The 57671-nt window shown below is 32.2% G+C and carries 54 protein-coding genes (2 of these 54 cut by a window edge); 23 read left to right on the top strand and 31 right to left on the bottom strand.

Translation table 11 applies throughout. The features are described 5' to 3' along the window. Positions 1–221 carry the 5' portion of a hypothetical protein gene (locus OIU80_RS12430; protein ID WP_264287327.1) on the bottom strand. The gene continues 283 nt to the left of window position 1, outside the view, so 221 of the gene's 504 nt are visible here — the first part of the coding sequence; the start codon lies at positions 219–221; its stop codon lies beyond the left edge, outside the window. Between the two features lie 328 nt (positions 222–549). On the opposite strand from OIU80_RS12430, the gene OIU80_RS12435 reads away from it, so the two are divergent. Then, positions 550–1308, top strand: a complete 759-nt coding sequence (locus OIU80_RS12435; RefSeq protein ID WP_264287328.1) for a phosphatase PAP2 family protein — start codon at positions 550–552, stop codon at positions 1306–1308. Positions 1309–1709: 401 nt separating this feature from the next. On the opposite strand, the gene OIU80_RS12440 is transcribed toward OIU80_RS12435, so the two are convergent. The 8 genes from OIU80_RS12440 to OIU80_RS12475 all read right to left on the bottom strand — a co-directional run bounded on the left by OIU80_RS12440 (position 1710) and on the right by OIU80_RS12475 (position 10103). After that, entirely contained in the window at positions 1710–2507 is a 798-nt protein-coding gene (locus OIU80_RS12440; RefSeq protein WP_264287329.1) for a helix-turn-helix domain-containing protein, read from the bottom strand. 187 nt (positions 2508–2694) lie between these two features. Beyond that, positions 2695–3576: a diacylglycerol/lipid kinase family protein gene (locus OIU80_RS12445; protein ID WP_264287330.1), complete on the bottom strand. Its 882-nt coding sequence runs from the start codon at positions 3574–3576 to the stop codon at positions 2695–2697. Positions 3577–3642: 66 nt separating this feature from the next. Beyond that, positions 3643–4413, bottom strand: coding sequence for a COG4705 family protein (locus tag OIU80_RS12450; RefSeq protein ID WP_264287331.1), 771 nt, complete (start codon positions 4411–4413; stop codon positions 3643–3645). Positions 4414–4423: 10 nt separating this feature from the next. Beyond that, the gene (locus tag OIU80_RS12455; RefSeq protein ID WP_264287332.1) at positions 4424–6838 is read right to left on the bottom strand and encodes a TonB-dependent receptor family protein; all 2415 of its coding nucleotides are present in this window, start codon (positions 6836–6838) and stop codon (positions 4424–4426) included. 170 nt (positions 6839–7008) lie between these two features. Continuing rightward, positions 7009–7437 (bottom strand): PepSY-like domain-containing protein, encoded by a 429-nt coding sequence (locus tag OIU80_RS12460; RefSeq protein WP_264287333.1) that lies wholly within the window; start codon positions 7435–7437, stop codon positions 7009–7011. A gap of 70 nt (positions 7438–7507) precedes the next feature. Then, entirely contained in the window at positions 7508–8770 is a 1263-nt protein-coding gene (gene porY, locus OIU80_RS12465) for a sensor histidine kinase (protein WP_264287334.1), read from the bottom strand. Next, positions 8763–9440, bottom strand: a complete 678-nt coding sequence (locus OIU80_RS12470; RefSeq protein WP_264287335.1) for a response regulator transcription factor — start codon at positions 9438–9440, stop codon at positions 8763–8765. The genes porY and OIU80_RS12470 overlap by 8 nt, the downstream gene beginning before the upstream one ends. A gap of 123 nt (positions 9441–9563) precedes the next feature. Further along, positions 9564–10103: a hypothetical protein gene (locus tag OIU80_RS12475; protein WP_264287336.1), complete on the bottom strand. Its 540-nt coding sequence runs from the start codon at positions 10101–10103 to the stop codon at positions 9564–9566. Positions 10104–10411: 308 nt separating this feature from the next. Here OIU80_RS12475 and OIU80_RS12480 point away from each other — a divergent pair, with 308 nt between their 5' ends. The 3 genes from OIU80_RS12480 (at position 10412) to OIU80_RS12490 (ending at position 16291) form a co-directional block, all read left to right on the top strand. Further along, entirely contained in the window at positions 10412–12058 is a 1647-nt protein-coding gene (locus tag OIU80_RS12480) for a DUF6377 domain-containing protein (protein WP_264287337.1), read from the top strand. Between the two features lie 219 nt (positions 12059–12277). Then, complete coding sequence (locus OIU80_RS12485; protein WP_264287338.1) at positions 12278–14494, top strand: glycoside hydrolase family 3 C-terminal domain-containing protein; 2217 nt, start codon at positions 12278–12280, stop codon at positions 14492–14494. A 330-nt stretch (positions 14495–14824) separates the two neighbouring features. After that, on the top strand, positions 14825–16291 hold the full coding sequence (locus tag OIU80_RS12490) for a DUF1254 domain-containing protein (protein ID WP_264287339.1): 1467 nt from the start codon (positions 14825–14827) through the stop codon (positions 16289–16291). 135 nt (positions 16292–16426) lie between these two features. Here OIU80_RS12490 and OIU80_RS12495 read toward each other — a convergent pair whose 3' ends face one another. Beyond that, positions 16427–16876, bottom strand: a complete 450-nt coding sequence (locus OIU80_RS12495; RefSeq protein ID WP_264287340.1) for a GNAT family N-acetyltransferase — start codon at positions 16874–16876, stop codon at positions 16427–16429. Between the two features lie 106 nt (positions 16877–16982). Next, positions 16983–17213, bottom strand: a complete 231-nt coding sequence (locus OIU80_RS12500) for a DUF4287 domain-containing protein (RefSeq protein ID WP_264287341.1) — start codon at positions 17211–17213, stop codon at positions 16983–16985. Positions 17214–17408: 195 nt separating this feature from the next. On the opposite strand from OIU80_RS12500, the gene OIU80_RS12505 reads away from it, so the two are divergent. The 3 genes from OIU80_RS12505 to OIU80_RS12515 all read left to right on the top strand — a co-directional run bounded on the left by OIU80_RS12505 (position 17409) and on the right by OIU80_RS12515 (position 21217). After that, positions 17409–17981, top strand: coding sequence for a Crp/Fnr family transcriptional regulator (locus OIU80_RS12505; protein ID WP_264287342.1), 573 nt, complete (start codon positions 17409–17411; stop codon positions 17979–17981). A gap of 60 nt (positions 17982–18041) precedes the next feature. Beyond that, entirely contained in the window at positions 18042–18830 is a 789-nt protein-coding gene (locus OIU80_RS12510; protein WP_264287343.1) for an SDR family NAD(P)-dependent oxidoreductase, read from the top strand. A gap of 128 nt (positions 18831–18958) precedes the next feature. Beyond that, on the top strand, positions 18959–21217 hold the full coding sequence (locus OIU80_RS12515; RefSeq protein WP_264287344.1) for an acyl-CoA dehydrogenase family protein: 2259 nt from the start codon (positions 18959–18961) through the stop codon (positions 21215–21217). A 166-nt stretch (positions 21218–21383) separates the two neighbouring features. Here the strand turns inward: OIU80_RS12515 and OIU80_RS12520 are convergent, their stop codons facing one another. From OIU80_RS12520 to OIU80_RS12530, 3 genes are all read right to left on the bottom strand, one after another. Next, a complete protein-coding gene (locus OIU80_RS12520; protein WP_264287345.1) occupies positions 21384–21869 on the bottom strand; it encodes an acyl-CoA thioesterase in 486 nt (161 codons plus the stop codon). A 52-nt stretch (positions 21870–21921) separates the two neighbouring features. Beyond that, positions 21922–22503 carry a TetR/AcrR family transcriptional regulator gene (locus OIU80_RS12525; protein ID WP_264287346.1) on the bottom strand — a complete coding sequence of 194 codons (582 nt, stop codon included), beginning with the start codon at positions 22501–22503 and terminating at the stop codon, positions 21922–21924. A gap of 123 nt (positions 22504–22626) precedes the next feature. Beyond that, positions 22627–24048 carry an aminotransferase-like domain-containing protein gene (locus OIU80_RS12530; protein WP_264287347.1) on the bottom strand — a complete coding sequence of 474 codons (1422 nt, stop codon included), beginning with the start codon at positions 24046–24048 and terminating at the stop codon, positions 22627–22629. A 106-nt stretch (positions 24049–24154) separates the two neighbouring features. On the opposite strand from OIU80_RS12530, the gene OIU80_RS12535 reads away from it, so the two are divergent. Beyond that, positions 24155–25069 (top strand): EamA family transporter, encoded by a 915-nt coding sequence (locus OIU80_RS12535; RefSeq protein ID WP_264287348.1) that lies wholly within the window; start codon positions 24155–24157, stop codon positions 25067–25069. Position 25070: 1 nt separating this feature from the next. Here OIU80_RS12535 and OIU80_RS12540 read toward each other — a convergent pair whose 3' ends face one another. From OIU80_RS12540 to OIU80_RS12570, 7 genes are all read right to left on the bottom strand, one after another. Further along, a complete protein-coding gene (locus tag OIU80_RS12540; protein WP_264287349.1) occupies positions 25071–25526 on the bottom strand; it encodes a DoxX family membrane protein in 456 nt (151 codons plus the stop codon). A gap of 5 nt (positions 25527–25531) precedes the next feature. Then, positions 25532–26812, bottom strand: a complete 1281-nt coding sequence (locus OIU80_RS12545; protein WP_264287350.1) for an acetyl-CoA C-acetyltransferase — start codon at positions 26810–26812, stop codon at positions 25532–25534. 639 nt (positions 26813–27451) lie between these two features. Beyond that, positions 27452–28189, bottom strand: coding sequence for a DsbA family oxidoreductase (locus tag OIU80_RS12550; protein ID WP_264287351.1), 738 nt, complete (start codon positions 28187–28189; stop codon positions 27452–27454). A gap of 203 nt (positions 28190–28392) precedes the next feature. Further along, positions 28393–29499 (bottom strand): NADH:flavin oxidoreductase, encoded by a 1107-nt coding sequence (locus tag OIU80_RS12555; protein WP_264287352.1) that lies wholly within the window; start codon positions 29497–29499, stop codon positions 28393–28395. A 12-nt stretch (positions 29500–29511) separates the two neighbouring features. After that, a complete protein-coding gene (locus OIU80_RS12560) occupies positions 29512–29811 on the bottom strand; it encodes an ArsR/SmtB family transcription factor (protein ID WP_264287353.1) in 300 nt (99 codons plus the stop codon). Between the two features lie 490 nt (positions 29812–30301). Further along, positions 30302–31015: an AAA family ATPase gene (locus tag OIU80_RS12565; protein WP_264287354.1), complete on the bottom strand. Its 714-nt coding sequence runs from the start codon at positions 31013–31015 to the stop codon at positions 30302–30304. 29 nt (positions 31016–31044) lie between these two features. Next, on the bottom strand, positions 31045–31776 hold the full coding sequence (locus OIU80_RS12570; protein ID WP_264287355.1) for a YggS family pyridoxal phosphate-dependent enzyme: 732 nt from the start codon (positions 31774–31776) through the stop codon (positions 31045–31047). A 247-nt stretch (positions 31777–32023) separates the two neighbouring features. Here OIU80_RS12570 and OIU80_RS12575 point away from each other — a divergent pair, with 247 nt between their 5' ends. From OIU80_RS12575 to OIU80_RS12595, 5 genes are all read left to right on the top strand, one after another. Then, positions 32024–32620: a TetR/AcrR family transcriptional regulator gene (locus OIU80_RS12575; protein WP_264287356.1), complete on the top strand. Its 597-nt coding sequence runs from the start codon at positions 32024–32026 to the stop codon at positions 32618–32620. 9 nt (positions 32621–32629) lie between these two features. Then, entirely contained in the window at positions 32630–32857 is a 228-nt protein-coding gene (locus OIU80_RS12580; protein WP_264287357.1) for a hypothetical protein, read from the top strand. Between the two features lie 20 nt (positions 32858–32877). After that, positions 32878–34137 carry an MFS transporter gene (locus OIU80_RS12585; protein ID WP_264287358.1) on the top strand — a complete coding sequence of 420 codons (1260 nt, stop codon included), beginning with the start codon at positions 32878–32880 and terminating at the stop codon, positions 34135–34137. A gap of 154 nt (positions 34138–34291) precedes the next feature. Next, complete coding sequence (locus OIU80_RS12590; protein ID WP_264287359.1) at positions 34292–35059, top strand: helix-turn-helix domain-containing protein; 768 nt, start codon at positions 34292–34294, stop codon at positions 35057–35059. A gap of 30 nt (positions 35060–35089) precedes the next feature. Continuing rightward, the gene (locus tag OIU80_RS12595; RefSeq protein WP_264287360.1) at positions 35090–36238 is read left to right on the top strand and encodes an FAD-dependent oxidoreductase; all 1149 of its coding nucleotides are present in this window, start codon (positions 35090–35092) and stop codon (positions 36236–36238) included. Positions 36239–36315: 77 nt separating this feature from the next. On the opposite strand, the gene nadB is transcribed toward OIU80_RS12595, so the two are convergent. From nadB to OIU80_RS12620, 5 genes are all read right to left on the bottom strand, one after another. Beyond that, positions 36316–37839 (bottom strand): L-aspartate oxidase, encoded by a 1524-nt coding sequence (nadB, locus tag OIU80_RS12600; protein ID WP_264287361.1) that lies wholly within the window; start codon positions 37837–37839, stop codon positions 36316–36318. An 18-nt stretch (positions 37840–37857) separates the two neighbouring features. Next, on the bottom strand, positions 37858–38790 hold the full coding sequence (nadA, locus tag OIU80_RS12605; RefSeq protein ID WP_264287362.1) for a quinolinate synthase NadA: 933 nt from the start codon (positions 38788–38790) through the stop codon (positions 37858–37860). A gap of 454 nt (positions 38791–39244) precedes the next feature. Beyond that, positions 39245–39871 carry an MCP four helix bundle domain-containing protein gene (locus tag OIU80_RS12610; protein WP_264287363.1) on the bottom strand — a complete coding sequence of 209 codons (627 nt, stop codon included), beginning with the start codon at positions 39869–39871 and terminating at the stop codon, positions 39245–39247. Positions 39872–39958: 87 nt separating this feature from the next. Beyond that, positions 39959–40714: a metallophosphoesterase family protein gene (locus OIU80_RS12615; RefSeq protein ID WP_264287364.1), complete on the bottom strand. Its 756-nt coding sequence runs from the start codon at positions 40712–40714 to the stop codon at positions 39959–39961. Then, complete coding sequence (locus OIU80_RS12620) at positions 40711–41877, bottom strand: MFS transporter (protein ID WP_264287365.1); 1167 nt, start codon at positions 41875–41877, stop codon at positions 40711–40713. Before OIU80_RS12620 ends, OIU80_RS12615 begins: the two co-directional genes overlap by 4 nt. A gap of 82 nt (positions 41878–41959) precedes the next feature. Here OIU80_RS12620 and OIU80_RS12625 point away from each other — a divergent pair, with 82 nt between their 5' ends. Next, positions 41960–42805 (top strand): AraC family transcriptional regulator, encoded by an 846-nt coding sequence (locus tag OIU80_RS12625; protein ID WP_264287366.1) that lies wholly within the window; start codon positions 41960–41962, stop codon positions 42803–42805. Between the two features lie 315 nt (positions 42806–43120). Here the strand turns inward: OIU80_RS12625 and OIU80_RS12630 are convergent, their stop codons facing one another. The 4 genes from OIU80_RS12630 to OIU80_RS12645 all read right to left on the bottom strand — a co-directional run bounded on the left by OIU80_RS12630 (position 43121) and on the right by OIU80_RS12645 (position 45691). Further along, positions 43121–43681 (bottom strand): DUF2911 domain-containing protein, encoded by a 561-nt coding sequence (locus OIU80_RS12630; RefSeq protein ID WP_264287367.1) that lies wholly within the window; start codon positions 43679–43681, stop codon positions 43121–43123. A gap of 69 nt (positions 43682–43750) precedes the next feature. Next, positions 43751–44563 (bottom strand): SDR family oxidoreductase, encoded by an 813-nt coding sequence (locus OIU80_RS12635; protein WP_264287368.1) that lies wholly within the window; start codon positions 44561–44563, stop codon positions 43751–43753. 5 nt (positions 44564–44568) lie between these two features. Beyond that, positions 44569–45237, bottom strand: coding sequence for a beta/alpha barrel domain-containing protein (locus OIU80_RS12640; protein WP_264287369.1), 669 nt, complete (start codon positions 45235–45237; stop codon positions 44569–44571). Between the two features lie 4 nt (positions 45238–45241). Then, positions 45242–45691, bottom strand: a complete 450-nt coding sequence (locus OIU80_RS12645; RefSeq protein WP_264287370.1) for a YhcH/YjgK/YiaL family protein — start codon at positions 45689–45691, stop codon at positions 45242–45244. A 236-nt stretch (positions 45692–45927) separates the two neighbouring features. On the opposite strand from OIU80_RS12645, the gene OIU80_RS12650 reads away from it, so the two are divergent. Next, positions 45928–46998, top strand: coding sequence for a LacI family DNA-binding transcriptional regulator (locus OIU80_RS12650; RefSeq protein ID WP_264287371.1), 1071 nt, complete (start codon positions 45928–45930; stop codon positions 46996–46998). A 410-nt stretch (positions 46999–47408) separates the two neighbouring features. Here the strand turns inward: OIU80_RS12650 and OIU80_RS12655 are convergent, their stop codons facing one another. Beyond that, entirely contained in the window at positions 47409–48344 is a 936-nt protein-coding gene (locus tag OIU80_RS12655) for an alpha/beta hydrolase (protein WP_264287372.1), read from the bottom strand. Between the two features lie 499 nt (positions 48345–48843). On the opposite strand from OIU80_RS12655, the gene OIU80_RS12660 reads away from it, so the two are divergent. From OIU80_RS12660 to OIU80_RS12695, 8 genes are all read left to right on the top strand, one after another. Beyond that, entirely contained in the window at positions 48844–50289 is a 1446-nt protein-coding gene (locus tag OIU80_RS12660) for an MFS transporter (protein WP_264287373.1), read from the top strand. A gap of 256 nt (positions 50290–50545) precedes the next feature. Further along, positions 50546–51382 (top strand): 5-dehydro-4-deoxy-D-glucuronate isomerase, encoded by an 837-nt coding sequence (gene kduI / locus OIU80_RS12665; RefSeq protein WP_264287374.1) that lies wholly within the window; start codon positions 50546–50548, stop codon positions 51380–51382. 6 nt (positions 51383–51388) lie between these two features. Then, positions 51389–52171, top strand: a complete 783-nt coding sequence (locus tag OIU80_RS12670) for a gluconate 5-dehydrogenase (protein WP_129538714.1) — start codon at positions 51389–51391, stop codon at positions 52169–52171. A 20-nt stretch (positions 52172–52191) separates the two neighbouring features. Next, the gene (gene uxaC, locus OIU80_RS12675; RefSeq protein WP_264287375.1) at positions 52192–53598 is read left to right on the top strand and encodes a glucuronate isomerase; all 1407 of its coding nucleotides are present in this window, start codon (positions 52192–52194) and stop codon (positions 53596–53598) included. A 235-nt stretch (positions 53599–53833) separates the two neighbouring features. Next, entirely contained in the window at positions 53834–54856 is a 1023-nt protein-coding gene (locus OIU80_RS12680; RefSeq protein WP_264287376.1) for a sugar kinase, read from the top strand. A 211-nt stretch (positions 54857–55067) separates the two neighbouring features. Continuing rightward, complete coding sequence (locus OIU80_RS12685) at positions 55068–55736, top strand: bifunctional 4-hydroxy-2-oxoglutarate aldolase/2-dehydro-3-deoxy-phosphogluconate aldolase (protein WP_264287377.1); 669 nt, start codon at positions 55068–55070, stop codon at positions 55734–55736. A gap of 275 nt (positions 55737–56011) precedes the next feature. Beyond that, the gene (locus tag OIU80_RS12690; protein WP_264287378.1) at positions 56012–57460 is read left to right on the top strand and encodes a tagaturonate reductase; all 1449 of its coding nucleotides are present in this window, start codon (positions 56012–56014) and stop codon (positions 57458–57460) included. 20 nt (positions 57461–57480) lie between these two features. Continuing rightward, positions 57481–57671: the start of a UxaA family hydrolase gene (locus OIU80_RS12695; RefSeq protein WP_264287379.1), read on the top strand. Its footprint extends 1426 nt past the window's final position; the window shows 191 of its 1617 coding nt (coding positions 1–191); it begins with the start codon at positions 57481–57483; its stop codon lies off the right edge, out of view.

Consider the following 57671-nt stretch of genomic DNA (forward strand, 5'->3'; position numbering starts at 1 on the left):
CCTTTTATATAGTAGGAATAAGAGTCTTCGATTACTTTAAAACTAATCTCAGGAATATTATCACCTGTAGATTCAGAATAAGTTGGTTTTTCTAGAAATTGGGCTTTTATCTCTACGAGGTCTTTTGCATTGATTTTATTAGAATTGAAGCATATGTAAATAGCATAAATGATATTAATTAAAATTATAAACGTTATCCACTCTTTTTTTTGTTTCCTCATTTAGTTTTTGTTCTTAAAGGAATTACAGTATTTATACTTCTGATTAACCAAATGCTATCTTCTTTCATTTAAATAAATTTCATGCAATAGTTGTTATATGATTTAGGACTTAGCGAAGATATTAATTAAAAAGATAGGAGGGTTTGTTCAAAATGCAGAATTTATTCAAAATTGGATATGAAATTTGTAGTACAATACAACATTGGTATTGATCAATATTTAGCATTAAATTTATAAAACCCAAAACATTTTAAATAGTTGTTATGAAGAAAAATTACGCTTGTTTATTTACTCACTGGTGTATTGTTTATTTATAATCTTAAAAAAAATGCTAAAAATCATTCTATTTTCATTGTTGAGCGTTATGACTCTTAAAGCTCAGAATACTGTAAAAGATACTGTAACTGTGAAAAATGATACGGTACAGAATTTGAAATTCAATTACAAACAGCTCATTATTCCGGGTGTTTTAATTGGCTATGGACTTATAGGTCTTGAAAGTGATCAGTTAAAAGGTTTTAATTCACAAATTCATAACGAAGTAAAAGAAGATATAGATAAAAGGATTACCATTGACGATTTTTCGCAATATGCTCCAGCAGTTTCTGTTTATGCTTTGAATGGGTTGGGGGTTCAGGGTAAGAATACTTTAAAAGACAGAACAATAATATTAGGTACGTCTTATGTAATTATGACAGCTACAATATTAGCCCTTAAATCTATTACCAAAGTCGAAAGACCAGATGGGAGCTCTAATAATTCATTTCCTTCAGGACATACAGCAACAGCTTTTGCAGGAGCAGAATTTTTGTACCAGGAGTATAAGGATAAATCGATATGGTATGGTATTGCAGGTTATGCTATTGCCACGGGAACAGGAGTGTTTAGGATGGTTAATGACAGACACTGGCTTACCGATGTTGCAGCAGGAGCAGGAATAGGAATAATGAGTACAAAAATCGCTTATTGGGTTAGTCCTTATGTAACTAAGAAGATTTTTGGAGAGAAAGAAAAAAATGTTTCTTCGGTAATAACTCCTTTTTATAATGGCAAACAAATCGGATTTGGTTTTGCAATGACATTTTAGAATATCTGTTTTAAACCATATAATTGATTTAAGAAAATATAAGTTTTATATGCAAGCTTTAAATGAACTTAGATGACTTATATGGTTGACTATTTTGCTTTACTAAGTTTAATTGGATTCCTCTATAAAATAATAATGCAAAAATAGCGCGGTTCTATTTTTGCATTTTTTCAATCTACTGGTTTTCTGGTCTATTATGAGGTTAAATTTGTATGTGTGTTTTTGGAAATAACCTGATTTAAATGAATTTTTTTCTTTTTAAAACAGATTTAAGATAATTCTGAACAAGAACGTAATTAATGTTACAAGCATACTGGTTGTTATTATAAAAGATGAGAATTATCTAACAAAAATATCTAGTTGGATTTATCTAAAATTGTAAAAATGTAACCTTAGAGTAATTATATATACAACCAATTAATAATTCCATCTTCATGAGAGGTTATTTTATTGAAGAAAGTTTTTGGAGTAAAACCTGTTATCGATTTAAAATCTTTGATAAGATGTGATTGGTCAAAGAAATCAAGCTGATAGGTAATATCAGAAAAATTATTCTTCGTGCGGTCATTTATTTGTTGGTGCATTGCTTGGCGAAATCTAATGATTTTTCGGAGTTCAGATGGTGTTTTTCCAATATGTATTTCAAAATGCTTACACAATGTTTTACGGCTTATTTTATATTTATCGGCAAGGTTCTTAATTGTATAATTACCTTCTGTTTGTTGCATATCTGTAAGTATTGAACCCAGAAAAGGGTGACTGAATCCTTTGAATTTACTGATGAGGTACTGTTCTAATTTTTTTATTTTATCTTCTCCCAAAGTAGTATTCATGATTTCCGACATGGATGCAGTAAAATCATTAAAGGGATTAAAATAAGAGAAAGATTTTCCGTTATAAAAGTTTAGGTTGTTTTCTAAAAAAGCATTTATTCCTAATGGTTTAAAGCTAATGGTTATTTCATGAATATACCCCGGAATATTAATTTCGATAGGTTTTGTATAACCACATATTAAGGTAGCTAGTAAGGGATTATTGGTGTTTTTTTCGACTGTTAGCTTGTTGTTTTCAAATATGAACTCAGGATATTGATTAATAGAAACAATAGAATTTACATAAGGGAAAGTATAGTAACGTACGTTTTGAGAATCAGGAGATTTTTTGAGAATATAAAAATAATCGATATAATTTTTTAACAATTTATTTTGGGGAACAAAAAGTTTTAGATCCATAAATACAATAAAATAATAGTTGTTTTTAAATCGATTTGGGCTTCAAATATAGTCAAAAAACCTATGTAAGTTATTTTATATAAATGGATAAAAAATAAAAGCCTCATTAATTGAGGCTTTTGGTAAGAATAGTAAATATGCTACGATTTTTTCTCTAGTCTGTAATAACGGTTAGCCCGTTTTTAATAATCGATATGTTTATTTTATTTGTATTCAGTAGATGTGATTCTCCATCTATTTGAGCATCGAGTTGTGTAGCATCTGGAATTTCGATATCAAGATTTTTAATCAATGCGTGTTCTGCTTTTTTAAATTTTTCAACAGTATTGCGCAATACGTGATAACCTAATGTCATTTTTTTGATAAATGATAATTTAGGCACTACAATCAAATCTAACCAGCCATCATTTAGACTAGCTTTGGGTGTTAAGCTCATATTGTAACCCATTTCATTAGAATTTGAAATGAATAATAAGAATGGATTTGCGTTTACCTTTTTGTCATTATAAGACAATATAGTATTACGTGTTTTAAATTCAAGACTAGAAGATAAAGCTGCTTTAACATAAGCAATAAGCGTACGTTGTCCTGAGTGTTCGTATTTTTTTATGATTAATGCATCAATTCCAATTCCGGTATTGCTAAAGAAATAATGCTCATTTATTTTACCCACATCTATGGTAGATACTGTTCCTTTTCGGATAATTTCGATTGCCTTTTCAAAATTTCTAGGGATATTTAGATTTGACGCTAAACCATTTCCAGATCCAACAGGAATAATTCCTAGTTTTATAGAAGTACCAATAAGACAAGAAGCAACTTCGTTTATAGTACCGTCACCTCCACAGGCTACAATATAATCAGGGGTATTAGCAACAGCCGCCTTGGTTAATTCGATGGCGTGTTTTTTATGTTTTGTATAATCAACAACTGTTTTAAATTGATTATTTGGGAAATAATTCTGAATGAATGATGCAGATATGTTGTGTTTTCCATTGCCCGAAATAGGGTTTACTATAAAATGGATATATGTCATTATTTTTTTAAATTTTTTTTGTAAAGATACAGTTTGCAATCTAATATTTTTTATGAATAAAATAGCTTAAAATTTTAAATCAGATTCTGAAGTTTCAATTGTATTTATTTTGTGTTTTGATTTTTTAAAAATAGAATAAAATATTAAGCTAGAAAGAATAATAAAAAGGAGTAAAGACGAACCAATTGTACCTAAATTTAAACCTCCTTTTTCAACGGGTTTCGTAAGTAAATCTCCAAATGTAGCCCCAAATGGGCGAGTGAGGATAAAAGCCAACCAAAACAATGCAATATGTGAGACTTTAAGAAAATAATACGCCAGAGCTATTATTAAGAGTAAGGTTGCTATTAAAATAGCACCGCCAAGAAAACCTAGTCCAGTATTATCAGCAATGAAATCACCTAAAGCTGTTCCTAGGGTATTTGAAAATAAGATTGCTGTCCAGTAAAATATTTCTCCGCGAAAACTATTTATAGTTGTAACATTTAAAGAGTTTTCGGTTTTTTTCCAAAGAAAAAGAATGGCTAACAAGAGTATAATTAATATTGCAGATCCTTTGGCATAACCTAAACCAAGAGTACGATCCATAAAATCAGAAATAGTTGTTCCAGCTGTACTTGTTGCTAATATTACTGCCCAATAAAGTGGCGGAATATACTTTTTGGAAATTAATTGTCCTAAAAGAACAGTCATAAATATAAATAAAAGAATGACTGAACTAAATCCATAGCCTATATTTAGTGTCATAGACATTAAATCGCCTGCAGTTTCTCCTAATGTTGTAGCACAAATTTTCATAATCCAAAATGCGATAGTGATTTCGGGTAATTTTTTCATTTGTTATTTATTAAAATTTATAGCTGTATCCAAATCGAACAACTTGTGTTTCGTAGTAATCTTTGCTATTGTAGCTAAAACCATTACCTTGTATTTCTTTCTTAATTACAAGTGTATTCAGGATATCAGTTGCATTAAGAAATAGTTCACCTTTTCCTTTTTGTATTAATTTTTTAGCTCCTAAATCTATTGAGAATCGAGCGTTTATTCTTCCCTGAGGTATAACATCAGGTGCGAGATATACTGCTGATAATTGACCATTAACAGTTTTATTAAATTGAAAAATATTATTCCATTTTACATTTCCAGAAACAATTTGTTGCTTTTCGCCAAAGTAGGTTGTTGGTACAGGATACAAATTTGTTACCGTAAATGCATCTATTTTATTCTGATAGGCGTTTCCGTTTAAATTAAAAGTATACCATGAATTAACTTCCTTAGAATATACCATTTCTATACCAGTAGAAGAACTTTTATCTGCATTCTGAAAAACATTATAAATAAGATTACTGTTTGGAGCTGTTGTCGCAATACGGCTAATGGTACCATTTACAAAACGGTGATACAGTGAGGTAAATAGATACCCTTTGCCAATAGTTGCTTTATAACCAAGTTCAAATGCAGTGGTGAATTGAGGTTTAAGTGCAGGATTACCAACTTTTATAATTTCGGCATCATCATATTTTGGAAAAATCCGAATATCTACTTCACTTGGTCTGTCGACTCTACGATTATAAAAAGCAGTCAATTTATTTTTGTCATTAATTTTATATCCAAATCGAATGCTAGGGAAGGGCTGAGTATAATCATAACCATCACTTTTGTATGTAGGATGATTAGGATTTACATCGTATTGCAAATTCACATATTCTACGCGAAGACCAACTTCTGCTTCGATTTTGTTGTTTTCAAATATATAGTTCCCGTACACTGCAGGAATGATTTCTTTGTAAGTTGCCCAGCCACCAGCGTTAGGATCTAAAGGAGAATTTATGCCTGGGGAAAATTGCATATTTGTTGGGATTTCTCTATTTCTAAATTTTAATCCAGTTTCGAAACGGCCGTATTTTAAAGGCTGAATATAATCGACATTTATATCGATAACTTTTTCATCAGAAAGTAGTTTAAAAGAATCTTTTCCTGTAAAAGTGGGCATGATATTATCAAAGAAATATTTCTCGTCTTCTCTATGGTAGGTATAATTAATTCCAGCATTTAATTTATGCCCAGCTTCTTTAAATTTATGTTGGTAAGATGCCGATAGCATTGCGGTTGTTTTTAGTTCATCCTCTAGAAATTGCCATAAGCGTAAACGTTGTGAATAATCCTTATTAAAGAAAGGCTGATCTCCATTATCGATAATTTTTTCGCTTCCAAACATACCAGAGATAGCAAATGTATTTTGCTCATTGTAATTCCAATCTACACCTGTTTTAATAGTTGTAAAATGAGTATCACGATTTCTTTTGGTTTGCTGGTTTATAATGGTGCCATCATCATAAGTTCGAGTAACAAACTCATTTTTATTAAGTGTTTCAGTATATAAGTAATCAGCTTGTAAATAGGTGTTTATTTTGTTCTTGCGGTAATTCAGCGAAAGCGAAGGATTTATTTTAGGAGTAACTTCGTATTGAGGTCGTATCGTAGGTAAATTGGTTTTACGTTGCCACAAAGCACCGTATCCAGATGCTATGCCTATTTTTCCGTTAAATCCTTCTTGTTTGTTTTTTTTATAAATAATATTAATGATTCCTGCATTACCATTAGCATCAAATTTAGCCGAAGGATTGTTTATAATTTCTATTTTTTCAATTGCCGATGCAGGAATATTATCCAAGCCCGATTGATTTCCGAAACCAGTTAGTGCAGTTTGTTTTCCGTCAATAAGAACCATTACTTTATCATTACCTCGCAATTGTACTTTTCCGTCTTGAACTGTAACGCCGGGGAGGCTTTGCATAGATTGTAAAACCGAACCACCACTTTGAGTAATATTATCGGCTACAGAAAAGACTTTTTTATCCATTTTGGCACTTATTTCATCTGTTTTAGAAGCTGTTATTATTACCTCATTTAGCGTATTAATATCTTCTTCAATTGTTAGGGTCGATAAGTCTAAAAAGTCTGATAATGTACCTACAAATAACGGCTGTGTTTTGGTTTTATATCCTACGAAACTAATTTCCAGTATATAATTTCCAGAGTTAATGTTCGAAAATGTAAAACGTCCTTCATCGTTACTAACTACTCCTGCTACAAATGCTTGATTTTTGGATGATTTTAAAATAATATTGACATAAGGAATTGATGTTTTTAAACTCTTATCCTTTATGATTCCCGAAATTGTGACTAATTTATTTTGTGCTGTTGTCTTTGAAACTATTAATAGAGCCAAAGTAAGCAACAACATTATGTTTGCTTTCATATTATTTAGAGGTTTGCTTGCCAAAGAAAATAGGCAAAAAGATTCCTGTGCTAATTATAGGGTATTGCCCTACATAGCATTTATAAATTCAGTTATTAAAAATGTATTTAGATTAAATGTATCAGTACTAGTGATTTTGATACATTTTTTAGACGAAAGTCATAATTAGTTTATTTGGATATTTCTTTTACAAAATTTCCTTTATGATCGAATATTAAATCTTTTTTATAGATTTCTACCTCAAAGAAAACTTTGCCGTTTACATCAGTAATTTTGGCAACTTCTTTGATTTTTTTACGACGATAGTTAACTTTAACGTATGGCAAAATACTATTTGGTAATTGATCTTTTGTTATTTTAATTTCAGTCTGAATGAGATTACCTGAGCTATCCAGTAAAGCAAATTGTGGTTTTTTATCATAGGTAAATGCTACCTCGTAGTTGTCATTTTCTTTTTCCCATTTAGCATTAGTAGCATCTGGAAATTTTATTAAAAAGGTCGATTTTACAATTCCAGGAACATCTTTTTGGTTTAAATCCTGAGCCATTGCAAAAGCTGAAATTAATATTGCGAATAGTGATATTATTGATGTTCTCATGTGTTTTTAATTTTTATTGATAAATCTACAGTTCAAAATTAGAATAGAATTCTGTAGGAAGTTTGAATTTTTAGAATTTAACGGTAAAACAGTGTAAATTATTTTCAAAAGCATAGTCTATTTTCCAATGACTTATTTCGGTAATTTTTTTTATAATTGCCATTCCCAAGCCGTTTCCTTGCGAAGATGGATTTACTTTAGAAAAACGATTAAATAATTTGTCTACAATCAATGATGTTTCCTGACCAGTATTTAAAAACGTAATAGATTCACTAGTAATTATAATACTGATTTCTCCATTTTTTATATTGTGTCTAATAGCATTAAGAAACAAATTATTAATAAGAACTTCTGTTAATGAAGGATTGCCTTTTATTTTTAGTTTTTCGGTATATTCTATAACAATGTTGAGGTTTTTAGCCTTTGCCTGCTCAGTAAAAAAATCAAGATGTTTTTTTAAATATTCATTTATAACAATGGGCTGTTTGTCTAGATAATTTTCATTTTCAATTTTAGACAATAGCAAAAGGTTCTTGTTTAATCTATTTAATCGGGAAACATCTTTATTTAAGGAGCTTAAAACTTCTGATTGTTCTTTAGTTACATCAAGCTGAAAAAGAGTATCAATTTTTGTTTGAAAAAGTGCTAATGGGGTTTGTAATTCATGTGCTGCGTTTTCTACAAATTCTCTTTGATTGTTATAAATGTCGGTGTTTTTTTCGATAAGGCGATCCAAACTTTTGTTAAGTCTGTTAAACTCTTCAACATCGGTATGCATAAAGTTAGGCTTCTTATTTTTATCTATCTCAAATCCCTGAATTTGATTTAGCGTATCATAAAAAGGAGCCCAAAGTTTTTTTGATAAAACTTTAGTGATTAGTAATATACCTAAAAGTAAAATGATGATTACCACTAAAAATAACAACGCAATACTTATAATTAAATCTTCTTTTTCTATAAGATTAATTCTGCCTACATACGTATAGGGTTGCCCTTTTATTACTATTGGAGAATTGAGCTCTCTGTAAGGTTCATTCTCGTTTTCAAGTTCATCAAAATAGATTTTATCAAAAATAGTGTCTTTACTAACAATATGAGACGGAACAATCTGAACATTTCGATTGTATTTATTCCATAATGAAATATCGTTGCTGTTTATTTTAGGTAATTCTTCTTTTAAGAATTCATCTCTGTGTAAAGAGAGTGTTTCATCAGTTTCCTCAATATATAATCGTTCTGTGATATAATAAAAAGCAGGAACCGATATCAGTAGTATTAAAACTGAAAATAACAAAAAGCTGGCTGTTGTTTTATTTAAAAGTTTTTTATTCATTATCCCATTTGTATCCTAAACCATAAATAGTTTTTATATAATCGCCACTTTTTGCATGGTTTAGTTTCTTTTTTAAGTTTTTTATATGCGCATAAACGAAATCATGATTATCGAGCATATCAGCCATATCTCCCGAAAGATGTTCGGCAATAGCGCCTTTGGAGAGAACTTTGTTTTCATTGCCTATTAAAAACAATAATAAATCTATTTCTTTTTTTGTGATGTCTAGTTTTGTATTGTTTACAGTGACTGTTTTAGATAAGATATCGATAACAATTTCATTAAAGATAACACAATTGTTTCCTTTAAAATTTTTACGTCGTATAAGGGCTTGGATTCGTACTAATAATTCAGATAAATGAAATGGCTTTGTTAAATAATCATCGGCACCCAGATTAAAACCTTCGATTCGGGTATCTAATGTTTCTTTGGCAGAAATAATAATAACGCCTTCGGTTTTATTTCTTTTTTTTAATTCTTTTAATATATCAAATCCATCACCATCAGGAAGCATTAAGTCTAATAATACACAATCGTAATCATAAGAATTGATTTTGTCAAGAGCATCTTTGTAAGATCCAGAGGTCTCACAATGAATGCCATTGGGCTTAAAATAGCTTTTTATACTTGCAGCTATTTCTAATTCGTCTTCTATTATCAAAATTTTCATACTGCAATTTACTAATTCAATTCTGAATGAAATCTGAATTTTAGAATTTGCTTGATTTTTAAATAATAAAAGAACGCTGCTTATTGCGAAAACTTCAGATCAGAGGTGAATTATAAGGGTGCATTAATATTCTTTAACATCAGCTATTAAAAACGACTTGCCAGAATGAATAACTTTTATATCTCTTTTATAATTTTGTTTAAAGGTAAGATCCCTAATTGTGGTTTCAAAAATATAGGCTTTGTCTTTGGTTACCGATAAAAATTTGCAATTCATGACTTTTATCTTCCCATAATCTTGTGACGGAACAAGAAAACCTCCAGTGCCAACATATTTAGTATTAAATTGATTATGCCATTTCTTTTTAAAAGTTTCTTCTGTAAGACCATCATCATATTCCATATTTATGGCGTCACTTTTATACTCAGCATAGGTTTTGGTTGTCATATCACTCATTTTGTAAGTGTCTTTGTTAAAATTGGTCTCAATAGTTTTAACTAACCATTTTTTTGCATTTTCCTGATCTTGATTTTCTGTCTTTAGTTCAGTATTTGTTTTAGAAGTAGAAATTAATCCTTTATTAGATTGGGCGTTTCCATCTTGAACTACTGTCAAACCTGATAATAAAGTGAACGCAAGTGCTAGAGTATTAAATTTGTACATTGTTTTTAATGTTTATTGGAATTGATGATTATTAAAACAAAATTGTAAATTAATAGCATTATTTCCTAAAAATAGCTAATTATATTTTTATTTAATCTATCAAAAGAATAATGATTTTTGATTTAGTTGTTATGAAATATCTTGAAGTGTATTATTATTTAATTTGGTGAAAATCAGATAGTTGTTTGGAATAAATTAGGCATTTAAAAGCGTTTTTTGACCAAAGGTTCTAATTGTATAAAAAATTATTTCTTTTGTTGCACTTTACTATCTTTGGCTATCCTATATTATTAATATTGAAAACGGTTTTGAAAAATACTCTTTTGTTTCTTTTTCTGGTTATTACATGTTATCCTGCTTATGCGGATAACAGAGCCGATTCGGTATTTGTAAAATTAAATTTAGCATTAAAAAACAAGCAGAAATATGTTGAATTAAAAGAAGAGCAAATTGCAAATTTTAAAAAAATAAAATCTACAGATTTATCCGATTATCAAGAGTATAATTATAACAAAAGCTTATATAAGGAATATCAAAAATTTAATTCAGATTCGGCTATTTTATATGTAAGGAAGAATCTGAAGATTGCTAATAAATTACATAATAAAGATTTAGAGGAAACTGCTCAATTGCAATTAGCAAATCTTTACTCCTCATCAGGGAGATACCGCGAGTCTGAAGAGATTTTAAAAAGTATAAATAAAAAGCTATTATCTCCGCAATTACTTCCGGATTATTACGAAGGATATAGTGCGTTTTTCTCGCATTATTCCACAAACAGCTATAATCCGATATATGTAAAGCAAGTTATAAAATATCGAGATTCGCTATTAACGGTACTGAATCCTCAATCGCTAAAGTATAAAATCAATCTGGCTGAAAAGAATATTTCAGAAGGGAAAATCGATAGTACAGAGAAAGATTTAATACAATTGCTAAAAGAAACAAAAGATAACAATCCGCAATATGCTATGATTGCCTATCTTTTAGGAAATATAAATAAAAAGAAAGAAAATCTAGAATTAAAAAAAATATACTTTGCGATATCGGCAACTGCTGATTTAAAAAATTCTATAAAAGACAATGCTTCGATTCAGGAGCTAGCTTTGGTTTATTATCAATTAGGAGATGTAGATACGGCTTATAGATTGACAAAATCTGCCATCGAGGATGCTATTTTTTGCAATGTACAATTCCGTACACTTCAAATGTCCGAAGTATATTCGATTATCAATACTGCTTATTTAGATAAAGAAGCCAAAAGCAAAAGTCAATTGCAATTGTATCTTATATTGATAAGTGTACTTTCTGGTTTCTTGGTTTTGGCAGTAATTTATGTTTATAAGCAAATGAAAAGGGTTTCCAGAATAAAGGAAGAGCTTTTTAAAACAAGCGAAGAGCTGGTAAAATTAAATGCGGATATCAGTAAAACAAATAATCAGCTAAAGGAGAGAAATGCTCAATTGTCTGAATCCAATCATATCAAAGAAGAGTATATAGCTCATTTTTTTAGTCTTTGTTCTACTTATATCAATAAACTCGAAACTTACCGTATTACATTAAACAAAAAAGCGACAGCAAAACAGTTTGATGAATTGTATAAAATTTTAAAATCGACCACTTTGGTTGATAATGAACTCGAAGAGTTATACAAGAATTTTGATACTATTTTTCTAAATCTATATCCTACTTTCGTAAAAGATTTTAATTCATTACTGATTAGCGAAGAACAAATTGTACTTAAACAGGGAGAATTGTTAAACACAGAGTTGCGAATTTTTGCTTTAATACGACTTGGTATTAATGATAGTGTAAAAATTGCAGCTTTCCTTCGTTACTCTTTAAGTACCATTTACAATTACCGCACACGAGCAAGAAATAAGGCCGCTGTTTCTCGTAACGAATTTGAAGAAATGGTTATAAAAATCGGCTTAATTGCAGTTAAAACGCAATAATTAATTTCAATTCCACTACTTTTTTAGTTCTTTATAAAGAGTTAATGTGTTTATTTTTAATGCATTGTGTTTTTATATCGCTACTTTTATATAATAGGGCTTTCCAAGTAAACTATATCGTTTTAGCTTTACAATATAATTACATGGATTTTACTTAAGATTAAGTAAGATTTAAATTTTGTCTTTATATTAAAATAAATTATTAATAAATAAGTAGTTATGTTTAGAAACATTAAAGCAGTTGTTGTTTTGCTCTTATTAGGTTCATTCGGAATGAATGCACAAAATAAAGTACCGGTTTATCTAGATGATAAAAAGCCAATTCAAGAGCGTGTCGAAGATGCACTTGCGCGAATGACATTAGAAGAAAAAATAGCAATGGTACATGCGCAATCAAAGTTTAGTTCTCCTGGTGTACCACGTTTAGGAATTCCTGAATTCTGGATGACAGATGGGCCTCACGGTATTCGTTCAGAAGTTTTATGGGATGAATGGGATCAAGCCGGATGGACAAACGATTCTTGTATTGCTTTTCCAGCACTTACAGCTCTAGCAGCAACTTGGAATAAAGAAATGTCTTCATTATATGGTAAATCAATAGGAGAAGAAGCACGTTACCGCAATAAAACGGTTCTATTAGGACCTGGTGTTAATATTTACAGATCGCCACTTAATGGACGTAACTTTGAATACATGGGAGAAGATCCGTTTTTGGCTTCAAAAATGGTAGTGCCTTACATTAAAGGAGTACAGCAAAACGGTGTAGCAGCTTGTGTAAAACATTTTGCGTTGAACAATCAAGAAACAAACCGTCACACTGTAAATGTAAATGTAGACGACCGTGCATTGTACGAAATATATTTACCAGCATTTAAAGCAGCTGTTCAAGAAGGAGACGCTTGGACTATAATGGGATCTTATAATAAATATAAAGGGCAACCTAACTGCCATAATGAATTTTTGCTAAATGATATTCTTCGTGGAGAATGGGGATTTAAAGGGGCTGTTGTTGCCGATTGGGGTGGTGTAAGTAACACACGTCAAGCAATTACAAATGGCCTAGATATGGAATTTGGAACTTGGACAAATGGTTTGTCTGCAGGAACAAGTAATGCTTATCAAAATTATTATTTAGCAAAACCTTATCTAGATTTAATTAAATCAGGAGAAGTAGGAACTAAAGAATTAGATCAAAAAATACGTAACATACTTCGATTAGCTTTCCTTACTACAATGGATAAAAACAGACCATATGGTTCGTTTGGAACAGAAGAGCATGGCTTAGCTGGTCGCAAAATTGCAGAAGAAGGAATCGTTTTATTGCAGAACAAAAATAATATATTGCCAATTAATCTTAATAAGACTAAGAAAATTGCTGTTATTGGAGAAAATGCGATCAAGATGATGACAGTAGGTGGTGGTAGTTCATCATTAAAAGCAAAATACGAAATTTCGCCATTAGATGGTATAAAGAAAAGAATAGGCACACAAGCAGAAGTTATTTATGCTCGTGGATATGTAGGTGATGCTGAAGGTAATTATAACGGAGTTGCTTCAGGACAAGATTTGTCAGAGAAACGTTCAGCAGAACAATTATTAGCAGAAGCTATAGATGTGGCTAAAAAAGCTGATGTTGTATTGTTTATTGGTGGATTAAACAAAAGTAATTATCAAGATGCCGAAGGAGTAGATCGTTTGAGTTTAGACCTTCCATACAATCAAGATAAAATTGTAACTGAATTGCTTAAAGCAAATAAAAATCTAGTATTTATAAATATCTCAGGAAATGCAGTAGCAATGCCATGGGTAAATGCAGTACCCGGAATTGTACAAGGATGGTTTTTAGGATCAGAAACTGGTACTGCTTTGGCATCAGTTTTAGTTGGAGATACTAACCCTTCAGGAAAACTTCCGTTTACTTTTCCAGTAAAATTAAAAGATAACGGAGCACATGCTTTGGGAGAATTTCCAGGAAAAGAAGAAGTTACCTATAACGAAAGTATTTTTGTAGGATACCGTTGGGCAGATAAGCAAAAAGTAAAACCTTTGTTTAGCTTCGGACACGGATTAAGCTATACAACTTTCCAATACGGAAAAGTTACTGCTGATGCAAAAACGATAACTGCAGCTGATAAAATTACATTTACTGTAAAAGTTAAAAATACAGGAACTAAAGATGGTTCAGAAATAGTTCAGTTATACATCAGTGATTTAAAATCTTCTTTACCACGTCCGATCAAAGAATTGAAAGGATTTGAAAAAGTAAATCTAAAAGCAGGAGAAGAAAAAACAGTTTCAATTACAGTTGATAAAGCAGCTTTAAGCTTTTTCGATCCAGTTAAGCATGACTGGGTTGCAGAACCAGGTGACTTTGAAGCGTTAATTGGAGCTTCTTCGACAGATATTAAAACAAAAGTGAAGTTTGTATTAAAATAATTAAATAAATTTTAAACAGACTTTTATAAAGATGCTTTTGAAGCTTTATAATTAGTGCTTCAATGGTTGGTTAGTTAGTTTGCATAATCCCGATTACCTTTTGTGGTAATCGGGATTTTTTTGCTTAAATTTACTATGTTAGTTTTGTTTTTTTTAATAGAAACAAACTTCATGTGTTTAGATAGATTAAAGTTATAAAATAGGATTAATTATAAGGTGTAAGAGCTTAATTGTAGAGAGAAACACATAATATAAAAGAGTCTAATTAATTGTTCTTAAAATATTTATTAATCGTAAAGTATTGTTGCTTTACATTTAAATTCAAAAAACATGAAGAACTTTATTCTAGTAATTTTTATAATTTGCTTATTCACAGGTTGCAAAAAAGATCAAAAAAAAGTAACTAGTGAAAAAAAGGCAACTATTGTAGACAATGATAGTACGATTATAAAAACAGCCGAAATGGCTTATTTGTATGGTTTGCCATTAGTATTAATGGATATTACCCGCAGACAATCAACCAATGTAGAAGAAGTGGGGAGTATGGCAGCACCTATGAACCAGTTTATTCATAAATCTACGTTTCCTGATGCAACTCTTAAAAATGGTACACAACTTAATGCCGATACTTATTATTCATCGGCTTGGCTAGATTTAAGCAAAGAACCTATGGTACTTTCAGTTCCCGATACTTATGGAAGATATTATCAGCTTTCTATGCAAGATGCTTATACTAATATTTTTTCCTCATTAAATAAAAGAACCACAGGAACAGGAGCAGCAAATTTTTTAATTACAGGACCTAAATCCAGTGAGCCAGTTCCAATAGGAATGCAGGAAATTAAATCTCCTACCAATATGGTACGGATTATTAACAGGATTCAAATGAATAGTTATGTTGATGGGCTAAAAGTGTATAAGCTGCAACGACAATATAAATTAATTCCATTGAGTAGTTGGGCTACTGATTATATTGCTCCAAAGGGTAAAATTGATTCATCGGTTCCGAAAGGCTCACCAAATGAAATTGTTTCGAAAATACCTATCGGTGAGTTTTTTAATTATGTAAGTCAGTTAATGGCTAATAACCCGCCAAGCGATAAAGATGCTGAAGCAATAAAATTGTTTGCTAGAATTGGAATTAAACCCGGAAGCAAATTTAGCTTAAGTACTTTTAATAGTTCAGTACAATCAACAGTAAGAGCACTTCCTGATAAAATGTTAGGAGCACTTAATAAAGAGATAGCTACGCCTCCAAAACTAGAGAACGGATGGACACCAATAGATTTAAAACTAGGAGCATTTGGAACCGATTATAAGCATAGAGCAATGATTTCATACGGAGGATTAGAAGTTAATCTTCCTCAAGACATGATTAGTTCATCTTGTATTGTCGATGAAGGAGGTGACAAACTAAATGGTTCAAATAAATATACGATTCATTTTAATCAAGAAGAAATTCCATTAGCAAATGCCTTCTGGTCATTAACAGCCTATGATTCAAAGGGAGGATTTGTAACCAATCCTATGAACCGTTTTTCGATAGGTAATCGTGATTCATTAATTAGAAATGCCGATGGTTCGATAGATATTTATTTTCAAAGATCATACCCAGGGAAAATTAGAGAAAACAATTGGTTACCAGTATCATCTGGAGATTTTAATATAGTATTACGAGTATATTCTCCAAAAGAACAAATGTTAAAAGGAAAATGGTTAATACCTTCAATTAAAAAAACAGTTCCAATTGCTCCAGTAACAGAAGCAGTACCAGTGACAGTAGCAACGTCAGAATAATTTTAGTATAAATTCTTTTAAAAACAAAAGAGACACTAAATTCAAAATAAATGAATCTTAGTGTCTCAGTGTTTTAATATCTTAAAGTGTTTTGTAAGTTTTGCAAAGAAAAATTTAGCTTTGAGCAACAGTAACCTACAAGCTTATTTGATAAATTCTAGATTCTTCTCCCCAAGGATGATGTCCTTGTCCGATATAATTAAAACCGTATTTCTCATAAAAACCAACATGATCAGTACATAAGTGCAAGTTATTAAATCCTGCTTTTTTTGAATCTTGTTTTGCTTTTTCAATTAATAATGATCCATACGAATTTCCTTGGTGTTTTTCATCTATAAAAATGGCACAAACCCAAGGATATAAGTCCATTCGGCTAATAAAATCATTTGTGATAAGACCCGCACAGCCAATAATAGTATTATCCTTTTCTAATAAATACCACTGTGGTAATGAATCTTTAGCATTAATACTATGCGTAATACAATCTTCATAAATAACTGGAGGTACTTCTGACCAGCTATCTTGAAAATAGTGTATTGCTTTATCTTTATATTCAGGGTTTTCTCTTACCGAAATTATTCTCATTTTATTTTAAATTTATTATGCTAAAGGTTTAGTTGTTTTATGCTCAGAAAACAAAGTTTTACGATGTTTTTTAGCTTTGAACCTGAACCTTTGCATCTTTGAACCTTCATTTACTATTCTCATCTTTAATCCCTTTGAGCAGAGCATAAATTGCCATTGCATGCCCATGACCTAAATCAAAATCTTCTTTAAGCCAGTTTGTAATATCGCCAGCTTTTATTTCGGGTTTAAGTTTTCCGCTTAATGTAAATCCTTTCTGCTCTGCCAAAGTTCTAAATTCGGCAGGACCATTGCCTGTTTTTTCTTTAATTGTTTTTAAGTATCCTTGAAATGACATAAAATGATGGTTTATTGGTTATTATTAAATTTTATTTCAGAAAACAACTATAAAAATAAAGATTTTTATATTCTTAGTTTATTTAAAATAATAATTTCTCGTTTTAAAAATTATTATGTCGTTATGAATGAATTACCTTTTAACTCAGAAAGAGTTTGTAGTTTTACAGTAATTTACTAAAACAATAAACTGATAATGTATACTAAACTACTTGAGCTTGTCGCAGGGATTATTACAATTGATAATTCAGATACGATTTTGGTCGAAAGTTTTTTTGAACCAGTAAGTTGTAGTAAAGGAGAAATCTTAGAAAAGGAAAATAAGGTAGCTCAATATTTATATTTTATTAATTTGGGTTTTATCAGGGCTTTTTACAATCAGAATGGGGATCAGATAACTACACATATTAATTGTCCGTCTGGGTTTATTACTTCTTTTAATAGCTTTGCAACAGGTATTCCTGCGGTAGATAACATTGAGTGTCTGACTGACTGCGAAGTACTGCGAATTACCAAAAAGGATTTTGATACGTTATGCCATAAAAGCCAAAAGTGGGCTGATTTTGCCAGAATTATTTATGAAAAATCTTTAATTTATAACGAGCAGCGTACAAATGATATCATCACGTTATCTGCTGAGAAACGGTATCTCAAAATCCTAAAAGATAATCCTGCGCTGATACAAAATGTTCCGCTTCAATATATAGCGTCGTTTATAGGAATCAAACCTGAAAGTTTAAGCCGAATTCGTAAACAAATAATTTCCTAACATACATCAAGTAGATTGCTTTGGTTATTACTGAATTTTGTATCAGAAATAATTAAAGAAATGAAAACGATAAAAAACAAAACTGCATTTATTACCGGAGCATCATCTGGTATTGGCGAAGCATTTGCTTATGAATTAGCAAAACAAGGAGCAAATCTAATATTAACTGCTCGATCTGAAGACAAACTACAAGTAATAGCCAGAAAAATTACTAAAGAGTATAATGTAAAAGTAACCGTATTTACAGGAGATCTTTTGGATAAAGAAACTCCACAAAAATTATACAATCAGATTAAACAAGCCAAATTATCAGTTGATTTGTTGGTAAACAATGCAGGATTTGGCAAATGGGTAAATTTTCTAGACGAGAGTATAGAAGATTATGAAGACATGATTGAAATTAATGTTAATGCATTAGTCAAATTATGTCATCTGGTATTACCTGATATGTTGAAAAAAGGAGATTGTGGAATACTAAATGTAGCCTCAACAGGAGCATTACAGCCATGCCCATATGTTGCAGCATATTGTGCAAGTAAATCATTCGTATTAAATTTTTCAGAAGCATTGTACGGAGAATATTCTAAGCATGGCATTACTATTACGGCATTATGCCCAGGTAATACTACCACAGGCTTTCAATTGGTTGCAAAAGCAAATACTAAAGGGATGGCTGCAGACACTCCAGAGACAGTTGCTAAACAAGGAATTTCGGCACTCTTAAAAAATAAAAGCTTTAAAATTGTTGGTACTGCAAATTATTTACAATCGTTTTTACCAAGATTGTTACCTAGAAAAACAATGATTACTATAGTTAGCAAAATGATGAATAGCAAAGTAAATAGCTAAAGAATTAAAGAAACACAATTCTTTTGTTTATCTCGAATAGCATTTCATAAAAAACAATTGTGAGATTCTTAACGCACTTTAGTTAGTAAAATTCATTAATTTAACAAAAGTTAAAAATTAAGCTTACTATGGAAAATTCAAGACTCAAATCCTTTATACCTCTTTTTTATCTTGTTTGGTCAGATGACCTTTTAACACAAAAAGAGTTTGTAACCTTACAAGAATTTATTCGTTCGCAAAACTGGCTTTCTAAACAAGAACAAGAAGAGTTGCTTTCGAAAATAGATATTTCTATACCTCCTTCAAGAGAACAACTTACAAAATGGAAGGAAGACATTGAGAAAAGTATTAAGGACAAACAGTCTGTTAAATCTATATTTGATATTGTTGTTGCCCTTTCGGGTGATGATAAGAGTCTAAAGGAATTAGAACCAGTTTTTACAAAACTAGAAAATGATCTTGGTGTTTTTGGGGAAGAAGCTATTGGGGCTTTTAAAAAAAGAGCAACGTCATTTACTTCAAATTATAAAACGGAGAGCAGTTTTGACGCCACAAAACTAACGGAGATTCTTGATGGAGAGCAAGCTTCAATCATAAAAAAAGTAAAATCAGTTATAAGTAAACCTGAATTTGCCTATGAAACGACAACAGATATTAATGTATATCGCGAAAAAGTATATGAATGGTGTAAAATCCTTGCTAAAGAAAACCTTGGTAATATGGCATATCCAAAGGAATATGGTGGAGGAGAAAACATAGCCGATTATTTTGCTATTATGGAAACGCTAAGTTACCATGATTTAAGTTTAGTAATAAAATTTGGTGTACAATTCGGACTTTGGGGGATGAGTGTACAATCGTTGGGAACAGAAAAGCATTATAGTAAATATCTGAGAGACATTGGTTCACTTAAGTTGTCTGGTTGTTTCGCTATGACAGAAACGCATCATGGCTCGAATGTTAAGGGACTTGAAACTACTGCAACTTACAATCACAATCACAAGACATTTACTATTCATACACCAAATGTAAATGCGCAAAAGGAATATATTGGTAATGCAGCAGTTCATGGGCAGATGGCAACTGTTTTTGCCAAATTGATAATCAATGATGTTGATTACGGTGTAAACGCATTTATCGTGCCTTTAAGGGATACAAATGGCACTACCATAAAAGGAGTTACTATTGGAGATTGTGGACATAAAATGGGGTTAAACGGAGTGGATAATGGTACAATTAGTTTTGATAATGTGGTTATCCCTAAGGAGAATATGTTAGACAGGTTTGCTTCGGTGAACGAAAAAGGAGAATTCGAAAGTCCGATACCGAGTGATAACCGACGTTTTTTCACCATGCTTGGAACATTGGTTGGAGGTCGAATAGGAATTCCACGCTCCGCATTGGCAGCAGCCAAATCAGGATTGGCAATTACAATTAGATACAGCGATCAACGCAGACAATTTGGACCTGAAGGAGGTTCAGAAGTTCCTATTTTAAACTATCGTATGCATCAGCGCAGATTGATTCCTCAATTAGCAAAAACTTATGCAGTACATTTTGCTTTGCAATATCTTACCAATCGTTTCCTGAATAAGAAAGAATCAGAAATGCAGGAAATTGAAGCGCTTGCTGCCGGAATGAAATCCTACTCAACATGGAGTACGAGAGATATTTTACAAGAATGCCGTGAAGCATGTGGAGGTAAAGGATATTTGTCTGAAAATAGGATCGATGCTTTAAAAAATGATACCGAAATTTATACCACTTTTGAAGGGGATAATACCGTGTTAATGCAATTGGTAGCTAAAAATCGTTTATCTGAATTTAGAAAATCATTTGGTGAAATGGGAGCAATGGGAATTATTAATTATGTTTATGAAAATGCTAAAACTGTGCTTTCTGAGAAAAACCCAATTGCAACACGTAAAACAGATGATGCACATTTGCTTGATAACGAATTTCATTTATTGGCATTTCAGCACCGGGAAAAAACAACATTGGCATCTGCAGCTAAGCGTATAAAAAAACTTATCGATAGTGGATTAGAGCCTTACGATGCTTTTAATGTGGTACAACACCAAATGATTGATGTGGCTCAAGCGTATTTAGAACGAATTGTTTTAGAGCAGTTTCAAATTGCTGTAGAGTCTGTTAAAGATAAAAACGTTAAAGATATCCTAGCAAAATTATGTCATTTGTATGCTCTTGCTCAAATAGAGAAGAATAAAGGCTGGTATCTAGAAGATGGATATATGGAAGCTGTAAAAACAAAGGCTATTCGTAAAATGGTCAATCAGCTTTGCTGGGATATCAGACCAGATGCAGTCTCATTAGTCAATGCATTTGATATTCCCGAAAGTTGTTTAGCAGCACCAATATTAAGGTAATCGTTAATTGTAAGCTTTTGTAGCTGTGTATAAAGGCTATAGATTAAACAAATTTTTTAGACACATTTGTCCTTCGTTTGAAGGGCAAATGTGTTTTATATCTTATTTGACTCAAAAGTTCAGAACCTTTGTTAGTTCTAGTCTTAATTATAGTAATTTGAAAGTCTTAAGCTGTTTCTTTTAGCTTTTTGATGATTTCCATATAACGATTCTCAAAAATAGTTTGCTCAACAGGAACGACTACAGCTTGAAATAATTGCATTAAATCATCGGCATGATTTGCCACTTTTTTTGTCTGAAAACTATAATGAATAAACTTAATCCATAGTACAGCTTTTAGTTCAGTTTCATCTTCATTCCACATTTTCATCTCTACCAATAGGACATTATCTGTATATTGAATTAATTGAGAATCTATCAGAACTGTTTCCATTGTAAATGCAGGTCTCATGTAGCTTATTTGATTTGACGCAACAACCCAGCTCAGCGCCGATGTTTTCATAAGTTTGAATATATCCAAACCATAATGTTCTGCAATTTGATCTTCACGAGTATTAATGAAGTATTCCAAATATTTTGCATTGTTTAAATGATTGAATGGGTCACAATCCTGAAATCTGATTTTTCTTTTTGTCTTTAGTACTTTTTCCATTTTTTGTTAAATTACACCGCATACCAATTGGTATTTAGTGAGTTAAATTTTTTTACTTTTTTATAGTTTCTATTATCATGTTATCAATGCAGTCCATAGCATTGGTTATGTAGGTTTCATCATTGTGGGTGAAAGCCAAAAGGGAACTTCCTTCTATTAGTGATAAAATTATCTGAGCATATTTATTTACATCAATCTCTGATTTTATTTCATTAAACTCAATCCCTTTTTTTAGAATATCAATCAGTCCATTAATGAATTTTTGAGAAAGTTTCTCAGCTGCTTCAAACAATAATGGATTAACAAATTTTGTGTCAACACCAACTCTAAGCATTGGACAACCGCCTCTGTCTTTAACCAGATTATAATAACTGCGTTGGTAATTAGTTATTGTGTGGAGTTTGTTTATACTGCCTTCTTTGGTAGCAATTAGTTTAAAGAGCGGTATTATGGCTATGCTTATATTGAGTTGAAAAGCCTTTAAAGCTAAATCTTCTTTATTAGAAAAATTACAATAAATTGCCCCTTTGGTAAGTCCAGTCGCATTTGTAATATCTGATAAACTCGTACCTATATAGCCCTGTTTATTAAAAATTGGGGCAACTTTATCTAATATAAACTCAGAAGTATTCATAGCTCTATTCGATTTTTGAATAAATTATAGAGCAAATATAATAAACAAATACCAATCGGTATGTGGGAGGAAGCTGTTTTATTTTAAATAGAAATTTCTATGTGTTAAATCTCATTTTTGGAATCACATTTTACCAACCAACTTGCCTAATGTTTGTATGGATTGTCTTAATTCATTGCTCCATGGCAATCCAAAACTTAAGCGCATGCAATTAGAAAATTGATCTTGAAATGAAAATATACGACCCGGAGCTATGCTAATATTGTGTTCCATAGCCAGATGATAAAAAACGGCTGTATCAATTTTTTTATCCAATTCCAGCCAAAGAAAAAATCCTCCTTGAGGTTGACTCACTTTGGTTCCTGCAGGAAAAGATTCCAGTATTGTATTGATATAATTAATACTGTTATGATGCAAAATTTGGCGAATTTTACGTAGGTGATTTTCGTACCTGCCATTTTTGAGAAAATCAGCAACTACTTCATGCGTTATAGTGGTAGAAGACACGGTGTGATAAAGCTTGGTGCGTAAGATTTCTTTTTTAAACTTTCCAGGCGAAACCCAACCTACACGATAACCAGGAGCTAGCGATTTTGATACAGAGTTGCAACAAAGCACGATGCCGCTTTCGTCATAGGTTTTACAATTAGTTGGTCTGCTTGTTCCAAAATACATATCACCATAAATATCATCCTCAATAAGTGGCACGTTATAATGTTCCATTAACCGAACCACTTCTTTTTTATGCTCCACAGGCATCATGCTTCCCGATGGGTTACTAAAGTTACTCATTAATAAACAAAGAGTGATTTTTTTGGTTGCAAGTGCTTTTTTAAGTGCATCAAGCTCTATTCCTGTGGTCATGTTGGTAGGCAATTCCATTATATATAGCCCCAAAGATTTTGCCAATTGTAAAATTCCAAAATATACAGGACTTTCTGTGATAATTGTGTCACCAGGTTTGGTCAATGTCATTAAACAATGCGATATAGCTCCTATGCAACCAGATGTTGTAATTACATCGTCTTCGGTTAATGTACCTCCCCAAGTAAAGGACCATCTGGCAATTTCTTTTCTGAGGTTTAGATTTCCTTGTAGTTCATCGTAGCAAGTACCACTATTAGGGGACTGTCTTATAGCTTGTATCATTCCTTTGTTCAATTTGGTAATAGGAAGGAGCTCATTAGATGGAAAACCCAACGAAAGCATAGTCACATTTTTATCCATCATGCTACCATAAACAAGATCGATTAGGTCTTCCCGTTCAATATTGGCACTGCTTATTCTAGGGCTGCTTGGCGAAGGTTCAGCTATCGTTCGTGATGAAATATTACTTACATAATAACCAGATTGTGGTCTGGACTCTATAAGTGAGCGACTTTCTATCTCATAATAAGCTTTACTTACTGTACTCATACTGTATCCAGTTTCCGCACATATTTCTCGTATTGAAGGAAGTTTATCCCCAACATTAAAAAGACCTGATTTTATTTGTTTTTCAATTCGATCAGCAAATTGTAGATATAGATAGTTGGATTTTTTCATTTTAAAAATGATAACTGTTATGCTGCAATTTAATAAAACTGTATCTGTATTGCTATTTTATTTTCTAGAAATTTGCAGTATTACAAAAGGTAAATAAAAACTCTCCATGAAGAACACAAAATATTACTTGGCAGCCATTACTGCATATACAATTTGGGGTTTTTTTAGTTTGGTATTAAAACCGATACATTCCTATGCATCGTTGGATATTTTGTTTTATCGTGTTTTTAGTTGTAGTATATTATTACTGCTAATAACTTTTCTTTTTAAAAGAAAAAGATTTAAAGAAGCTGTTGCTACTTTTAAAGCATTGCCTCTAGAGAAAAAGCGTAAAACTATTTTATTGAATATTGGAGGAAGTATCTTTTTGACTGCCAATTGGTTTACATTTATCTATGTGATGAATCATGTGAGTGTTAAAGCTACATCGCTTGCTTATTTGGTTTGTCCAATCCTAACTACATTATTGGCCTATTTTATTTTGCATGAAAAACTATCGAAAACACAATGGGTATCGGTAGGATTGAGCATTACAGGCTGCTTACTTTTATCGTATGCTAATATTATGGATATGTTTTTTAGTATCATTATTGGTTTAACTTATGCGAGTTATTTAGTTAGCCAAAGAGTTAATGTTGGTTTTGATAAATTTATAGTGCTTACTTTTCATATAACTTTATCGGCGTTATTTTTATTGCCGTTTTTCCCTGCTTACAGCGGACCTGTTCCTACTGAATTTAAGTTTTATTTGTGTATTGAAATCATTGCTCTTGGCTTTACCATTTTTCCATTGTTATTGAATTTATTTGCTCTTACAGGGCTTAATTCATCTACAGTTGGAATGTTACTGAATATTAATCCAATGATTGCTTTTGGGTTAGCAACTTTTGTATATCATGAACAAAGTGGACCCTTGCAGATTTTATCATACGGTATTATTTTTATCTCAGTACTTGTTTTTAATTCGCATCATCTTTTTAAAAACAAGCAGAAGGCAATTCCAATGACGAAATGCAGTTGATTTATAAAACGATTAATTTCATTTTAGATAGTAATTTGTCGATACTCCAATTATAAAATGGAATTGATGCCAATAGTAAGGAAGCTGCACTTGCAGTAAATACAGAATAATTAAATGGCGCTCTGTATCCTGCAAAAATAAGCATGCTTAAAGCAAATGATAATGTTAATAGAAAGCTTCCATAAGCAGCTAATTTAGTCCTAAAACCAATAATTAATAATACACCAAATAGTACTTCTGCCAGTGTTGCAATTATTCCCATAACATTGGCAATATCATGGTTTAGGTAAGGCATTAAGGAGTTCGTATAATCAACAAAATTAGTCCAATTTCCCCATCCAACGTTAGGTTCTCCCGGAGCTCCAAGCATTCCTAAGCGATCCATTACAGGTAATATAAAACCAATTCCTAAAGCCAATCTTAAGAATATTTGTGCAAACTGTTGTGTATTTTTCATTTGTTTTATTTTTCTATAATCATTGTAATTCCTTGTCCACCAGCAGCACAAATCGATATAAAACCTCTTCCAGAACCTTTCTCATTAAGTAGTTTTGCCATTACACCAATTATTCTTCCGCCAGTAGCTGCAAAAGGATGTGCTGCTGCTAGGCTGCTTCCTTTTACATTGAGTTTATTTTTGTCGATTGCACCAAGACTTTTCTTTAATCCCAATTCTTTACTTAGTTCAGGACTTTCCCATATTTTTAGTGTTGCCAAAACTTGTGCTGCAAACGCTTCGTGAATTTCATAATAGTCAAAATCTTGTAGAGTCAGCCCTGCTTTATCAAGCATTCTGCTTGCGGCAAATAAGGGAGCCAATAAAAGATTTTGTTGTTTTTTGACATATTCGATGGCTGCAACTTCTGCAAAAGTAATGTAGGCAAGAATAGGAAGTCCGTGTTCTTTTGCCCATTCTTCGCTAGCCAAAAGGATGCAAGACGCACCATCAGTAAGAGGAGTAGAGTTACCCGCTGTGAGTGTTCCATTTGTTTTATCAAAAGCAGGAGGGAGCTTAGCTAGTTTTTCGAGAGTACTATCTCTTCTTAAATTATTGTCTTTGTCAAGACCTTGAAAAGGAGTAATCATATCATCAAAAAAACCTTCATCATAAGCCTTTGCCATATTCAAATGACTTTTCAGTGCTAGATTGTCTTGGTCTTCTCTCAGTATTTTATAATATTTGGCTGTGATTTCGGTATGTCCACCCATAGAAAGTCCCGTTTGAGATTCTTCATTTCTAGGAACCAAAGGCGTAAAATCTTTTGGGCGTAGTTTAAAAAACTGTTTTATTTTTCCTCCCAATGATTTTTCTTTACGAGCATCAAGCAATACTTTTCTTAAATTCTCGCTTACTGCCATTGGTATATCGCTTATAGAATCAACGCCTCCTGCAATTCCAGACTCGATTTGTCCTAGAGCTATTTTATTAGCAATATATATCGCGCTTTCTATTCCTGTGTCACAAGCCTGCTGTAAGTCGCAAGCAGGAGTAGCGGGGTTTAATGAAGTTTTCATGACACATTCTCTTATAAGGTTGCTATCGTAAGTATGTTTTATCACAGCTCCTCCTGCAACTTCTCCCAGCAGCTTGCCTTGTAGTTTGTGTTTCTCTATAAGTCCGTTGAGGGCAGCAACCATCATGTCTTGATTTCCCACTTTTGCGTAAGCAGTATTTGCTCTTGCAAAAGGAATCCTGTTATATCCCACAATGGCAACCTTTCTTATTTTATCACTATTATTCATATCCAGAATTTTATTTGATGAAAACCTTAAAGTTAAAGTTTTACTTTAGAATAATAAATTTAATGATTTAGATTTAAATGTATTGCCTTATCTGTAGAAAAATAAGTAACCATTAAGAGATTAAGAAAAATAAAGCTTTATTTTGAACGTTTTGCAGTAGCGATATCTATTGTTTGTCTTGTGATTGTTGTATGTATCACCCCGCTGGGGTTTCTATCGTAGGTAAAATTAAATTTCTATAAATATGACGTCCCGCTAGGACTTTGACAAAGAGTAGCAACAATCCTGTGAAATTTTAATAAATAGATTTGTGAAGATTATATGGAGTAAACAATCTATAATTTGTTTTTGTAATTCAAAGCTCCAGTGGAGCGGAATGTTTATAGCAAATATATACGTTTTCCAATTGAAGCTCCTTCGGAGCGATATCTATTGTTTGTCTTGTGATTGTTGTAGGTATCACCTCGATGAGGTTTCTTTTGTAGGCAAAATTAAATTTCTATAAATATGATGTCCAGCTGGGAATTCTTAATCGTTAATTCAAAAAAGGAGTTTTCACCAATTAGTATAAAATAACAAGTCTTCAGCTTTAATTTAAAAACTGAAGACTTATAATATGATTTTTGGATTAAATTAATTTTACATACAATTCCCATCTGGAGTACAGGATTGACCATCGATTATGTCCAATTTTGTAACTGGATTATCTTTTCTCCATTCTCCAAATGATTTTTCTAATGTTTGTAAAAATGTATCTGGAGATTGTGCTCCATTTATGGCATATTTACGATTAAAAATGAAAAATGGAACTCCATTTATACCAAGGTCTTGAGCTTCTTGAACATCACTTTTTACCTTATCAGCATATTGGTTATCAGTCAGAGATTCTTTTACATCTTCGGCTGTTAAGCCAATATCTTTTCCTAATTCTTCTAAAACTTGTGCGTCTCCAAAGTTTTTTCCTTCAGTGAAATAAGCAAAAAACAAACGTTCTTCAGCTTGATCTCCAAGCCCTTTTGTTTTTGCTAATTGTATCATTCGGTGAGCATTGAATGAATTAGCGATAACGGCATTATCAAAATTATAGTCTAATCCTGCATTTTTTGCAGTTTGAACAACTCCTTGATGCATTCTTACTGAATCTTCGTAACTGATACCTTTTCTGTTAGCAAGATATTGGTAAACATTTTCTTTTTGGTCGAATTGTTCTGGAATGTTTGGATCAAGTTGAAAACTTTTCCAAATAATTTCTATGTCTTTATTGTCAGTAAATTTAGTAAGTGCAGTTTCATAATTTCGTTTTCCAATGTAGCAAAACGGACACATGATGTCACTCCAAACTTCTACTTTCATTTTAGGTGTTCCTATTATTTCCATGGTGTTTTATTTTAATATTTTGTGCTAAGTTTAACCGCAAAGTTCGCAAAGTTTTAGTTTGAAGCTAAATTAAATTATTAATATCTGTTTTTTGGTGACTTAGAGCTTCGGTCGCCAGAGCCTTTTAAAAAAAATGAAAGCTGATTACTTAAATGGGTGAAAGTAATCAGCTTTCGTAAGAAACGTGTACAGGTTTCTGTAATTTATTCAATAACTAATTGGGCTAACGCTTCTTTGGTAAAACCTTTTAGTTCCTCGGTTTTTCCATGTTTTATTTTAGCAACCCATTTTGGATCTGAAAGTAGTGGTCTTCCAACTGCTACAAGATCAAAATCACCTCTATCCATACGTCTAGTCAATTCGTCTAGAGATGTTGGTTGTGAACTCTCGCCTGCAAATGCACCAAAGAAATCACTTGAAAGCCCAACTGAACCTACTGTAATTGTTGGTTTTCCTGTAATTTTTTTCGCCCACCCAGCAAAGTTTAGATCGCTACCTTCAAATTCTGGTTCCCAGAAACGACGTTGCGAACAATGTAAAATATCTACACCTGCATCTACTAGAGGAGCAAGCCAAGCTTCCATTTCTAGAGCATTTTTTGCTAATTTATAGGTATAATCTGCGGGTTTAAATTGCGAAAGTTTGATGATTATTGCAAAATCTTCTCCTACTTGTTTTCTTACTTCTTTAATAACTTCTACAGCAAAACGAGTACGTTCGGCAAGTGTTTTACCTCCGTAAGCATCGGTTCTGTGATTTGTTGCATCCCAGAAAAATTGATCTATAAGATAATCGTGTGCTCCGTGTATTTCGACACAGTCAAAACCTAATCTTTTGGCATCAGCAGCAGCTTGTCCATAAGCTAGAATAGTATCTTCGATATCTTTTGTCGTCATGGTATTACCATTATTAAAACCTGGTCGATTTAATCCCGATGGTCCTTCAAAAGGTACAGGAGGTACCCATCCTGAATGGTGATTATCCATGATACCCATATGCCAAATTTGAGGTCCCATTTTTCCGCCAACAGTATGAACATCATCAATTACTTTTTTCCATCCTGCAAGTGCTTCATCACCGTGAAAGTGAGGCACATTAGCATCATTTGATGATGAAGGTCTGTTTATTACAGTTCCTTCTGATAAAATTAAACCTACTTCGCCTTCGGCTCTTTTTTGGTAATATTTTGCTACTTCGTCTGTAGGAATTCCGTTAGGAGAAAATGAGCGCGTCATAGGCGCCATTACAATTCTATTTTTAAGATCTAGCGTCTTTAATTTAAAAGGCGTAAATAAACTATCTGTACTCATATTAATTCTTTTTTATAAATTCGATTCAATTATTTTACTTAGTTCTACAAATGCTTTTTCATTGCGTCTGTAATAGGTCCATTGCCCAACACGAGTTGATTCTATGAATCCAGCACGTTGAAGAATAGACAAATATTCTGAAACAGTCGATTGTGTAAGCCCAGATTTGGCTTGTATTTCTCCCACACATACACCATGTTCAAAGCCACAAGCTTGTTGCTTCGGAAAGTTAATTTCTGGTTCTTTTAGCCATTCCAACATAAGTAGTCGGGACTTGTTTGATAATGCTTTGAATATTTCGATATGTTCCATAGTGCAAATATATCGACTTTTTCCGATATGTCAATATTGAAAGATGCATTTAGCAAAATTTTAAGATAGTAGGGCTAGAGTAAACTGTTTAATAGTCAGTTGTATAATGAGGTATTTGTGGCTTTTATGGTAGTTTTTGAAAGGAATTTAAAGTCAAAATTCTTTCGAAATTTTACAGTTTTTAATAGAGCAGATACAATTTTGCCTTTTTGATGTTTGGAAGCTCAAATGATGTTGAACAGACAATGCGAATCAAACCCAAAATACGGATTGTACACATAAATGAAATGTTATTGACATTGCCCACGGTTTCAACCGTTGGAGCGCAATGCATTTTCACTATCCGTACCACACGGTTGAAATCGTGGGCTATGATTAGAATAGGAAAAATAAGAGAGGAGAGTTTTTATTGAAAAGAAATAAACACAAATTTGCACCAATCCATTAAAGTGAATTCGTGCAATTATGTTAAATTATACCGCTAATATGGTTAGAATAATTTCTGAAGTTCTAATTCTTCTATGATTTGTTTTTTCATTGTAGTATTGATATAGTCTTTGGTTTCGGCATAAGAGATTTTATACTTACGCGGAATTTCTTGTAGATGTAGTGGGAATGAAGCTAGTAATTTATCGTAATAGATATCTAATTCTTTCTCGTTGGGCATTTCAAATTTCAATCGTATTTGAAACCTTCTCAATAATGCTGTGTCTATGATATTATAGTGATTTGTTGCACATATTAACAGACTATCATCTGGAAAATAATCAATTAACTGAATGATTGTGTTTACCAGTCTTCGCATTTCACCCACGTCCTTATCATCACTTTCACGACTTTTTCCTATTTGGTCAAATTCATCCAAGAATAAAACGGCTCTTTCTCGAATTGCCTTATCGAATATAGCTTTTATGTTTCTGGAAGTTTCTCCAATTCGGGCATTAATTAATGTGCTTAGATTTATTATTACGATATTTTTATTCAAGGCTGTTGCTATAGCTTTGGCTGTGGTTGTTTTTCCGCAACCTGAATGCCCGTATAAAAATATCTTATTATCTACTTTAAGGTTGTATTTTTTTAGTTCATCAAGATATTGATGCTCCTTAATCGTTTGTGTTAAAGCGGCTTTGTTTTCTTCGCTGAAAAGCAAATCATTCAAAGCTACTTTTTCGGTATCGTTTACGGTAAGTTCGTATAGATTCATCTGATTTTTATTTGATGCAAAATTATGGTTTATTCTGCAATATTCTCATTCCAGATTTCTTTTCCTAAAAATCGGTTTCCAAAAATCGATGTGCCTATTCTCACCATATTTGAACCTTCGGCTATCGCTAGTTCAAGATCTTGTGACATTCCCATGGAAAGTAGTAATTTGTGCTGATCTTCTATTCCTTCGGCATAAATTTCATCTCTTATTTCTCGTAATAATCTAAGTGAAGGTTGCATTTTTTCTTTTTGTACATCTAGTAATCCAATTGTCATCAAGCCTTTAATTTTTAGCGTATCGTATTTTTTTATTTCTTTAATAAATGCAGTGACTTCATTGGGTAAAAGCCCAAATTTACTTTCTTCATAGGAAGTGTTTACTTGTACAAATACATCTATATTTTTGCCCTGTTTTTGTAATTGTCTGTCTAATTCCTGAGCTAAACTAATTCTGTCTAAAGATTGGATACAGGTAGCATATTTCAGGACATCTTTTATTTTATTGGTTTGCAGATGCCCTATAAAATGACGTTCGATATTTAATGATTTTAATACCAAATCTTTATCTCGTAATTCCTGCATTTTATTTTCGCCAATTAAAGTTTCACCAGCTTCTATGGCTATACGTATATTTTCGGCTGGAACTGTTTTAGTAGCCAATAATAATTGTACATCCGATTGGTTTCTGCCTGATTGTTTACAAGCATTTTGAATGCGGTCATGAACCTGTTTTAAATTGGAAATTATCATATCTTTCATAAGTGCAAAGGTAAGTAGTTGTGGATCATGTTAGTAATCCAGTTTTGAGTTTTGCGTATGGTCCAGATTTTTTTGAAGGTTCTGAGTGACTTAGGTGCTAAGTCGTTAAGAAACTGAGTTTTTTTTGATCTACAGCTTATAAAACTTTGTGTCCTTTGCGGCTAATTCTGCTTCTAGATTAAAAAAAATAATTAATAAAAGAGCGTTCATTCATTTAATGTTTTATATTTGCTAAAAATTTCCAAACATGAGAGTAAGAGATATAGATAAAGAGAAGTTAGTTGTTATAAATGCGATTGAGTTAATTGTTCAGGATGGCTTTCAGGGCTTTAGTATGAATAAGTTAGCAAAAGCTTGTAATATTTCTGTAGCGACTCTCTATATTTATTATAAAGACAAGGATGATTTGATTAAAAAAATTGGGGCAGAAATTGCGATAGAATTCTTTACATCCACCATAGAGAATTTTTCGCCAGATATGCCATTTGAGAAAGGTTTATGGATACAATGGCAAAATCGAGCTGCATTTACATTTAAGTATCCAAAGAAGGTTGCATTCTTTGAAGTAATTAAGCAATCCCCACATGCTGAGGATATATTAAACTCTACAACCAAATTCTCTGATTTTAGGATAATCATGAAACAATTTATTGAAAATTCATTGCATAATAAGGAACTAGTGCCAATGCAATTTGAAGTTTTTTGGAGCATTGCATACGGACCTTTATATACGTTACTTAATTTTCATAATGAAGGAAAAAGCATGGGAGGAAAGCCATTTAAGCTTACTCAAGACATGATGAAAGAAGCCTTTGAGGCTGCTATAAAAGCGTTAAAACCATAAAATAATACTATGGAAACAGATTTAGATAAAATCTATATTTTTAAAACTAACATAGAACAACTATGTACCGATTGTGAGGTGACTAAAACACTAAACAATCACGCAGATATTCTGCAATGGAGTGTTGATACCGATGATGTTGATTATGTGCTGCGCATTGTTTCGGAATCCCTTACTGCTAAAACAATAATCAATATTATAAATGATCTTGGGCATGAATGTCAAGAATTAAATTAATAAAAAATACAATCATCCAAATGGAAAAAACAAAATTAGAAATCCCTCCATTTTCTTCTTATCAAAAATACATTATTGTCTTATTGGCATTTTTACAATTTACCGTAATTCTCGATTTTATGGTTCTTTCTCCACTTGGGGATATCCTAATGAAAAATCTAGATATGACTACCGCAAATTTTGGATTTACCGTTTCAGCTTATGCATTTAGTGCAGGTATTTCTGGATTGCTTGCTGCTGGTTTCGCAGATAAGTTTGATCGAAAAAAACTGCTTATTTTCTTTTACACAGGATTTATTATCGGTACAGTTTGTTGTGCTTTGGCTACTAATTATGCATTGTTACTTTCTGCCAGAATTGTAACAGGTCTTTTTGGAGGTGTAATTGGATCAGTTTCTTTGGCAATCGTAACCGATTTATTTGTAATTCATCAGCGTGGTCGTGTGATGGGATTTATCCAAATGGCATTTGCTTCAAGTCAAATTTTAGGGATTCCACTAGGGCTTTATTTTGCAAACCATTGGGGCTGGCATTCGTCTTTTTTAATGATTGCAGGATTAGGAGTTCTTATACTTGTTACAATTGTAATCATGATGAAACCAGTTACAGAACACCTTAAATTACAGTCGGATAAGAATCCTTTTTTACATTTATGGCATACTTTAAGTAATAAAAACTATCAGGTTGGTTTTGCGGCAATTGCATTCTTATCTATAGGTGGTTTTATGTTACAGCCGTTTGGTAGTTCTTTCTTAGTAAATAATATTAAAATCAGCCAATTAGATTTGCCAATGGTCTTTTTCTATACTGGACTTTCGGTTCTTTTTATAATGCCTATTATTGGAAAATTAAGTGACAAGGTTAGTAAGTTTTGGTTGTTTACTGCAGGGTCAATTCTCTCTATAATCATGATATTAATTTATACTAATCTTGGAGCTGTTCCGCTATGGCAAATTGTTGGACTTACTATGATTATGTTTATGGGGATTATGAGTCGTATGGTTCCTGCAACAACTCTTAATACTGGAATTCCTGAGATGAAAGATCGTGGTGCTTATATGTCGATTACTTCTTCGATGCAACAAATTGCAGGTGGTATTGCCGCTGTTTGTGCTGGATTTATCGTGCACCAGGAAAGCAAAACAGCTCCATTAGAAAATTATGATATTCTGGGATATGTAATCTCGGTGGTAACTCTTTGTTCTGTATTTTTTGTTTGGAGAGTTAATAAACTGGTTAAATCAAAAGAGAAGGCTGCGGCTGTGAAGGCTCAAATTTAAATCTGTAGTAAAAAAATTAACCATTAAGGCATTAAGTTTCATTAAGGATAAAACTTCATTTTCTTAATCTCTTAATGGTAAAAAAAATTAAAGAGAAAACTTAAATTTTCTTATTGTCTTAATGGTATAAAAAACATTTAATCTTTTCAATTTTTTGAATAAAAACAATCAAGAAATACATGATATAGACTATCGGGAAATGAAACCTAGTTTTCCTTTGTCTAATTATGTCGAAAGTTTTTGGATGCTTTCGAACGTTTCTGATCAGGAAAAACAAATAGTGATTCTGCCAGATGGGAGGATTGATCTTATATTTTCTTTTGAAGACAGAGATGATATTACACTTTTAGGCGTTGATTCCGAACCTTCTCGGGCGGTGCTTGCGGCAAAGACTTCCATGTTTGCGGTTAGTTTTAAATTACTGGCTATCGAATATCTTTTTAAAGATAAATTCCCAGTTTTGATAGATACGGCCTATAATTTACCTTCAGATTATTTTGGGATTACAATTCGGGATTTTGAAAATTTTGAAGGATTTTACAATCTGCTTTTTTCTAAGTTTCTGAGTATGCTGAATCATAATATTGACGAACGAAAGCTAACATTGTTTGATTTAATATATAACTCTAATGGTGAAATCACGATTGCTGAAATTGCCGAAACTGTTCATTGGAACAGCCGACAAATCAATCGTTATTTTAGCCAAAGATTTGGTATTTCATTAAAGGCGTATTGTACCATTCTTCGGTTTCGAGCTTCCTTTGAGCAAATAAAAGAGGGAAAACTTTTTCCTGAACAAAACTTTACAGATCAGGCTCATTTTATAAAAAACATCAAGAAATTCTCTGGTGTAACTCCTAAGGAACTGAGCAAGAATATAAACGACCGATTTATACAATTATCGACACTCAAGAAGAAATAATTTTGTCTTATAAAATTAAAGGATTGAGTTATGTTGATTAAAAATAAAAAAATAGCAATTGTAGGAGGAGGACCAGGTGGTTTAACTCTAGCAAGGCTTTTGCAACTTAAAGACGCAGAAGTAAAAGTATATGAGAGAGATTTTAATTCAGATGTAAGAGTTCAAGGTGCTACTTTAGACCTTCATGAAGAATCAGGGTTAGAAGCACTTCGCAGAGCAGGATTGATAGATGCTTTTTATGCTAATCATCGCCCTGAAGCGGGTAAATTACGTATTCTTGATAAAAATCTGAATGTTGTAATGGATACGCATTCTGTCGATGAATACGAAGAGAATCGCCCAGAAATAGATCGTGGTCCATTACGGAATATACTCCTAGATTCTTTAGAACCAGAATTGGTAGTTTGGGATAGTCAGTTCTTTTCGATGGCTCCAAAAAATGAGGGATGGGAATTAACATTCAAAAATGGCACAACTGCCTATGCAGATATTGTAATCGCTGCTGATGGGGCCAATTCTAAAATAAGATCGCACATAAATTCCATAAAACCAATATATTCGGGTGTTACCATCGTAGAAGGAAATATTTATAATTCTGAAAAGAATACTCCAAAGTTATTTGAGCTTGTAAGTGGCGGAAAGGTATTTGCTTTTGGTGACGAAAAAACATTGATTCTGAGTATGAAGGGAGATGGAACACTTTCTTTTTATACGGGTTGTAAAGTCGATGAATTTTGGGTTCGAGATAGCGGTATTGATTTCTCTAATAAAGAACAGGTTTTCAAATGGTTTAAAAATGAATTTGGTTCTTGGGATTCTGCTTGGCAGGAATTATTTGAGAATGATGAAGTATCATTTATTCCTCGTCCACAATATCATTTTCCGCTAGATCAACAATGGGGTGCTTTGTCTAACCTCACGATGTTAGGTGATGCTGCACATCGTATGCCACCTTATGCAGGTGAAGGAGTAAACATGGCAATGCAAGATGCTTTTGAATTAGCAGAAGCACTATCGAGTAATAACTTCTCGAGTGTTCAGGAAGCGATCGCAGGCTATGAAAGGCAAATGTGTAAAAGAGCTTCGGAGATTACAAAAATCACTTTAGATTCTACTGAAATGATGCATTCGGATGATTCTATTACAAAATTGATTACTATGTTTAAGGATGTTGATTAAATACTGAATTAATCTGCATATAGTATAAAGAAGAAAGCCTCTTGTGATTTTTCACAAGAGGCTTTTCTTATCGTAGTTTAATAACTTGGGCTTTTTTCAAAAAATTGCTGCATATTACTTTCAACAACAATTTTGGCTACAGTAAGCATATTTGTAAATTCTACTAACTGTGTTGTAATCTTTTGTTTTTCGAATAATAATGAGACTGTTTTCATTTTCATGGACTCCATTTTATCCAGTATTTTTCGAAAATCGACTTCTTTATTAGCGTATAATACTGTCATTAATGCTTGTAGTTCTTTCTTTAATTCTACAAAATTGTCAGAATACAGATTTATCAAAGGTTCGCTAAAATCTGCCATAATTTTTTTTGATGAAAAAGATACGTCATCGATGCTATTTTCGATATGGTTTGAAGCTTGGTGCGCAAAAACTAAAGCCTCTAATAATGAATTTGAAGCTAATCTATTTTTTCCATGCAATCCTGTTCGGGAGCATTCGCCTATGGCGTAGAGGTTCTTTATATTTGTTTCCGAGTTTTTATTGACATTTATACCTCCACATTGGTAATGGGCTACTGGAACAATAGGAATTAAATCTGTTTTAGGATTCAATCCAATTGTTTGGCAATAATTTGTGATAAAGGGGAAATGGGTATAGAATTCTTCAAAATCCAAATGGCGGCAATCTAAATAAACATGCTGCTTTCCTGAGGTTTCCATCTCCTCACTAATAGCTTGCGAAACAATATCTCTAGTTGCTAATTCGCCACGAGTATCGTGTTTGAATATAAAACGCTTTTTATCTTCATTTATGATATGCGCCCCAAAACCTCTCACTGCTTCTGAAACCAAAAAGAATGGATTTTTATCACCTTCGTATAGTGCTGTAGGATGAAATTGTATGTATTGTATATCTTTTATTAAGGCTCCTGCTCTTGATGCTATTGCGATTCCATCTCCTGTTGCAATTTCTGGATTTGTAGTATTCTTAAATAGCTGTCCGCATCCTCCTGTGCTCAATACGATAGTTTTAGCTTGTATATATTTTATTTGACTATTGACTTTGTCACAATAAAAAGCTCCTGTACAAGATGGATTTCCTTTGTTCTTTTTGGTATTAATATCGATAACTAAATGATTTTCAAATAGTGTAATGTTTGATAGTTGGTTTATGGTTTCTATAAGTTTTTTTCCAATTTCTTCTCCCGATATATCTTTATGATGTAAGATTCGATGTTGCGAATGACCGCCTTCTAACCCCAAATTCCATGTTCCTGATTTATCTTTGTCAAAAGAAACACCAATATCGATAAGCTCTTTTAATCGCTCTGGTGCTTGATTGATTACCATTCTAACAATTTCTTCATCACAAAATCCTCCACCAGATTGTATGGTATCTTGAATGTGCTGTTCAAAACTATCCTCAATATGATCGGTAACAACTGCAATACCTCCTTGTGCCATTTGTGTATTGGAGTTTTGAACTTTTTCTTTGGTCATTATTGCAATAAATAAATCGGGACGTTTTTTAGCCATTTTTATGGCAAAAAATAAACCTGCTATTCCTGAACCAATTATTAGTATATCTGCTTTCTTCATTTTGATTAATTTAGATAGTTAAGATAAATTGAGCATTCTGTTTATAGGCTTTATAGCCTCTATTCTTAATTCTTCATTTATACTAATTTCTGGACTTTCGTTTTTTAGGCATAAATAAAGTTTCTCTAGTGTATTTACTTTCATAAAGGCACATTCGCTGCAAGCGCAGGTATTATCTTCATGTGATGGAGCCGGAATAATTATTTTTTGCGGTGCATCTTTTGAAAGCTGATGTAGGATTCCTGCCTCGGTTGCTACAATAAAAGTTGTTGCTGAATCATTTTTGATGAAATTGAGCATTCCGGATGTTGAACCAATATAATGTGCAGTTTCCAGTATATGTCTTTCTGATTCTGGATGTGCAACAATTTTCGCATTTGGATTTGTATTGTATATTTCGATTAGTTTATCTAATGAAAATGCTTCATGAACGATGCAGGAACCATCCCATAGTAATAAATCACGGTTGGTTTCTTTTTTTAGATACATTCCTAAGTTTTTATCGGGCGCAAAAATTATTTCTTGATCTTTAGGTATTGCTTCTATGATTTTTTTTGCATTTGAGGAGGTGCATACCCAATCGCTCATGGCTTTTATTTCTGCCGAAGAATTGATATAGGTTACTACAACATGCTTTGGGAATAATTCTTTTAGTTTCTTAAAATTCTGAGGAGAGCATCCGTCTGCTAGGGAACATCCTGCTTCGCGATCTGGCAAGAGCACTTTTTTATTTGGATTGAGAATTTTGGCTGTTTCTGCCATAAAATATACTCCAGCAAAAACGATTATAGCTGCATCAGTATTAGCTGCTTTTTTTGATAATTCAAGACTATCACCTACAAAATCGGCTATATCTTGTATTTCTTTTTTTTGATAATAATGGGCGAGGATAACCGCATTTTTCTCTTGTTTTAATCGGTTTATTTCAGAAATTAAGAATGATTTATCCATGTATTTATTTTTATTGATACCCTTAAATTATTTTATATAAAGAATACCTAAAATTATATTAGTTACTTTTTTTGAAAATTAAATTTTGAATAAAAAACTTCCAAACCGATATGCATTTTATAACTGCTATGTTTTTTATGGGGATATTACATATTTTTGCAACTCCAAAATACAGTATTCGATTTAGAAGAAATTTATTCCGTAATTTTTACTACAATTGTTTTTATAACATCTTAAATTATAATTATTTAAAATATAATTATGGGATTTAACATTGTAAAGATATTATTGAGGTTTATTGTATTTCATGATTTAAATCATGAAACACTTTTTTTTGATTTAATATTTAATTTAGGTGAAGTAAGGGGTAATAAAACATAGAGAAAGCCTGTGAAAGCAAAAATAAAATTTGCACTCACAGGCTTTAATAATTTGAAAAAATAAGTTTTTTTGACTAATTTAAGCTAGGTCCTTCTGGAATTTTGATAACGCGTTTGTGTCTTTTGGTTATTAATAAATAAATTATTGCAATACCTAAAACTATTAATAAGGCAATTTCTAATTGTGCCAACATATTATATTGATTATATGTTTTATTAGCGTTTTCTAATTGCAGTTTGGCTTCGTCAACCTGAATTTTAGAAAGTGATTCTAAAGTAACTAATGCCTCATCTGCTAATTTTTCGACTTCTTGCCATTGTTTATCTTGCGCTTGTTTGTTTATCTTGGCACAGATATCAATAAAAACACCAAAATCTTCTTTCTCTTTGGGAGTTAAAACTGTTTTATGATATAATAAGTTTATCGCTTTTATATTGTGAATGGATGTAATAACTGCATCGGCTTTTTCTGTATCATTATTGTTTTTGACAGCATTTGCCTTAACAATGTTTAATTCATTGGCATAATGAAAAATATAGGTCGAAACTACTAAACGATCTTTATAAATTGCATTGATGTTTTCATTGGTAGTCTCGGCGTTTCGTAGTGTGTTAAAGGTACTTAGTATTATAATTAACATTACAATTGCCAGTATAAATGCGGCCTTTGTTTTCTTACTACTGTTTTTTAAACCCATCATATTGTGTTGATATATATCGCAATATAATTATTTATTTTAATTAATATATAATGGTTAGTTAAAAACATTTAGCGGGTTAAGTACCCATCATACAATTAAGTCCTTTTTCAAAAATTCAGCGTAAAAATTTGGAATTGGACTTTTTTCTATGGCATTGATTACTTCGTTGATCGGATATTTTAGCTTAATAATTTCTGGAATAATTTTTTCTTCAGTGATATGTAATATTAGGTAGGTTGCCAATGGATTATCTTCTCTTGATCGTCCTAGTGAACCACTATTTATTAGAATTCCAGCTGGAGAGTCTTTGGTAGCTTCTACGTGTCTTACATAGGGTCTGTGTGTGTGTCCCATAATGATAATATCAGCTTTTTCGTTTGCAAGCATTGATTGTACATCTATAAGATCATGATTCTCATAGATATATTCATCATTACTTCGCGTGCTGGCGTGTACCAATAATATTTTAGTGTCTTTTCCTGAAGTCGTAAAGTTTAACAAAAACCTTGCAGGAAGAGTTTTTAAGAATTCTTTGTTCTCAGGTTTTATGCTTTGTTTGGTATAATTAATTCCGTTAACGCGTGCTGCTCTTTCCTCAGGATTGTGTTTTTGTAAGGGTGTTACTTCATAATCGAATGCAACGCGTTCATCATGGTTACCCATTAGACAAGGAATTTCTAATTCTCTAATTTGTTCAATAACTTCATTGTGCCAAGGAGCAAAATCGACTAAATCGCCCAGACAATATATTTCATCTATGTTTTTTTGTTTTATATCTTCCAGAACTACTTTTAGTGCTGGTAAATTACCATGTATATCACTAATTATCGCTATACTCTTCATGCCTTACGTTTATTTGAAAAAATCACTATTATTAATGCAATACTACTCCATAAAAGCATTTGCCATGTTGCCATATCCCATTTTCCTATCTTCCAACTTAAAAGCCCAAAGTAGGTACCAATTGCTGCACCAATAAAATAGGTTGTCATATATATAGTATTTAGTCTACTATGTGCTTCTTCGTGTAAACTATATATACGTGTAAAATTAGTAATTTGGGTTGCTTGTACACCAATATCTAAGAAGAAAACACTAAGTATTAAAACTGGAATAGAATACGGGAAGAGTTTTATGAGTATGATACTCCCTATTATCATTGAAACTGTAGTAATTAAAGAACGTCTTACATTGCCTTTATCTGCTAGTTTACCAAAGTAAGGCGCAACTAATGCCCCACCAATAGCGATTAAACCAAATAGGCCTATTATTCCTGAATGATAATTTAAAGGCGCACTGCTAAGGTGAAAGGTAAGTGTTGTCCAAAAGGAGCAAAACACACCAAATGTAAAGGATCCTAATAGTGCTGTTTGTCGTAAAACGGGATATTTAGGTATTAGTGCTAATGTTGATTTTATGAGGTGAAAATAACTGCCTTTAAATTTTGAAGGCACTTCTGGTAAGTATAATTTTAGCATAAGCGTAACGGCAAGTACCATTAATCCTGATATTCCAAAGACATAACGCCATCCTAATAACTCGGTTATAAAACCACTAATAACACGAGCACCTAATATCCCTACTAATATTCCACTAAAAACTACTCCTACGTTTTTACCTCTATTTTCCTTACCCAAAGTAGCAGCCATTGGGAGGATAATTTGGGCTGGAGTAGAGAAGAGGCCTACAAAAAAACTTAATATATATAATGCTGTTAATGAAGATGTCAATGTGATGAAAAACAGAGTTAATACCAGTAATCCGCACAATAACAGAATAAGATTTTTACGATTTACTTTATCACCAAGCGGAAGTAAAAAGAACATTCCTAATCCGTATCCTAATTGAGATAACATTGAAATTTTTCCAATTTGAGTTTCGGTAACTTTAAGAGATAAAGCTATTGCCTGAAGTATAGGTTGATTGTAATATATATTGGCAACGATTACACCTGCTGACACTGCCATAAGCGGAATCACCGCTGGTTTGAAACTAGTTTTATTCATAAACTTTTTTTGCAAAGCTATTGTACACTTAAAACTAAAAATTGTACATTTAAACTGTATTTTTGTAAAAAAACAACTATCATTGGAACGGTTTATTCAGCATACTCCTTTATTCATTCGGCATTTTACAACCGAAATATGGCCGTTTCCGGTTCATAATCACAATCATTTTGAGTTGGTTTTTATTCATTCAGGTAGTGGATTACATCAGTTAAATGGTGGCGAAGTCTTGTATAAAGGACCTTGCATTTTTTTGTTATGTCCATCAGATTACCACCTTTTTATTATAGATAAAGAAACTGAGTTTAGTGTTTTGAAATTTAATAACCGCTATCTCGATGGAACTTCATCGGATACTACCAAAAACGAATGGAATAAAGTCTTAGATCAATTGCTTGGTATAAGTAGTAATTTGGATGGAAAATTAGTTGATTCTCTTCAGGAATTAGATAAAATAAATCACCTGATGCAATTGATTGTCAGCGAGTGGGATGGAGGTAGCCAGAAGGGTTCTCATGAAGTACTTCTTTATTTAATACGAAGTGTATTTGCGATAATCAAGAAAAATGCATTTCAATCACTGGGAACCAATACGATTTTGAATGAAGGTCTGCTTGTAGGTATTATGAATTATATTCACAAAGAAATTCGAGTACCTGCTAATTTAAATTTGATAGTTTTATCTGCTCATTTTAATATGGCACCCAATCATTTAAGCAGTTTATTTAAGCGGCAAACGGGTGGTTCTATAAAAAAATACATTGACGATTATAAATATAAATTGATCGAAAATCGTCTTAAGCATAGTACTGTTTTAATGAAAGAAATAAGCAATGAATTTGGCTTTTCGGATGTAAGTCATTTTAATAAATTTCTAAAAAAACAAACTGGGCTTAATCCTAAGGATGTTCGGAATCAGTCGCAGTAATTAGTACTCAGTAATCAGTAATCAGTAATCAGTAATCAGTAATCAGTAATCAGTTGCAGTTGCAGTCTCAGTACTCAGTCTCAGTTGCAGTAATTAGTAATCAGTTGCAGTTGCAGTCTCAGTACTCAGTCTCAGTACTCAGTCTCAGTCTCAGTTGCAGTAATCAGTTGCAGTCGCAGTCTCATTGCCAGTCTCAGTCTCAGTTCGGTGTTTAATTGTGGTTTACAGAATCGATTTCTATTGAATAATTATAAAAAAGAGGCACTTAATTTTACAATTAGTGCCTCTTTAGTATTTGATTTAATGTTGAATTATTTATTTAATTGTTATCGGAACTTCAACAGTTGTTTTATCCCAACCAATTAATAGATTCGCTACTGAACCTTGATTAGTAAAAGCAATTGATAAAGCTTCAATTGTATTTGATACTGCTTTAACAGGAACAGTAACTCTTGCAATATCTTTACTTTCGTCATAAGCGTAGGCACCCCAGAGATCTATTTCTTTATTGATGATAATAGTCCATTTGTCTTTTTCAGGAATTGCAAACAAACTATAAGTTCCAGCTGGAATGTTTACACCGCCAATTGTAACAGGTTTGTAGAATTTAATTTCGGTATTTTCGTTGGCTCCAACACGCCAAACCTTGCCAAACGGAATTAGTTCTCCAAAAACGGTACGCCCTTTTGCTGATGGTCTTGAATAAACAACTTTAATAATTGCGGATGGACTGTCTGTTTTTTTTGATTTAACTGCTTTATGTGGAAAATAGCTAATGTCTACTGGGCTAGTATCCAAGGGAGCGAAATTAACATCTTGCGCATTTACAGAAATAGCTGTTAATAAGATGATTAATAGTAGATAAGGGTTTTTCATAATTGTAATTATTTTAATAGTTTACACAAAGTAAGAGAAATATCTTAGAGAAATCACATTATTCTTTTTTTAAATGCTTGATGCTGCAAATCCGCCATCGACTTTAACAATTGTTCCTGTAACAAATTTTGACATATCACTGCATAAAAACAAGAGTGCTCCATTTATATCTTCGGGAGTTCCAAATCTTCCCATCGGAGTTTGATCGATGATCTTTTGCCCTCTTGAAGTGAGTTTTCCATCAGGATCTAGTAATAATGCTTTGTTTTGTTCGCCAATAAAAAAACCTGGTGAAATGGCATTTACACGTATTCCTTCTCCATATTTTGTAGCCAGTTCTACCGCCATCCATTGCGTAAAATTATCAATAGCTGCTTTTGATGCCGAATAGCCAACAACTCTTGTTAATGGTCTTTGTGCTGATGCTGATGAAATGTTGATAATGTTTCCTGTTTTTTGTTTTGCAAAAAGTTCCGAAAATACCTGAGATGGCAAGATGGTACCAATTATATTTAAATCTATTACTTTTTGTAAATCATCTACATTCATATTATATATTGCCTGATCTGGACTTATAGTTGCTCCAGGCATATTTCCGCCTGCTGCATTTATAAGGATGTCCAGCCGGCCGTATTTAGTGATAATAAAATCTCGGGCTTTTTCAAGGTCTTCTTTTTTTAACACATTTGCTTGTATTGCAAAAGCTTGTCCTCCATTATTTTGTATTTTTTCTACAATTTTATTCGCTTTTTCAATTGATTGTGATACAATTCCTGTTGTAACACCTTGTTTAGCCAAAACCTTAGCAAAATTACTTCCCAATACACCTGCACCACCTGTTATTAAAGCAATTTTTCCATTTAAGTTAAAAATTGATTCCATATTATTTATGATTGCTTTTTTATGGTTTGAACTATTTCCAGAACTTTCCTAGTTTCATTTTCAATAACATTATAATCTGCTTCATCCATACGTTTTTTACTAATGAGTTTGCTTCCCATTCCAACAGCAATAACTCCTGCAGAAAACCAACTTTTAATACTGGTATGCGTTGTATCAACACCACCTGTTGTCATGAAATTTAGCGACGGAAAAATATCTTTAATACTACTCAGAAATTCAGGACTTAATATATTTCCAGGGAAAAGTTTAATGAATTTAATTCCAGCATTTTCTGCAGTTATAATTTCTGTCGGTGTCATGCAACCTGGACTATACAGTATTCCCTGACCTTGTATAAAATCTGAAACTTCGGGAACGAAACCCGGACTTATAAAAAAATCAGCTTTTGCCGCATAATATTCCTTAGCTTGTTCGATGTTCTTTATTGTTCCAATTCCTAATAACATTCCGGGCAATTCTAAATCTCTAATAGCAACCATTTTCCTGAAATTTAATACTGCTTCAGGACCTCTATTGGTATATTCTACAGCTTTTATTCCTGCTCTGTAAAGTGCTCTCAGAATTTCTAAGCTAATGGTTTCATCGGTATGAAAATAAAGCGGAAGAATTCCTTGCTTAGCTATTGTATCTATTGCATTTTGAATGTTATTCATAACTTTATATTTTTACTTTAAATACTATTTTTTTTATTAGTCCATCACCAATCATTGCAGCGTGAACATCTTCTGGAAATAAAATTGCAAACTGCTTTTCCTGTAATTGAAAAAACATATCTGGGGCATCATGAAAAAAACGTACATCTTTTTCATCACTATAATCTCCGTTTGGACTACTGCATTTTTCTCTTGGTTTCCATGCAAAAGTTTCTGGGCCTTTTATTGAGATTTGTATATCTATATTTTTGTCATGACATTCAAAACCTTTGATGCTTTTTTCTTTTGAAGTTCCTTCACCTACTATAACTATTGCTTTCAATCCTTCTGAGATTTCATGTGTTCCTTCAGTAAGGTTATTTATATCATTTTCGTATATGTAGTCAAATGCTTTTTTAAAATTAGGATGTAAATTGTAATATTTTGCAGCGTTATTTAATGAGTCTATTATCATTTTATTTTGGTTTTTATTTTAGGCTTAATTGAGTTTTTTATAGCTTACTGAGCACGTTTGGCTCCTCCGTATCTTTTTTTTGAGTAAATAAGTAGCGAATGTCTTAGTACTATTTTTATCAAATGATATTAATTTTTTTGATATATCTGTAATTACACGTGTTCGTACACGGGGTCATTACAAAAGTATATAAAAAGTCAAATAAATCATGATATCTTCATTAAATAATAATAATTTTGCAGTCATATAATTTTTTTAACTTAAAGACAATTAGTATTATAACAATAAAAAAAATAGCAGAATTAGCCAATGTTTCTACAGGAACAGTTGATAGGATAATCCATAATCGAGGACAAGTTAGCCAAGATAATGTAAATAAAGTAAATGCTATAATTGAGGAGTATGGTTATAAAAGAAATATTCTGGCGAGTAATCTTGCATTGAATAGAAAATTCCATTTTGCTGTGTTCATGCCTAAGTATGAAAATCTTGAATATTGGAAAAGTCAAATAGCAGGGATTGAAAAAGCAGCTATCGAATTTGGTAAATTTGGAGTTGTCTTAGATTATTTTTTTTATGATTTTAATACAACCTCATTTAAAAAGCACCTTAAAAAAGTAATGAATTTTGAATGTGATGGATTACTATTTGCACCAATTTTCTACAAAGAATCAGTTCATTTTCTTAACGAATATAAAAAGAAAGATATTCCGGTTGTTATGATTGATACTAATATTGTAAGTAATCATGAGCACGCTTATATTGGCCAGGATGCTTTTCAGAGCGGGTATTTAGCAGGAAGACTTATTAGTCTTGCTGCAAAAACTGAAACTAAAGTATTAATTTTTAAAATTACGAGGGAAATAGATAGTACATCAGCTTATTTGCAGCGCATCGATGGATTTTATTCCTTTTTTAGAGATCATGTTGCGTTTACGAATTTTAAATTCTCGGAAGTTACAATCAAAGATTCTGGAATAAATGAATTAAATATAGCTGTTTTTTCAGGTATTGATAGTGTTTATGTACCCAATTCCCGAGCTTATATTGTAGCCCGGTTTTTAGAAGAAAACAATATTAAAGATGTTCGTATTATTGGATATGATTTATCGAAAGAGAATATTGAGTACTTAAATCGTGGTGCAATTGAATTTTTGATCAATCAAAGACCAGAAGAGCAAGGGTATTTAGGAATTAATTATTTGTATAAAAAAATGATACTTAAAGAACCAGTAGTAAAGACTCATTATATTCCGCTTGAGATTATTCTAAAAGAGAATTATTCGGGAAGTAAAAGAGGTTCTTAGGTTCATAAGAACATTTTGTTGTTTTTTATTTTGTGTATGTAATTACGATGTCTATTCACTTCGTTCGGGGCATAAATGTTTATCTAACACATAGAGATATAGATTTTATGTGCAAAAAAGAATACACAAAAGAAATGCATTTCTTTTATGTAGCTAGTCCCGAAGCTTCGGGATACATTTTAAATAAGTGAAACACCTTTTTAAGAGTTTAAGATCTATGTCTCTAAGTGTTGAAAATAATTAAGCTCAACAGTTTTTAAATTTACAAATGAATTACATTCTAAAAATACGTAATAGGTGTAAATATGTACAACAGGTTGTTGATAATAAGTTTTTTAGTTTCAAATATAGGCTATACTCTCAATAATCAGTTTCAGTTCACAATCTAGATTCTCAAATATTTCATTTCCTTACAAATAGCTATTAGCTTTTAGCCATTCTACGCAATCTTTTGTCCAAAACTGACTAGTGTCTTTTACACCTAATCCAAAGCCATGGCCGCCTTTTTCGTATAAATGCAATTCGGCAGAAACTTTATTGTTTTTAAGAGCCAAATAGTAATTGATGCTATTTTCTGAAGGAACAACCATATCATCTGTTGCATGCACAAGAAAAGCTGCGGGAGTATCAGGTGTAACTTTTTTTTCATTTGAGAATTTATCTATTAATTCCTGAGAAGGATTTATACCTAATAAGTTTGTCTGCGATCCTTTATGAGTAACTATATTGGTCATGCCTATTACTGGATAAATTAAAATTGAAAAACTCGGGCGTGCACTAATTGAATAATCAGTTTTATAAGCAATATCATTGTAATGAGTTGCCAAAGCCGAAGCCAAATGCCCTCCTGCAGAAAATCCCATGACACCAATTTTATTGCTATCTAAATTCCATTGAGAAGCATTTTTTCTTATAAATCGAATTGCTTCTTGTGCATCCTGCAATGGTCCAATAGTTTTATCCTCCATTATTAAGTCACTTGGCAATCTATATTTTAAAACAAATGCTGTAATTCCTAAGGTGTTGAGCCATTTTGCAACCTTCATGCCTTCTTTTTCTATTGATAGATGCGAATATCCACCACCAGGAAAAATTAGTACAGATGTTCCGTTAGATTTGGTTTCATGAGGCAAGAATATGCTTAAAGTTGGAATTGTAACTTGACTAATACTTGTTACGATTCCATCTTTAATAACTTCTTTTTCTGTATAACTAGCATTATTTATTGCATTAGGAATAGCAGTAGTCCAAAGCGGAATAATTTTATTCTGCCCATATATTGGAGTGCCTATTTTCAAGGTTAAAAGGAGGAGAATAAAAGGAATGTAGTTTTTGTAGTTTTTCATTTTATAGAATTTAATGATATTAACGTTAAGTATAATAAAACACAATTTTTAACACATAGAAACATAGTTTTTTTATCAATAATTAGATGTTTCACTTAAAATAGACCTCATAGCAATTTGAAAAAAATAAGATTTTCTGTAATCGTCTTTTTGATGTATCCAAATCTATGTTTCTATGCGTTTATTTTATTTTTTTAAGCCCTAAATACATATAACTTCTTTTGATATTTATAGTATTTTGCATGCTCCATTTTAAAGTTATTTAGCAAAACTCCATTTAACAAATATATTGGTTAATGCGTACTTATATATTATTTTTTTTACGCTATATGTTTATTTAATTAGTTTTTTTAAAAATATATTTAATTTATTTGCAAAGTTAGGATTAAAAACTATATTTGTGCAATCGATTACATAAATTTTATTTGTGTTTAAAATTTTGAGTTTTTTCGAGAGAATAAAGAGAATTAATTTTAACTACCCATAATTAACCAATACCATGAATCAAACCACTAAATCTGCTGGAAAGTATCGCTGGAGAATATGTGCATTGTTATTTTTTGCTACAACCATTAACTATTTAGATAGACAGGTTCTATCCTTAACATGGAGTGATTACATTGCTCCTGAGTTTCATTGGACTAATAATGATTATGGTAATATTACAGCCTTGTTTTCGATTTTTTATGCAGTTTCTTTATTGTTTGCTGGAAGATTTGTAGATTGGTTAGATACTAAAAAAGGATTTCTTTGGGCTATTGGAATTTGGTCTTTGGGAGCTTGTTTACACGCGTTTTGTGGTATTGCGACTTCAGGAATAATAACAGGACATTGGTTTGTAGGTTTTGAAGAATCTAAAGAAATTATAAGTACAATTAATGACACAGGAATTGTAATTAATGTGAGTGTTACATTATTCATTTTTGCTCGTTTTATTTTGGCAGTAGGTGAGGCTGGTAATTTTCCTGCAGCTATTAAAACAACTGCCGAATATTTTCCTAAAAAAGACAGAGCATTTTCTACCAGTATATTTAATGCAGGTGCTACTGTTGGTGCATTGGCAGCTCCAATATCAATTCCGTTTATTGCAAAGTCTTTTGGATGGGAAATGGCCTTTATCATTATAGGAGCTTTAGGTTTTGTTTGGATGGGATTTTGGGTTTTTATGTATGATAAGCCAGAGAAACATCGAAAAGTTTGTGCTGCTGAATTAGAATACATACAACAAGATGATATTGCTGATAGTAAGCTAGTAGGATATGTACCAGAAACAACTACCAAAGTTTCTTTTATCGATTGTTTTAAATATAAACAAACTTGGGCTTTTGCTTTTGGTAAATTTATGACCGATGGAGTTTGGTGGTTTTTCTTATTTTGGACTCCTGCTTATTTGAGTTCTGTTTACGGAATGGATTCTACAGAAGCTGCTTTGCCATTATTTGTTTTGTACATGATTACTTTATTATCAATCATTGGCGGTTGGCTGCCAACTTATTTTGTTGAGAAAAAAGGAATGAACCCTTATGAAGGAAGAATGAAAGCGATGCTAATTTTTGCATTCTTTCCGTTATTAGCCTTAATAGCACAGCCTTTGGGACATATAAGTTATTGGTTGCCAGTAATTATAATTGGTATTTCGGGTGCAGCTCATCAATCTTGGTCAGCTAATATATTTACTACAGTGGGCGATATGTTTCCTAAAAAAGCAATTGCAACTATAACAGGAATTGGTGGCTTGGCTGGTGGTATTGGCTCGACAATGATTAATAAAGGATCAGGTTTATTATTTGATTATAGTAAAGAAACTAATATGTCTTTTATGGGGTTTCAAGGAATTGAAGCTGGCTATTTTATCATTTTCTCCATTTGTGCAATTTGTTACTTAACAGGATGGTCGGTTATGAAACTTTTAGTGCCAAAATACGCACCAATCACTGATTTATAATCTTTTATGTTTAATTTTTCAACTCATAGAAATATAGACTTAGTATTCTAAAATAAGGCGTTTTACTTATTTAAAAAATACAGAGATAGCTATGTAAAAGTAATGTATTTCTTTTTTGAGTTTTCTTTACTTGCCTATAAGATCTATGATTCTATGTGGTAGAGAACAAAAAATTAAAAAATTACGTTCAACAGATTATAAGTAATTAGAATATATTATGTATTTTTGTAATCGATTACATTTTTAAATAGAAATTATGACAAACTTTGAATTTAGATACGCAACAAACCCAACAGATTTTAAAAAGTATGGTACTGACGAATTAAGAGCTCAGTTTTTAATTGAGAAATTATTTGTTGAAAATGAAATACAACTGATATACACAATGTATGACAGATATATTGTTGGAGGAATTATGCCAGTTGGGAAAGTATTGAAATTAGAAACAATTCCATATTTAAAATCAGAAAATTTTCTGGACAGAAGAGAGTTAGGAATTATAAATGTTGGAGGAAAAGGGACTGTTACAGTCGATGGAGAAGTTTTTGAATTAGATAAAAAAGAAGCTTTGTATGTAGGTCAGGGTTGTAAAGAAGTTTTGTTTGCAAGCGCTAATGGAGAACAAGCTTTGTTTTATATCAATTCGGCTCCGGCTCATGCTAAATTCCCAAATAAAAAAGTAGGCAAAGAAAATGCCGAAGTAATTCAGTTAGGAGAAGAAAGGACAGCTAATCGTAGAGTTTTAAATAAACTAATAGTAAATAGTATCGTTCAAACTTGTCAGTTACAGATGGGATTAACGGAGCTATTACCAGGTAACGTATGGAATACGATGCCAGCACATACTCATGACAGAAGAATGGAAGCCTATTTCTATTTTGATTTAGAAGCACCACAAACCATTTGTCATTTCCTTGGAGAACCACAAAATACGCGTCACATTTTTATGCAAAATCACCAAGCAGTTTTATCGCCAGAATGGTCTATTCACTCTGGTGCAGGAACGTCTAACTATTCTTTTATATGGGGAATGGCGGGAGAAAATTTGGATTACGGAGATATGGATATCGTTGCACCAAACGAACTAAAATAAAGCATTATGAAATTATTTGATTTAACCAATAAAAGAGCGCTAATAACGGGAGGTACACATGGTCTTGGTATGGCTATGGCCGAAGGTTTGGCGCAAGCTGGAGCCGAATTAGTAATTAGTAGTACAACGCCAAGCAAATTAGAAGAAGCCCTTGCGTATTACAAAAGCAAAGGATACAAAGCATCAGGATATATTTTTGATGTAACTGATGAAAAAATTGCAGCCGAACAAATCGAAGCAATCGAAAAGAATCAAGGACCAATTCATATTCTGGTAAACAATGCAGGAATTATCAAGAGAGAACCTGCTGTAAGCATGCTAATCGAAGATTTTCGTCGTGTTATAGATGTAGATTTGGTAGGCGCTTTTATCATGTCGCAATTAGTGGGACGAAAAATGATTGAGCGCAACGAAGGTAAAATTATCAATATCTGTTCGATGATGAGCGAGTTAGGTCGAAATAGTGTTTCTGCTTATGCTGCTGCAAAAGGTGGTTTAAAAATGCTTACCAAAAACTTAGCAACCGAATGGGCAAAACATAACATTCAGGTTAACGGAATCGGGCCGGGTTATTTTGCTACTTCGCAAACAGAACCTATTCGCGTAGACGGAAATCCATTTAATGAATTTATTATAAGCCGAACGCCTGCGGGACGTTGGGGAGATCCGGAAGATTTAGCTGGAACGGCAGTTTTCTTGGCTTCTGAAGCTAGTCGATTTGTAAACGGTCAAATCATATATGTTGATGGTGGAATCTTAGCCACAATTGGTAAACCATCAAACGAATAATCACTTTTTAAATTACTAACATGAGCGCTACTCAACCTTTTATAAACGATAACTTTTTACTCGAAAATAAATTTGCTGAAGAATTATATCATAATTACTCAAAGAATCAACCGATAATAGATTATCACAATCATTTGAATCCACAATTCATTGCTGAGAATAAAATTTTTGAAAACACGACTCAGGTTTGGATAAATGGGGATCATTATAAATGGCGTGCTATGCGTACATTGGGTATTAATGAGCAATTTATAACTGGAAACGGTTCTGATAAAGATAAATTTTTAAACTGGGCGAAAACAGTTCCGTACACGATGCGTAACCCTTTGTACCATTGGACACATCTGGAATTGGCTCGCTATTTTGATATTTATGATTTATTGAACGAGAAATCAGCAGAGAGAATATATATCGAAACTTCGGAGAAAATAAATTCGGATGCATATAGCACACAAAATTTGCTTAAAAAAGTAAATGCAGAAGTAGTTTGTACAACCGAAGATCCAATTGATAATTTAGAGTACCATCAAAAATTAGCTAAGAATCCAATAGGAACAAAGATGAGTACGGCTTTTAGACCTGATAAAGCGATCTTAATTTCTAATGATGGATACAATCAATATATTGATATTCTGGGAGAAGTTGCTGGTATTACAATTAGTTCTTATACTGATTTATGCAATGCATTAAAAAACAGAATTGAATATTTTTCTCAAAATGGCTGCAAACTTAGTGATCATGGACTCGATCAAATTTACTTTGAGAATTTTACAGAAAGTGAAATCAATTCCATTTTCAAAAAGAAAAGAGAAAACCAAATAATTACGCCCGATGAAGCCTTAAAATTTCAAAGTGCTGTGTTATTATTCCTGTCTGAAACTTATCATGAATTTGGTTGGGTACAACAATTTCACTTAGGAGCATTACGAAATAATAATGCAAGAATGCACCGAATTTTAGGACCTGACACCGGTTGGGATTCTATAGGAGATTATCCGCAAGCACAAAAACTATCGTCATTTTTAAATGCATTAGATAGTAAAGATAAATTGACTAAAACAATCATTTACAACCTAAATCCTGCTGATAATGAAGTTATGGCAACGATGATAGGAAATTTTAATGATGGTAGCATCAGAGGTAAAGTGCAGTTTGGATCAGGATGGTGGTTTTTGGATCAAAAAGACGGAATGACCAAACAACTAAACGCGCTTTCGAACATGGGATTAATTAGTTGCTTCGTAGGTATGTTAACCGATTCGAGAAGCTTTTTATCGTTTCCAAGACATGAGTATTTCCGACGTATTCTTTGTAATCTTTTAGGAGATGAAATAAAACGTGGAGAACTTCCTAATGATATGGAATGGATTGGTAAAATGGTTCAGGATATCTCTTATAATAACGCAAAAGAATATTTTAAATTTTAAAGGTTAGTTAACCGCAAAGAGCGCAAAGTTTTAGAATCATTTTAATCAGTGGCGAAAAAAAGTTTCACGCAGATTTAGCAGATTTGGCAGATTTTTTTAATCTGTGGCAAAAAAAAACGGTTACAAGGCTAAATCTTAATTTTTCTTAATCTCTTAATGGTTAAGAACTTTGCGGACTTTGCGTAAATCTTTGCGCTCTTTGCGGTTAAACTATCTTAATGGTAAATAAAATAATATGAATAAAGTAGTTGCATTCGGTGAAATTATGTTGCGTCTTTCGACAGAGAGACATCTCCGTTTTTCTCAAGCTAAAACATTTGGATCGAATTATGGCGGAGGCGAATTTAATGTTTGTGTGTCTTTGGCTAATTATGGTTTAAATGCTGAGTTTATTACCAGATTACCCGAAAATGAAATCGGTGCTTCGGCAGTAAAAGAAATGCGAAAAATGAACGTGGTTTCCCAAAATGTAATTTATGGAGGAGAACGTTTAGGAATTTATTTTCTGGAAACTGGAGCTGGAACACGTGGAAGTAATGTCGTTTATGACCGCGCACATAGCTCGATGGCAACTATTGAAAAAGGATTAATCGATTGGGAAAAAGTATTAGAAGGTGCCAATTGGTTTCATTGGAGCGGAATTACTCCAGCGATTTCACAAAGTGCCGCCGAAGCTTGTTTCGAAGCTATTAAAATAGCTCATAAAATGGGAATCCCGATTTCATGCGATTTGAATTATAGATCAAAATTATGGCAATATGGCAAAGCTCCAAGTGACGTTATGCCAGAGATGTTACAATACAGTAATGTTATTTTAGGAGATATAGATACAGCGTATTTCATGCTCGGAATCCCTAAAGCAAACCCTAATTATCAAGACGAAAAATCGCTTCCTGTTTTGTACAGCAAGTTATTCGAATTGATCCCAAATTTAAAAACGGTAGCAACTACGTTACGTTATTCAGTAAGTGCATCTCACCAAAGAATTGGAGGTGTTTTATTTGATGGAAAAGCAATTTATAAAGCTGCAGTGCAAGAAGTAACACCTGTAGTTGATCGTGTTGGGAGCGGAGATGCCTTTATGGGAGGATTAATTTACGGATTGCTGGAATACCCAAATAATAACCAAAGAGCATTAGATTTTGCAGTTGCAGCTTGTTGTTTAAAACATACCATTGCAGGGGATTATAACTTGGTTACGTTAAAAGAAGTTGAAAATATGCTAGATGGTAATTCGGCAGGATTAGTATCTAGATAAATAATTAGTAATGCCTTATGTATATCATAAAATAATATTTACCGCATAGAAACATAGATTTTAAAATTAAAATTTAAGAGGCTCTAGAAAATTATAATTTTTTCACATAGCACTATGTGATTTATTTTGAGTGAAACGTCTTTTTAGACTTTGTAAACTATGATTCTATGTGTTAAAAATAATTATACCAAACGGGTTAAATAATTTAAAAATGGCAAAATATTCAAGAATAGAAGTGGCTATGACCATGAAAGAAAACGGTATGATTCCGCTATTTTTTCATTCAGATATAGAGATAAGCAAAAAAGTATTAAAAGCGTGTTATGATGGTGGTTCTAGATTAATGGAATTTACGAGCCGAGGCGATTTTGCTTTTGAAGTATTTGGTGCTTTAAATAAATATGCTTTAGCCGAATTACCCGGAATGATTCTGGGTGTAGGATCAGTAACCGATGCTGCAGCAGCTTCATTATACATGCAATTGGGGGCTAATTTTATTGTAACTCCTGTACTCAGAGAAGATATTGCAATAGCTTGTAATCGCCGTAAAGTATTATGGTCACCTGGTTGTGGTACGCTTACAGAGATTGCCAAAGCCGAAGAATTAGGCTGCGAAATAGTAAAATTATTTCCTGCAGACATTTATGGACCAGAATTTATAAAAGGAATAAAAGGACCTTCTCCCTGGACGAGTATTATGCCTACAGGAGGCGTTTTTCCAACCGAAGAAAGTTTGTCATCTTGGCTTAATGCAGGGGCAACTTGCGTAGGAATTGGTTCGCAATTAATCTCAAAAGAAATCTTAGATAATAATGATTTTGAAGGTTTAAAAAACAAAGTCAGCGAAGTTCTTGAGATTATAAAAAAAATTAGAAAATAAAATACGGAATAGCTATTCCTAAAGATTGTTTTTAAATGTTTTTTTGATTTTTAAGTTGTAATAGAGCATTATTCTTGCAGAATAAAACCTGCCAGTCCTCACAACAAGTTTTGTTGACATCAAGTATAATGTTTCTTTTACAACTGAGATAAAATCGAATTCTGCAAGGTTTTTTTCAACCTTGTAGGTATGATAATAAATAGTATAATACCTAACATGTTTTGGGAATATTTTAGGATAACAATACAGAATTACAACACTTTAAGTTATTAATAATGAAAAAACTAAATAGAGAAAATATAGGGTTATCCGATAAACTTCCAATAAAAATTGTTCAATTTGGCGAAGGAAATTTTTTGAGAGCATTTGTAGAATTTGCTTTTCAGAAACTAAATCAGGATGCCAATTTTAATGCAGGAATTGCTGTTGTACAACCTATCGATAAAGGCTTGGTAAATATGATTAATGACCAAGATGGTTTGTACACATTATTCATGAAAGGAATAAAAAAAGGAGAAGAAATTCAAGAAAAAGAATTAATTACCAATATTGTTAAAGCAATAGATCCTTATGCTTCTTTTAAGGAGTTTTTGGCTTTAGCCAAAGAAGAAGAATTGGCTTTTATCATTTCGAATACTACCGAAGCTGGTATTGAATATGTTGCTAGTGATAAACCAACAATGCAACCGCCAGTTTCTTTTCCAGCAAAATTAACGGTGCTTTTATACGAAAGATTCAAGCATTTTAATGGAGATAAATCCAAAGGATTAACAATTATTCCTTGTGAATTAATTAATTACAACTCAGATACTTTAAAGGAAATTATATTAAAATATTGTGCCGATTGGAGTCTCGAAGTTGATTTTACATTATGGCTTTTAAACCATTGTACTTTTCATAATACATTGGTTGACCGCATTGTTCCGGGATATCCAAAAGATCAAATCGAAGAATATAACAGTCAGTTGGATTATTCGGATAATTTGATTGTAAGTGCTGAAACATTCTTTTTATGGGTTATTGAAGGAGATGATAAATTAAAAACAAAGCTTCCATTTGAGAAAACCGATTTGGATGTAAAGATTGTAGCTGATATGCAACCTTATAGAACTCGTAAAGTTAGAATTCTTAATGGCGCACATACCGCAATGGTACCGTTCTCTCTCCTTTATGGAAATGAAACAGTAAAAGAAACAGTAGATAATTCATTTACAGGAGAGTTTGTGAATAAAGCTGTTTTTGATGAAATAAACGAAACATTAAATATGGATAAGGACGAACTAATAAGCTTTTCTGATGAAGTCTTGGATCGTTTTAGAAACCCATTTATCAAGCATTTATTATCTAGTATTGCATTGAACTCTATTTCGAAATTTAAAGTTCGTGTTTTGCCAAGTTTAGTCGAATATGTTGCAATTCAGAACAAGCTTCCAATTCATTTAACGTTTGCCTTTGCTTGTTTGATTCGTTTTTATAAGGGCACTTGGCAAAACCAAACTTTACCAGTTAATGATAGTGAAGATATAGTTAGTTTTTTTGCTGAGATTTGGAAATCTGATAATTATTATGAAATAGCAACTCAGGTATTGCAAAATAAAAACTTTTGGGATGAAGATTTAACATCGGTTAAATCATTACAAGATGCGATTGCAATTGCCTTATCAGAAATTGAACTGAATGGAATTGAGCAAGGTTTTGTCAATTACGCAAAGAAATTAAAATAATAACCTCATACATTTTTACGATGCAAAAAAAATTAATAAAAGTTAATCCTACTGATAATGTAGCTGTAGCCTTAGTAAATCTAGTTGCAGGAGAAACTATTCAGTTTGAGGGAGAAACTATTACGGTAGTTTCAGATACTAAATCGAAGCATAAAATTGCTTTGTCTGATTTTGCATCAGACGAAAAAATTATTATGTACGGTGTTTTGGT

Source organism: Flavobacterium frigoritolerans (genome assembly GCF_025847275.1).
GTDB classification, from domain to species: Bacteria; Bacteroidota; Bacteroidia; order Flavobacteriales; family Flavobacteriaceae; genus Flavobacterium; species Flavobacterium frigoritolerans.

Coding starts and splice junctions, on each gene's coding strand:
- OIU80_RS12435 (WP_264287328.1), top strand. CDS start 550: ATGCTAAAAATCATTCTATTTTCATTGTTGAGCGTTATGACTCTTAAA.
- OIU80_RS12445 (WP_264287330.1), bottom strand. CDS start 3,576: ATGACATATATCCATTTTATAGTAAACCCTATTTCGGGCAATGGAAAA.
- OIU80_RS12450 (WP_264287331.1), bottom strand. CDS start 4,413: ATGAAAAAATTACCCGAAATCACTATCGCATTTTGGATTATGAAAATT.
- OIU80_RS12455 (WP_264287332.1), bottom strand. CDS start 6,838: ATGAAAGCAAACATAATGTTGTTGCTTACTTTGGCTCTATTAATAGTT.
- OIU80_RS12460 (WP_264287333.1), bottom strand. CDS start 7,437: ATGAGAACATCAATAATATCACTATTCGCAATATTAATTTCAGCTTTT.
- porY (WP_264287334.1), bottom strand. CDS start 8,770: ATGAATAAAAAACTTTTAAATAAAACAACAGCCAGCTTTTTGTTATTT.
- OIU80_RS12470 (WP_264287335.1), bottom strand. CDS start 9,440: ATGAAAATTTTGATAATAGAAGACGAATTAGAAATAGCTGCAAGTATA.
- OIU80_RS12475 (WP_264287336.1), bottom strand. CDS start 10,103: ATGTACAAATTTAATACTCTAGCACTTGCGTTCACTTTATTATCAGGT.
- OIU80_RS12485 (WP_264287338.1), top strand. CDS start 12,278: ATGTTTAGAAACATTAAAGCAGTTGTTGTTTTGCTCTTATTAGGTTCA.
- OIU80_RS12490 (WP_264287339.1), top strand. CDS start 14,825: ATGAAGAACTTTATTCTAGTAATTTTTATAATTTGCTTATTCACAGGT.
- OIU80_RS12495 (WP_264287340.1), bottom strand. CDS start 16,876: ATGAGAATAATTTCGGTAAGAGAAAACCCTGAATATAAAGATAAAGCA.
- OIU80_RS12500 (WP_264287341.1), bottom strand. CDS start 17,213: ATGTCATTTCAAGGATACTTAAAAACAATTAAAGAAAAAACAGGCAAT.
- OIU80_RS12505 (WP_264287342.1), top strand. CDS start 17,409: ATGTATACTAAACTACTTGAGCTTGTCGCAGGGATTATTACAATTGAT.
- OIU80_RS12510 (WP_264287343.1), top strand. CDS start 18,042: ATGAAAACGATAAAAAACAAAACTGCATTTATTACCGGAGCATCATCT.
- OIU80_RS12515 (WP_264287344.1), top strand. CDS start 18,959: ATGGAAAATTCAAGACTCAAATCCTTTATACCTCTTTTTTATCTTGTT.
- OIU80_RS12520 (WP_264287345.1), bottom strand. CDS start 21,869: ATGGAAAAAGTACTAAAGACAAAAAGAAAAATCAGATTTCAGGATTGT.
- OIU80_RS12525 (WP_264287346.1), bottom strand. CDS start 22,503: ATGAATACTTCTGAGTTTATATTAGATAAAGTTGCCCCAATTTTTAAT.
- OIU80_RS12530 (WP_264287347.1), bottom strand. CDS start 24,048: ATGAAAAAATCCAACTATCTATATCTACAATTTGCTGATCGAATTGAA.
- OIU80_RS12535 (WP_264287348.1), top strand. CDS start 24,155: ATGAAGAACACAAAATATTACTTGGCAGCCATTACTGCATATACAATT.
- OIU80_RS12540 (WP_264287349.1), bottom strand. CDS start 25,526: ATGAAAAATACACAACAGTTTGCACAAATATTCTTAAGATTGGCTTTA.
- OIU80_RS12545 (WP_264287350.1), bottom strand. CDS start 26,812: ATGAATAATAGTGATAAAATAAGAAAGGTTGCCATTGTGGGATATAAC.
- OIU80_RS12550 (WP_264287351.1), bottom strand. CDS start 28,189: ATGGAAATAATAGGAACACCTAAAATGAAAGTAGAAGTTTGGAGTGAC.
- OIU80_RS12555 (WP_264287352.1), bottom strand. CDS start 29,499: ATGAGTACAGATAGTTTATTTACGCCTTTTAAATTAAAGACGCTAGAT.
- OIU80_RS12560 (WP_264287353.1), bottom strand. CDS start 29,811: ATGGAACATATCGAAATATTCAAAGCATTATCAAACAAGTCCCGACTA.
- OIU80_RS12565 (WP_264287354.1), bottom strand. CDS start 31,015: ATGAATCTATACGAACTTACCGTAAACGATACCGAAAAAGTAGCTTTG.
- OIU80_RS12570 (WP_264287355.1), bottom strand. CDS start 31,776: ATGAAAGATATGATAATTTCCAATTTAAAACAGGTTCATGACCGCATT.
- OIU80_RS12575 (WP_264287356.1), top strand. CDS start 32,024: ATGAGAGTAAGAGATATAGATAAAGAGAAGTTAGTTGTTATAAATGCG.
- OIU80_RS12580 (WP_264287357.1), top strand. CDS start 32,630: ATGGAAACAGATTTAGATAAAATCTATATTTTTAAAACTAACATAGAA.
- OIU80_RS12585 (WP_264287358.1), top strand. CDS start 32,878: ATGGAAAAAACAAAATTAGAAATCCCTCCATTTTCTTCTTATCAAAAA.
- OIU80_RS12595 (WP_264287360.1), top strand. CDS start 35,090: ATGTTGATTAAAAATAAAAAAATAGCAATTGTAGGAGGAGGACCAGGT.
- nadB (WP_264287361.1), bottom strand. CDS start 37,839: ATGAAGAAAGCAGATATACTAATAATTGGTTCAGGAATAGCAGGTTTA.
- nadA (WP_264287362.1), bottom strand. CDS start 38,790: ATGGATAAATCATTCTTAATTTCTGAAATAAACCGATTAAAACAAGAG.
- OIU80_RS12610 (WP_264287363.1), bottom strand. CDS start 39,871: ATGATGGGTTTAAAAAACAGTAGTAAGAAAACAAAGGCCGCATTTATA.
- OIU80_RS12615 (WP_264287364.1), bottom strand. CDS start 40,714: ATGAAGAGTATAGCGATAATTAGTGATATACATGGTAATTTACCAGCA.
- OIU80_RS12620 (WP_264287365.1), bottom strand. CDS start 41,877: ATGAATAAAACTAGTTTCAAACCAGCGGTGATTCCGCTTATGGCAGTG.
- OIU80_RS12630 (WP_264287367.1), bottom strand. CDS start 43,681: ATGAAAAACCCTTATCTACTATTAATCATCTTATTAACAGCTATTTCT.
- OIU80_RS12635 (WP_264287368.1), bottom strand. CDS start 44,563: ATGGAATCAATTTTTAACTTAAATGGAAAAATTGCTTTAATAACAGGT.
- OIU80_RS12640 (WP_264287369.1), bottom strand. CDS start 45,237: ATGAATAACATTCAAAATGCAATAGATACAATAGCTAAGCAAGGAATT.
- OIU80_RS12645 (WP_264287370.1), bottom strand. CDS start 45,691: ATGATAATAGACTCATTAAATAACGCTGCAAAATATTACAATTTACAT.
- OIU80_RS12655 (WP_264287372.1), bottom strand. CDS start 48,344: ATGAAAAACTACAAAAACTACATTCCTTTTATTCTCCTCCTTTTAACC.
- OIU80_RS12660 (WP_264287373.1), top strand. CDS start 48,844: ATGAATCAAACCACTAAATCTGCTGGAAAGTATCGCTGGAGAATATGT.
- kduI (WP_264287374.1), top strand. CDS start 50,546: ATGACAAACTTTGAATTTAGATACGCAACAAACCCAACAGATTTTAAA.
- OIU80_RS12670 (WP_129538714.1), top strand. CDS start 51,389: ATGAAATTATTTGATTTAACCAATAAAAGAGCGCTAATAACGGGAGGT.
- uxaC (WP_264287375.1), top strand. CDS start 52,192: ATGAGCGCTACTCAACCTTTTATAAACGATAACTTTTTACTCGAAAAT.
- OIU80_RS12680 (WP_264287376.1), top strand. CDS start 53,834: ATGAATAAAGTAGTTGCATTCGGTGAAATTATGTTGCGTCTTTCGACA.
- OIU80_RS12685 (WP_264287377.1), top strand. CDS start 55,068: ATGGCAAAATATTCAAGAATAGAAGTGGCTATGACCATGAAAGAAAAC.
- OIU80_RS12690 (WP_264287378.1), top strand. CDS start 56,012: ATGAAAAAACTAAATAGAGAAAATATAGGGTTATCCGATAAACTTCCA.